The sequence below is a fragment of the Pseudomonas ovata genome, assembly GCF_003131185.1.
In the GTDB taxonomy this organism is placed as follows: Bacteria; Pseudomonadota; Gammaproteobacteria; order Pseudomonadales; family Pseudomonadaceae; genus Aquipseudomonas; species Aquipseudomonas ovata.
Map to the genome: position 1 here is coordinate 228,346 of NZ_QFFU01000003.1, position 57,221 is coordinate 285,566.

Genomic DNA, 57,221 nt, shown 5'->3' on the forward strand with positions numbered 1-57,221 from the left:
CACCACCTCGGTGCCGATCCTGCTGGTCACCGCTTATGGCAATTTCATACCGGCCGAGCAGGTCAGCGCGCTCGCCCCCTTGCAGCAACTGGCCAGACCATTGACGCGTAATGCGCTCTATCAGATGCTGCGCCGCGCGTTGCGCCAGGAAACTGCAGAAGGTAAAGACGTGCTGCGCGAAAGCACTCTCCCCTGCAAGGCGCGTGTACTGTTGGTGGAAGACAATCCGGTCAACCAGATGGTGGCCAAGGGCATGCTCGACAAGCTCGGTTGCGAGGTGATCATCAGTGCCCATGGCGGCGAGGCGCTTGAAGCGCTGGAGCACAGCCGCTTCGACCTGGTGCTGATGGACTGCAACATGCCCGTGATGAATGGCTACGAGGCCAGTCGGTTGATTCGACGCAGCGGGCGCTGGCCGAACCTGCCGATCATTGCCTTGACCGCCAACGCCATGCCCGAGGAACGCGAGCGCTGTCGGGACGCCGGAATGGACGACTACCTGGCCAAACCGTTTCGCCGGGCCGAGTTGCAGGACTTGTTGCACCAGTGGGTGCCGGCCAGCCAGGAACGTACGGCGCTGCCCCACATAGCCCAGTGATGCCAGGCAGCGCTGCCTGTCAGCCCAACAGTGCTTCGATTCGCGCCTCGAGCGCCTGTGGCTTGACCAGTGGCGAGAAGCGCTGGACCTGCCCATCGGTACCGATCAGGAACTTGGTGAAATTCCATTTGATGCGCTGGCTGCCCAGCAGGCCGGGAGCGCGCTGCTTGAGTTCGACGAACAGCGGATGCGCCCCGCCGCCGTTGACTTCGACCTTGCCCAACAACGGAAAGCTGACGCCGAAGTTCAGCTCACAGAACTGGCTGATGTCCCGCGCGCTGCCTGGCTCCTGATGGCCGAACTGGTTGCACGGAAAGCCCAGCACCACCAGCCCGCGCTCGCGGTAACGCTGCCAGAGCTGTTCCAGCCCCTTGTATTGCGGGGTAAAGCCGCACTGGCTGGCGGTGTTGACCACCAGCGTAGCCTTGCCGGCCAGCTCGCCGAAGGTCTTTCGCTCGCCGCTCAGGGTCGTACAGGGAATGCTCAGCAGGTCTTGGCTCATGGTCGATCCGGATCAGTCAGGCGCTTGGGACGAGGATTCAGCACGCGGCACCAGGGTCAGGCACACCGAGTTGATGCAATAGCGCAAGCCGGTGGGCGGCGGGCCATCCGGGAAAACATGACCCAGGTGCGCATCGCAGCGCGCGCAGACGGTTTCGGTGCGGATCATGCCGTGGCTGATATCGCGCACTTCAACCACCGCGCTCTGACCGATAGGCGCATAGAAACTGGGCCAGCCACAGCCGGAGTCGAATTTGGTCGCCGAGTCGAACAGCGCTTCGTTGCAACAGACGCAATGATAGACGCCGTCTGTTTTCGTGTCGGTGTATTTGCCGGTATAGGGCCGCTCGGTGCCCTTGAGCCGGCACACCTGGTACTGGAGAGGATCGAGCATCGCTTCCCATTCTTCACGGGTCTTTTGCAACTTGTCCACTGGTACACCTCCGCGTCCGAAAAACCCCGATCTGTGTCTTTTCCACGGATCGGGTGGCACGTATGATTGCGCCTCATCAGTCGTCAGTCTGTCATCCGCGTCTGACACAGACAAACCCAATTTTCACGGCCGCCATGGGGCGCCCTGCGGCCGCCACCTCGTTGTCCAGGCATTCGCACGTCCATTTTCGGGATTTTCCACATGCAGTTCAGCAAATCGAACAAGCTCGCCAACGTCTGCTATGACATTCGCGGGCCCGTGCTCAAGCACGCCAAACGCCTGGAAGAGGAAGGCCATCGCATCCTCAAGCTGAACATCGGCAACCCGGCGCCATTCGGTTTCGAAGCCCCTGATGAAATCCTCCAGGACGTGATCCGCAACCTGCCCACCGCCCAGGGCTACAGCGACTCCAAGGGCCTGTTCAGCGCCCGCAAGGCGGTCATGCAGTACTACCAGCAAAAGCAGGTTGAAGGTGTCGGCATCGAGGACATCTACCTGGGCAATGGCGTCTCCGAACTGATCGTGATGTCGATGCAGGCCCTGCTCAACAATGGCGACGAAGTGCTGATCCCGGCCCCGGACTACCCGCTGTGGACCGCGGCGGTCAGCCTGTCGGGCGGCAACCCGGTGCACTACCTGTGCGACGAGCAGGCGCACTGGTGGCCGGATCTGGCCGACATCAAGGCCAAGATCACCCCCAATACCAAGGCCCTGGTGATCATCAACCCGAACAACCCGACCGGCGCCGTGTACCCGCGCGAAGTGCTGCTGGGCATGCTGGAGCTGGCCCGCCAGCACAATCTGGTGGTCTTCTCCGACGAAATCTACGACAAGATCCTCTACGACGAAGCCGTGCACATCAGCACCGCCTCGCTGGCCCCCGACGTGCTGTGCCTGACCTTCAACGGCCTGTCCAAATCGTATCGGGTCGCGGGCTTCCGCTCCGGCTGGCTGGCCATCTCCGGCCCCAAACATGCCGCGCAGAGCTACATCGAAGGCATCGACATGCTCGCCAACATGCGCCTGTGCGCCAACGTGCCGAGCCAGCACGCCATCCAGACCGCGCTGGGCGGCTACCAGAGCATCAATGACCTGGTGCTGCCGCCGGGTCGCCTGCTGGAGCAGCGCAACCGCACCTGGGAATTGCTCAATGACATCCCCGGCGTCAGCTGCGTCAAGCCCATGGGTGCGCTGTATGCCTTCCCGCGCATCGACCCCAAGGTCTGCCCGATCCATAACGATGAGAAGTTCGCCCTCGACCTGCTGCTCTCGGAAAAACTGTTGATCGTCCAGGGCACCGCCTTCAACTGGCCCTGGCCAGACCACTTCCGCGTGGTCACGCTGCCACGGGTCGATGACCTGGAGCAGGCCATTGGCCGTATCGGTAATTTCCTCAAGGGCTATCGCCAGTAAGCTCTGCCCTCGGTCCTGCCGTTCCAGGCAGGACCGTCCATTCCCTGCCCTCCCACACCCCCTCAGCCGGCGTTCAGGTTGAACGATTTATCCTGTCTGCAAGAAAACGACACAGTTTGAAATAGTCCCTCTGTTGAATAGCGACTGGCATCGCCTTATATACCCGGCATCGCGTTACATATTTGTTCCGAGGAGAACGTTTCGACCATGATGCGCATCTTGCTGTTTCTGGCCACCAACCTGGCGGTGGTGCTGATTGCCAGCATCACCCTGAGCCTGTTTGGCTTCAACGGGTTCATGGCGGCCAATGGGGTGGATCTGAACCTCAATCAGCTGCTGGTCTTCTGCGCCGTGTTCGGTTTTGCCGGCTCGTTGTTCTCGCTGCTGATCTCCAAATGGTCGGCGAAAATGAGCACCGGCACCCAGATCATCACCCAGCCGCGCACCCGCCATGAACAATGGCTGCTGCAAACCGTCGAGGAGCTGGCCCGCGAGGCGGGCATCAAGATGCCCGAGGTTGGCATCTTCCCGGCCTACGAGGCCAACGCCTTTGCCACCGGCTGGAACCGTAACGATGCACTGGTCGCGGTCAGCCAGGGCCTGCTGGAGCGCTTCTCGCCCGACGAGGTCAAGGCAGTGCTGGCCCACGAGATCGGTCATGTGGCCAATGGCGACATGGTGACCCTGGCCCTGGTGCAGGGCGTGGTGAACACCTTCGTGATGTTCTTTGCGCGCATCATCGGCAACTTTGTCGACAAGGTGATCTTCAAGACCGAGAACGGCCAGGGCGTGGCGTACTACATCACCACGATCTTCGCCGAACTGGTCCTGGGCTTTCTGGCCAGTGCCATTGTCATGTGGTTCTCGCGCAAGCGTGAATACCGCGCCGACGAAGCCGGTGCCCGCCTGGCCGGCACCCAGTCGATGATCGGTGCGCTGCAGCGCCTGCAGGCCGAACAGGGCGTGCCGGTGCAGATGCCGGCCACCCTGAGTGCCTTTGGCATCAACGGCGGCCTCAAGCACGGCCTGGCCGGCCTGTTCATGAGCCACCCGCCGCTCGAACAGCGCATCGAGGCCTTGCGCCAGCGCGGCTGATCGGCTGATCGGCTGATCGGCTGATCGGCTCGAGAGGCATGCAAAGGGCGACGCAAGTCGCCTTTTTGTAACTGCCTTCAGACACTTCAAGAAATTCGATGAATAACCCGCAGAACTTATATTAGATCCGGATCGTTCCCGTGCCTGAAGATAGACCATCGCTCATCTTCAGGACGTCGCTCATGTTTCCCAGCCTGTTCATTTCCCACGGCTCGCCCATGCTGGCGCTGGAGCCTGGCGCCAGTGGCCCGGCGCTGGCCCGCCTGGCAGCCGAATGGCCCCGCCCACGCGCTATTGTCATCGTCTCGGCACACTGGGAAAGCGCTCACCTGAGCATCAACAGCAATCCGCAACCGGACACCTGGCACGACTTCGGTGGCTTTCCACCGGCACTGTTTGCCGTGCAGTACCCGGCCCAGGGCGCGCCTGAGGTGTCTCTCGAGGTTGCAAGGCTGCTTGAAGCCGCTGACCTGCCGGTGCAGTTCGACCGCCAGCGACCGTTCGACCATGGCGTCTGGGTGCCTCTGTCGCTGATGTACCCGCAGGCCGATATCCCGATCGTACAAGTGTCATTGCCAAGCCGCCAGGGTCCTGCGCTGCAGACGCAGGTGGGCAAGGCGCTGGCCGGGCTGCGTGAGCAAGGGATCCTGATCATCGGCTCCGGCAGCATCACCCACAATCTGCGCGAACTGGACTGGCAGGCCGGCCCCGAACACGCCACCGACTGGGCCTTGGCGTTTCGCGACTGGATGATCGAGCACCTGGTGCGCGATGATGAAGCGGCCCTGCACGATTATCGGCGCCTGGCACCGCACGCTGTGCGCAACCACCCCAGCGACGAACACCTGCTGCCACTGTACTTCGCCCGCGGCGCCGGGGGTGCGTTCAGCATTGCGCACCAGGGCTTTACCCTGGGCGCACTGGGGATGGATATCTATCGTTTTGGCTGAGCCGAAAAGGCGGCGCTTTACCTGCAGGACCGGCCGGGCGGCAACCCGCTTCAGCCGGGACGCAGGCGACGCCAGGTCTGTGCTGTTTGCGGCTGAAGCCGCTCCTACGGGCAGGACCGGCCGGGCGTGTCATGCGGCCCGCATGCAATACACAGGCAAAAAAAATCCCCGAACCAGTCGGGGATTTTTTCATTCAGACTGGATCAGTCTTCACGATACCGGCGCAGCTTCAATTGCTTACCGGCGACGCGGGTGTCCTTGAGCTTGGTCAGCAGACGCTCCAGGCCTTCTTCCGGCAGTTCAACCAGGCTGAAGCTGTCACGAATCTGGATACGACCGATCGCGTCACGGGCCAGGCCACCTTCGTTGAGGATGGCGCCGAGCAGGTTCTTGGCGGCGATACCGTCACGCGCACCCAGCGCGGTACGGCAACGGGCACGGCCTTCGGCCAGTGGCAGCGGCGCACGACGCTCGCGCTCTGGACGGTCACCGCGATCGGCACGGTCAGCACCGGAACGCTCAGGGCGATCGCCACGCGGGGCGTTGTTCGGCACCAGCGGACGCTCACGCTCGATGTCAGCCATGGTCAGCGCCTGGCCGAGGGTGGCCTTGCGCAGCAGGGCCGCAGCCAGGGCACGCGGCGAGCAACCGATGTCGACGGTCAGGCGGTCGAGCAGTTCACCATGGCTGGCTTCGGCATCGGCCACCAGCGGCGTCAGGCTGTTGGTCAGCTTCTTGATACGGGCGCTCAGAATGGTCTCGGCGTCCGGCAGGCGAACTTCGGCAACCTTCTGGCCAGTCACACGCTCGATGACCTGCAGCATGCGGCGTTCACGCGGGGTGACCAGCAGCAGCGCACGGCCTTCGCGACCGGCACGGCCGGTACGGCCGATACGGTGAACGTAGGATTCAGGATCGTACGGCATGTCGACGTTGAACACGTGGGTGATGCGCGGAACGTCCAGGCCGCGAGCGGCGACGTCGGTGGCAACCACGATGTCCAGGCGACCGTCCTTGAGCGAGTCGATGACGCGCTCACGCTGGTTCTGGGCAATGTCACCGTTCAGGGCAGCAGCCTTGTAGCCTTTGGCTTCCAGGGCGCTGGCCAGGTCCAGGGTGGCCTGCTTGGTACGCACGAACATGATCAGGGCGTCGAAGTCTTCGACTTCCAGCAGGCTCAGGACGGCGTTGGTCTTCTGGTCAGCGTGAACCAGCAGGTGAGCCTGCTCGATCTTGGTGACGGTCTGGGTCTTGGTCTGGATCTTGACGTGCTTCGGATCGCGCAGGTGGCGTTCGGCGATGGCACGGATCGACTGCGGCAGGGTGGCCGAGAACAGGACGGTCTGACGGGTTTCAGGCATGGCCTTGAAGATGACTTCAAGGTCATCCATGAAGCCCAGCTTGAGCATTTCGTCAGCCTCGTCGAGAACCAGGTGGTTCACGGTGGCGAGGACTTTTTCGTCACGACGCAGGTGGTCGCAAAGGCGGCCCGGGGTGGCGACGACGATTTGCGCGCCGTTGCGGATGGCCTTGAGCTGCGGGCCCATCGGTGCACCGCCGTAGACGGCCACGACGTTCACGCCTGGCATCTGCTTGGCGTAGGTTTCAAAAGCGGTGGCCACTTGCAGGGCCAGCTCGCGGGTGGGCGCCAGGATCAGGGCCTGGGGCTCACGCTTGCTCGGGTCGATACGGCTCAGGATAGGCAGAGCGAAGGCAGCGGTCTTACCGGTACCTGTCTGCGCCTGGCCGATCATGTCGTGGCCGGCAAGGATAATAGGGATCGATTGCTGCTGAATCGCCGAAGGCTCTTCGTAGCCTGTCGCGATGACGGCGGCAACAATACTTGGATGAAGGTCGAGAGCGGCGAAGCCGCCAATTTCCTGGGTCATGGGTCTGCCTCTGGTGCATCCGCAAAGACCCATGCTGCAAAGCTGCGCGTGCCGTGTACGACTCAAGAGTCACCCTGGCTGCTTTGTGGCGGGGATTTGCGAAAACAATTGATGAATGGATTAACCAGGGTAGTTCGCGTTACGAACATGCCACCGAAGCAGGCTCCGGTGAGTGCATCGCCTGGATAACGGCCCTGTAAAGGCCGGCGCGCACTATACCGGAATTAGCGGAAAAAGTGAGGGTTTTTTTATGAATACTTGCGTCCACCACGCCTGTTTAATGCGTGTTCATACCGACTTTCTGTGCCATGACCAGTGACACAAGGGCGATTATCCGGCTGCGCCTGCTAAAACGATTCATGTTCGGCGAAAAAGCCGGCCCCTCACCGTTGGTCGGGCGCGACAAAATGCCTCGCCCGTTGAACGGTTTTACAGCCTTTGTTCAGGTCGCCGGGCGCAGGTCGCGGATCAGGGCCTGCAGCGAGTAGCCAAGACGCGGCGCCAGGGCCTCGGCGCGCTCGATCAGCGATTCCTTGCACAGTTCCTGATCCAGATCGGCCGGCACAATCAGAATGACGTTGCCCTCCTTGACCGGCAGCTCCCAGTAGTGCCGATGGTAGAGACCGCGAAACAACGCAGCGCCCAAGGGTCGGCCGTCATCGGCTGCCCACTGGTTGATGATCAGCCAGCCACCAGGATTCAGGCGTTTCTGGCAATTCTCCAGAAACACCCAGGCCAGGTGCCCGACACCAGGGCCGACATCGGTATACAGGTCGACGAAGATCAGGTCGGCGGGCTCTGCCGTCTCAAGCAGTTCCAGAGCATCACCGATACGCACGTACAGGCGCGGGTCATCGTCCAGCCCCATGTATTCCATGGCCAGGCGTGGCACCTCAGGGCGCAGTTCGATCGCCTCGACATCTTCCAGCGGCAGGAACTTCAGGCAGGCCTGGGTCAGGGTGCCGGCACCCAGGCCGAGAAACAAGGCACTGTCCGGCGCCTCGTGGCACAACGCACCGACCAGCATGGCACGGGTGTAGTCGTATTCCAGCCAGCTGGGATCGGCGGTGAAGGTACAGCTTTGCTCGATGGCATCGCCGAATTCGAGGAAACGGTAGTCGTCCACTTCCAGTACGCGAATCTTGCCGAAGTCATCATGGACTTCAGCCAGAACCCGCTCTTCACGCTCGTGGGTCATGACCTCTCCTGGCGGCGCGCGCGTGCAAAGGCCACGCGCAAAACGGGAATTGTCGACCAAGCGGGCGGTTTTGTCGACGCAGCAAGCGGCAAACAGGCCTCGGCGCGGTTGTGATGCAATGGCAACAGCCCCTACCATGCCGCTTTCGATCAGCCCTGATAAAGAGTGCTTACAATGAAGCCAACATGGAGCCCGGACAGCTGGCGAGCCTTGCCGATCCAGCAGCAACCCCTCTACCCCGATGCCGCGCATGTGCAGCGGGTCGAGCAGAGCCTGGCCAGTTTTCCGCCGCTGGTGTTTGCCGGCGAAGCCCGCGAGCTGCGTCGCCAGTTTGCCGAGGTCACCCAGGGCCGTGCGTTTCTGTTGCAAGGCGGCGATTGCGCCGAGAGCTTCGCCGAATTTTCAGCCGCCAAGATTCGCGACACCTTCAAGGTATTGCTGCAGATGGCGATTGTCATGACCTTTGCCGCCGGTTGCCCGGTGGTCAAGGTCGGGCGCATGGCCGGGCAGTTTGCCAAGCCTCGCTCGTCCAACGATGAAACCCTCGAGGGCGTCACCCTGCCCGCCTACCGCGGCGATATCGTCAATAGCATCGGCTTTGATAGCAAAAGCCGCGTACCGGACCCCGATCGCCTGCTGCAGGCGTATCACCAGTCCACCGCCACCCTCAACCTGCTGCGCGCCTTTGCCCAGGGCGGCTTTGCCGACCTGCACCAGGTGCACCAGTGGAACCTGGACTTCATCGCCAACTCGGCGCTGGCGCAAAAGTACGGACAACTGGCCGACCGCATCGACGAAACCCTGGCATTCATGCGCGCCTGCGGCCTGGACACCGCGCCGCAACTGCGCGAAACCAGCTTTTTCACCGCCCATGAAGCCCTGCTGCTCAATTACGAAGAAGCCTTCGTGCGCCGCGACAGCCTGACCCAGGATTTCTACGACTGCTCGGCGCACATGCTGTGGATCGGCGACCGTACCCGGCAACTGGACGGCGCGCATGTCGAATTCTTGCGTGGGGTGCACAACCCTATCGGCGTCAAGGTCGGACCGAGCATGAACACCGAAGACCTGATCCGCCTGATCGATGTGCTCAACCCGGACAATGACCCCGGACGCCTGAACCTGATCGCGCGCATGGGTGCCGACAAGGTCGGCGACCATCTGCCGGCCCTGATTCGCGCCGTCGAACGCGAAGGCCGCCAGGTGCTGTGGAGTTCGGACCCGATGCATGGCAACACGATCAAGGCCAGCAGCGGTTACAAGACCCGGGACTTTGCGCAGATCCTCAGCGAAGTGAAGCAATTCTTCCAGGTGCACCAGGCCGAAGGCACGCATGCCGGCGGCATTCATATCGAGATGACCGGGCAGAACGTCACCGAATGCATTGGGGGCGCGCGCCCGATCACCGAAGACGGCCTGTCGGATCGCTACCACACCCACTGCGACCCGCGCATGAACGCCGACCAGTCGCTGGAACTGGCCTTCCTGATTGCCGACACCCTCAAGGGCGTGCGTGCCTGAGCACGCACAGCTGCAAGCTTCACGCTGCGCTCTAGCCCTTCAAGGCCAGGGCCGCAGCACAGAACATCAGAAACACGCAGAACAGGGTGCGCAACCGCCGCTCGGGCAGCGAATGGGCCAGCTTGACGCCCCAGCTGATACTGGCCAGGCCGCCGATGGCCAACGGTATGCCCATGTGCCAGTCGACATGCTGGTGCCAGGCATAGGTCAGCAAGGTAATGCCGGTGCTGGGGGCTGCCAGCGCCAGTGCCAGGCCCTGGGCCACCACCTGGCTGGTGCCGAACACACTGGTAAGAACCGGTGTGGCCACCACACCGCCGCCGACCCCGAACAGACCGCCAGTCACGCCCGACACGATGCCCAGCATCCACAACCGGCGCTCATGCCTGAGACCGGCACCCACGCGTGCGCTGCTGCGCACCATCTGCATCAGATTGAAAACAATCAGCACCAGCAAGAACAGCACAAAGGCCAGACGCATGCCTTGCGGGTCCAGGCGCACCGCCCACAGCGATGTGATCCAGGCAAAGACAAAGCTGGGCACGATCAACTGCAAGGCATGCCTGAGGCGGATCCGGTTGCGCTGATTGTAACGCCAGAGTGCCAGCAACACATTAGGCAACACCATCAACAAGGCCGTGCCCTGGGCCAGTTGCTGGTCCAGGCCGAACAGCACACCCAGCGCCGGAATCGCCACCAGCCCGCCACCAATCCCGAACAAGCCGCCCAGGGTGCCCATGGCGGCCCCGAGCACGATGAACATCACCACCTCAATCACTGGGTTTCCTCGATAAAACAGTCAAGACATCACAGCCTGCCTATCCCTGCGCCGATGAATTATCTGGCGCATTAAAGATCGCAGCACTAAATTAAACCTATTATTCGCTACTGCCCTGGATAACCCATGACTGGCCCAAAAACCGACGACACCCCTGCCTGCGATGCACTGCGCCTGGATAACCAGTTGTGTTTCGCGCTGTATTCCACTTCATTGTCGATGACCAAGGTCTACAAGCCCCTGCTCCAGGCACTGGGCCTGACCTATCCACAATACCTGGCCATGCTGGTGCTTTGGGAACAGGATGGCCTGACCGTAGGCGACGTCAGCACGCGTCTGCTGACCGATCCCGGCTCACTGACACCCTTGCTCAAGCGCCTCGAAAGCGAAGGCCTGATCAACCGTACACGCAGTAAACAGGATGAGCGTGTGGTGTTATTGCACCTGACCGAGCAAGGCCGTGCCTTGCAGCACAAAGCCCTCAGCGTCCCCAATTGCATTCTTTCGGCCAGCGGGCTGGAACTGGACACGCTGCGCGAGCTGCAAGAACAACTGCTGGGTCTGCGTGACAGTTTGCAAAAGCACTTGTAGACCGCGTCCAGACAGCAAGACCCGCCAAAGGCAGAATGTGTCTAGGATAACCTTTACCGGCGACCAAGACACACCCTGTAACAACTGTGTAACACAGTGGAAAAAGAAGGCTTAGCAGCAGCAAATAGCAAGCATTACCATTCGCATCCTAAAATCATAATGCCCCACACTCAGGATGCATCACCCCATGTCTGCCCCTTCCCGCCTTACGCCGCTGGCCCTTGGTATTTCGGCCTTGCTCGGTGCCGGCCTTGCCTGTGCTGCCCCGACCTCCCTGCCTGCCACATCGATCAACGCCGACGTTGAACAGGACGAATCCAGTCCCAGGGTCAAGGAGGTCAGCACCGCGACCCGTACTTCGACGCCTGTGCGCTATGTGCCGCAGGCCATCGATACGGTCAAGACCGCCAATGTGCTCGATTACGGTACCCAGGACCTGGGCACGGCCTTGAGCGGCCTGCCCAACGTCAGCAACAGCGCCGACACCCGCTTCGATGGCCTGCGCATTCGCGGCTTCGATGCCAGTAACGACTTTTATCTGGACGGCATTCGCGACGACAGCCAGTACGTGCGCGACCTGCATAATATCGAGCGGCTCGAGGTGCTCAAGGGGCCGGCAGCCGTGCTTTACGGACGCGGCAGCCAGGGCGGCATCGTCAACCGGGTCAGCAAGACCCCGCAGGCCGGGCGTCGCTCGACGATCGAAGCCCAGGGCGGCAGCGAAGACCTGCGCAGCCTGTATGCCGACCTGAGCGCCGACCCCAGCGAGACCATCAGCCTGCGCCTGAACATGGGCAACATGGACAGCAACAGTTTTCGCGATGACATTTCCAGCCATCGGCAATTGTTCGCCCCCTCGATGAGCTGGCAACTCACCCCACGCCTGAACTGGCTGGTGCAGTACGAATACAGCCGCTTCGACCGCACCCCGGATCGCGGCATCCCGGGCGTCGACGGGCGTCCGGCTGATGTCGGGCGTGACACCACCTATGGCAGCAGCGGCGACTTCATCGATGACAAGGCGCAATCGCTGCGCTCACGCTTGAGTTATGAACTCAACGACAATTGGCAGGTACGCCAGACCCTGGGCGTGTTCAAGCTCGACAGCGATTTCGACAACACCTACCAGACCGCCTATGACGCCACCACCGGCCGGGTCACCCGCCAGCACTGGCAGCAGGACCTGCGCACCCGCAATGTCTTCAATAACATCGAGTTCGAAGGCAGCGTCGACACCTTTGGCCTGGAGCATCGCCTGCTCACCGGCATCGAAACCGGCAGCCAGCGGCGTGATCCCAAGCTGTACACCGCAGCGACCAGTGGCGCGGGCAGCCAGCCGGTGCCCTCGCTGAATCTCTTCAACCCTGACCGCAACCAGCGCCATACCGGCCTGATGACGCCTTCAAGCAGCAACTACACCGAAGTGGAAAGCCGTGCCCTGTATGTGCAGGATCAATTGCGCCTCAACGATCAGTGGCAACTGCTGGGTGGCCTGCGCTACGACCGCTTCGAGGTCGAGACCACCAACCGTCTGCGCAATATCCATGAAGAACGCGACAGCCACAGCACCAGCCCGCGGGTGGGCGTGGTCTGGACGCCGCTGGTCGATCACTCGTTCTACGCTTCCTGGACCAAGACCTTCTCGCCGGTCGGCGGTGGCCTGATCGGCATTACGCCGGGGGCCACGGGCAACACCAATGACCTGAGCCCGGAGTTGACCAAGCAGAAGGAAATCGGCGTCAAGAGCGACTGGCTGGATGATCGCCTCAGCACCACCCTGGCCGTCTACGAGCTGGAACTCTATAACCGTCGCACCAGCGACCCGGACAATCCGGGCCTGACCCTGCTGTCGGGCCTGCAGCGCTCGCGCGGCATCGAACTGACGGCCACCGGTCAACTGGGTGGCCACTGGTCGATGCGCGGTGGCATCGGCCTGCAGGACGCGACGATCGTCGAGGACAACAACGGCCTTGAGGGCAATCGGGTCAGTAACGTTGCCAAGCGCAACGCCAGCCTGTTCGTGACCTGGAAACCGGAAATGGGCTGGTACGCCGAAAGCGGCCTGACCCTGGTCGGCCAGCGTTATGCCGACAACCAGAACACAACGGTCCTGCCCGGCTATGGCCGCTGGGACGCGCTGGCCGGCTACCGCCAGAAGGACTGGGACCTGCGGGCGGCGCTGAACAACATCAATGACCGAACCTATTACAGCTCGGCCACCAGCGCCGCCCAGATCCGTTTGGGTGACCCGCGCAGCGTGGTAGTGACAGGGACCTACAGCTTCTGACCTGCCCGTCCTCATCAAACCCGAATAACGTGCCGCCTCTCTGCGGCTGACATGGCCTTGTAGGAGCGCGCTTGCCCGCGACCGAGTGCGAAGCGCTCGCAAAATCTGCCAAACGCCACAAATTTACGACTGCTAACGCAGCCGGTCGCGGGCAAGCGCGCTCCTACAACCACAGTCCACATTTTCAAAAATTAACTTGCGCGCAAACTAATCACGGAGTACAGTCGCCTCACATTCAGTTAGCGCGCTAAACTTTAGCGCGCAACACCACTCCTGCGAGGACATGCCATGCAAGCGCTCTACACTGCTGTTGCCACATCCACCGGTGGCCGTGACGGTCGTGCGATTTCCAGCGACCAGATTCTCGACGTCAAGCTGGCCACGCCCAAGGAACTCGGCGGTGCAGGCGGTGCAGCCACCAACCCTGAGCAGCTGTTTGCCGCCGGTTACTCGGCCTGTTTCATTGGTGCCCTGAAATTCGTTGCAGGACAAGCCAAGCGCAGCATCCCGGCCGATGCGTCGATCACCGCCCATGTCGGCATCGGCCAGATCCCTGGCGGTTTTGGCCTGGACATCGACCTGCACATCAACCTGCCCGGCCTGGAGCAGGCTGACGCCCAGCAACTGGTCGATGCCGCCCACCTGGTGTGCCCGTACTCCAACGCCACCCGTGGCAATGTCGATGTGCGCCTGCACGTCACGGTCTGATCAAACACCAGGCACAAAAAAGCCCGCAATCATTGCGGGCTTTTTTGTGGGCGCTTACAAAGCAGTGCTTATTTGGCACGGCCTTTGTAGGAACCGCCTTCGCGGGTGTCGATCTCGATCATGTCGCCGATCTCGATGAAGTCAGCCACGCTCAGCTCGGTGCCGTTTTTCAGTTTGGCAGGCTTCATGACCTTGCCCGACGTGTCGCCACGAGCGGAACCTTCGGTGTAGTCGATCTGGCGCACGATGGTGGTCGGCAGTTCTACCGAAACCAGGCGCTCTTCGAAGAACACGGCTTCGCAGACGTCGGTCATGCCTTCTTCGACGAAAGGCAGAACGGACTCGATGTCTTCGGCGTTCAGTTCGTACATGGTGTAGTCAGTGGTGTCCATGAACGTATAGGTGTCACCGCTGATGAAAGACAGGGTGGCTTCCTTGCGGTCCAGAATCACGTCGTCCAGCTTGTCGTCTGCACCGTACACGGTCTCGGTCTTGTAACCGGTCAGCAGGTTCTTCAGCTTGGTCTTCATGATGGCGCTGTTACGACCGGACTTGGTGAACTCGGCCTTTTGCACCAGCCAAGGATCGTTGTCGATACGGATCACGGTACCGGGTTTCAGCTCTTTACCAGTTTTCATTGCATATATCCGAAATTGGATGGAATTAACCAAAGGCTCTGTACGAGAAATAGCCTGCGCAGGCAGTTTCCGTACAGAGCCTTATATCAAGGCCGCGTATCATAGCGAATTTCGGTAAAACTGTACCAGCGCCTGCGCAAGATCAGGCCTTGATGCCTGCTGTTGGCACCAGACGCCGGCCTGTTGGCGTATCTGTGGCCAGTGCCCGGACAAGCGCCGCCAGTACTCGCCAAGCGGCTGGCCTGCGCTCCAGGAGCGCCACAGCCCGGCCATGGCTTGTGCGGCTTCGGCTGAAAGCCCGGCGCAGTAAAGATCAAGAAACGCATCAAGCTTGGGCTCATGCGCGTCGCCGTCCTGCTGATAAATGTGCCACAGCATCGGCCTTCCTGCCCACTGTGCCCGCACGAACGAGTCTTCGCCGCGCACGACATTGAAGTCACAACACCACAGTAGACGGTCGTAATCCTGCTGCGGGACGAACGGTACGATCTGCACCGTCAGGGCACCGCGCCGACGAAGGGTGCCGACCGGCAAGTCCGCCTCCCCCAGCCAGCGCTGCAAATCCCCGAGAATGCGCCCTGGCGGCACCAGCAAATGAGAAACCCGGGCCTCGCCGGCCAGTTCATCCAGCCAACTGCCCAGCTGCGGGTTCTCATAGGCGAACAGCGAGATCAACCGCGCACCCGGTTCAGGTTTAACGCCCAGCGCCTGCAGGAAATCGCGCTGCGCCTGAGGATCGGTCACAAAAGCCTGACGTTGCGCGATCAGGTTCTGCTCGCGCAACAGGCCACCGGTGCGGTCGTTGAAGCCGGGAAAGAAAAAGAACTTCTTCAGCCCGTTGGCCTGCGGCGACGGCAGGCCATGACACCCGCTGACCCAGTCTTCGGCACTCAGATAATCCAGGTTCAGCCACAATGGCCGGGGGTTGCGCTGCAGCATGGACTCGGTATAGGCCGACGGCAGGCGACAGGCAAAGGCTTCGAGTACCCCATCGGGGACGGAGGTCGGCAGCCAGGGCTCGGACCAGTGACAGATCTGTACCCCCCATTGCCACTGTACAGCGGCGGTACCGTCGGCCTGCGGACACAGGCGCACAAAGGCGGCCAGGTCGTTGATCCACAGGCGCACGGCACAGTTGTGCTCGGCGACCAGTTGGCGCGCCAGACGCCAGGTAACGCCTGCATCACCGTAGTTATCCACGACATCGCAAAAGATGTCCCAAGAGGCTTGCATCACGGCTCCGTATGGCCAGGCAGATTAAAAGTCGATTGTCCGTCAGATCCGGCCGCTTGCACCAGCGCCGCTCATGGCACAATTACCCCCTGTCGTCCCGCGCCCGGAAGTGACCGCCATGTCGTCCCATAGCAATCGTCGCGAAGTCTATGTCTCTCTCAAGCTGATCCTGTGCATTGCCCTGGGCATCTGGCTGGGGGCGGTGGCCGTCGTGCTGACCGGCCTGCTGCTGTACAAGGCCCTGCCCGCCGAGCAGACCCGCCCTCTGGAAGCGGCCGCCCAGCGCCTGACCGAGCCACCGGCCGCCCCGGTCGAGACCCAGCCCGGCGCGCTGTTCGACAAGTACCAGCAAAGCCTGCGTGAAAGCGAAGCCCGCCAGGCCCGCGAATACGCTGACAGCCAGCGCAAGAACACCTTTAACCGTGCCAAGTGCGATTTCTGGCTGCAGCAGGACCGTACCGCGCCCAGCGACAAGAGCCGTGCCGGCGTCACCGAATTCTGTGGATAAGCCATGAACAAGACCCACCTGCTGCAGTTGATCATCGAGCGCCTGGCGTTCGACCTGGACATCGCCCAGCGTGCGGCCCAGACCGCTTATGAAGCGGCGACCCACGAAGAGAACATTGCCGAGAACAAGTACGACACGCTGGGCCTGGAGGCGTCATATCTGGCCGCCGGGCAGGCGCGCCGCGTCGAGGAAATCCGTCAGGCCGTGACCCTGTACCGCCAGGCACCGGCCAGGCCGTTCGATCAGTCACGCGGTATTCAGGTGGGTGACCTGGTGACCCTGGAAAGTGCCAGCGGCGACGTGCGCCATCTGTTCCTCGGCCCGGAGGCCGCCGGGCTTAAAATCCAGGCGGACGATTGCCTGGTGACGGTCATCACCGCTCGGGCACCCTTGGGCCAGAGCCTGGTGGGCAAACTGGAAGGCGATGAGGTCGCGATCGTGGTCAACGGTGAACGCCAGGTGTTCGACGTCACACAGGTGCTGTGACAGGCCCCGCATTTACGGGCTTGCCCGTGCACGGAGTTTCTGGGTAAGGTGCGTCGTCGCTACGTTTAAAGTGCGATATGAGCGCACTACGTGAAAGCGACGGGGCAGTACGACAAGGACCATTCCCAAGGAGATTTTTCATGACGAACGTCATTGCATTCCCTGACGCCCATGAACGTGATCGCCTGAAGTCCAGCGAAAGTCCGGCGTTGAGATACCTGAGCAAGAAAGAGCAGTTACTGATCGACCAACTGCGCCTGACCAGTCATGCAGGCCGCCAGTACGTCCATGAGTACGCCAGCATCATGTACATGACCCGCCCCCTGCACCCCAACTGAAGCGCCGTCACAAAGCCCCGCCTGATGGCAGGGCTTTGCGATGCCCTGTCAGTGCGCCAGCGACCAGACCAGTGCCGAGATGGCCACGACCCCGGCTGCCACCACGAACGCGTTGGACAGCTTGCCGGCGTATTGGCGCATGGCCGGCACTTTGCGGATGGCGTACATCGGCATCAGGAACAACAGGACCGAGATCACCGGGCCGCCCAGTTTTTCGATCATGCCCAGAATGCTCGGGTTCAGGATGGCCACGATCCAGCACACCAGCAGCATGGCCAGTGCAGTCAAGCGATCCAGGGCCTTGGCACCGGGACGCAGGCCGGACTTGAGCACCAGCCCCTTGAAGCCTTCGCTGGCGCCGATGTAGTGACCCAGGAACGACTTGGAGATAGCCACGAGCGCGATCAGCGGCGCCACCAGCTCGATGGTCGGGTTGCGGAAATGGTTGGCCAGGTAAGACAGGATCGACAGGTTCTGTTCCTTGGCTTCGGCCAGTTGCGCAGGCGACAGGGTCAGTACGCAGCTGAATACGAAGAACAGCACCATGAACACCATCAACAGGTGCGCACGTGCCAGGATCTGCGAACTGCGCACTTCGGCCTGGTCACCGTAGCGGCGCTTCTGGTCAACGGCAAACGCCGAGATGATCGGCGTGTGATTGAACGAGAACACCATCACTGGAATGGCCAGCCACAGCGCCGGCAGAAAACTCGAAGGCTCGGGCAGGGTACTGGCGGTGCTGAGAATGCCGCCGTTCCAGTGCGGAATCAGAAACACCGACAGAAACAGCAACGAGACAATGAACGGATAGACCATCAGGCTCATGACCTTGACGATCACCCGCTCGCCGCAGCGCACCACCACCAGCAGGCCGAGAATCAGCACGAAGGACAGCAGCGCACGCGGCGGCGGCTCAAGGTGCATCTGGTTCTGCAGGAAACTGCTGACCGTGTTGGTCAGGCCCACGCTGTAGATCAGCAGGATGGGGAAGATGGCGAAGAAATACAGCAGGGTGATCAGCGCACCCGCGCCTTTGCCGAAATGCTCCTCGACCACGTCAGTAATGTCGCCACCCTTGCGACCCGAGAGCACGAAGCGGGTCAGCCCGCGGTGCGCATAGAAGGTCATCGGAAAAGCCAGTACTGCCAGGGCCAGCAGCGGCCAGAAGCCGCCCATGCCGGCGCTGATGGGCAGAAACAAAGTGCCGGCGCCGATGGCGGTGCCGAACAGCCCGAGCATCCAGGTGGTATCGTGACGGTTCCACGCGGTACTGGCTGCGGGGGCTGTATCCAGGCGTTCTACGACGCCATTGGCCTGATCGTTCATCCGGTCGTGTCTCCGTTGCCGGTTAGCGCAAGTGCAGGACGCCGCAACAGGGTGTCGGAAAGGTCCGGCACCCCAGGAGTGGCAGTGCGGCGCCCACCCTGAAAAACAGGGTCGCGATTTTCCGCCATCAGCGAGGGAAAGCAAGAGTTATCGGATCAAAAGCGCATTAATCGGGCACTTCAGTGAAGATTACGAGCACCTTTACTGCGTCTCATGCACGGCCAGCGCATCATCAGGGCTGATCCATGCAAGAATGTCGCACCCTTATCAAGCGCCCTGATCAGGAGCCGTTGCATGCGTTACACCCAGGAGCACAAGACCCAGACCCACCAGAAAATCGTCGAGGAAGCGGCGGCACGTTTTCGCCGCGACGGTATCACTGCCACGGGCCTGCAACCCTTGATGAAGGCGCTGGGCCTGACGCACGGCGGTTTTTATGCGCATTTCAAGTCAAAGGACGATCTGGTTGAACAGGCTCTGCACTGCGCAGCCGAGCAATTGCGCATGCGTGTCGATGAGCTGCAGACGGATGAAAACCCGCTGCATGCATTTATCGACCTGTACTTGTCTGCCACCCACCGCGATCGCCCTGAACAAGGCTGCCCACTGCCGACCTTGTGTGCCGAGCTGGGTCAGCAGGGCCAACCCAGCGCCTTGACCGATCAAGCCCTGGGTCTGCGCCTGGCGTTTATCGAAAGCCAATTGCAAGGCCCCGAGGCCGGCACCAGAAGCCTGATGATGTTTTCGACCATGGCGGGCGCCTTGATGCTGGCGCGCAGCGTGCAAGACCCGCAACTGTCAGAGCACATTCTGCAAACGACTGCGGCGCGCCTCAAGCGCGAGTGCTGATCAGGCCGTCCAGCGCTTGAGCAGCAGGCTGGCGTTGACCCCGCCAAAACCGAAGCCATTGGACAGCGCGTATTCGATCGGCATCGAACGCGCCGTACCCTGCACAATATCGACACCCTGTGCCGCTTCATCCGGGTGATCGAGGTTCAGCGTGGCGGGCACCTTCTGGTCACGAATCGCCAGGGCGGTGAACACCGCCTCGATGCCGCCGGCCGCGCCCAACAGATGACCGGTGGCCGATTTGGTTGAAGTCACCGCCACCGCGCTCTGCTCGCCGAACACCGCCTTGATCGCCGCCAGCTCGCCCTTGTCGCCGACCGGGGTCGAGGTGGCATGGGCATTGAGATGCTGCACCTGCGAGGCCTGGATGCCGGCCTGGCGAAGGGCCGCGCGCATGGCGCGTTGCGCCCCGCTGCCGTCCTCGGGGCCGGCCGTCAGGTGGTAGGCATCGGCACTGGTGCCATAGCCGACGATTTCGACGATCGGCGTGGCGCCCCGCGCCAGCGCATGCTCCAGTGACTCAATGACCAGCATGCCGGCGCCCTCGCCCATGACAAAACCGTCCCGGTCGCGATCAAACGGCCTCGAGGCCCGCTCGGGTGTTTCGTTGAAACCACTGGACAACGCCCTGGCGGCAGCAAAACCGGCCAGGCTGACCCGATCAATGGCCGCCTCCGCACCACCACACACCGCGATGTCGGCCTCGCCGTCACGAATCATGCGTGCCGCATCACCAATTGCCTGCACGCCGGCGGCACAGGCCGTCACCGGCGCACCGAGCGGCCCCTTGAAACCGTGCTGGATCGACACATGCCCTGCTGCCAGATTGACCAGGAAAGACGGAATCGTGAACGGCGATAGCCGACGCGGACCACGGCTGTCAGTGATGCGCACCGCTTCGGCAATCGAACCGAAACCGCCTACCCCCGAACCGATCACCGTCGCCGTGCGTTCCTGCTCGGCCTCGGTGCCGGCGACCCAACCGGCCTGGTTCAGTGCCTGCCTGGCAGCGGCCAGGGCAAACAGAATGAAACGGTCCATCTTCTTTTGCTCTTTGGCAGGCGCGGCCATCTCGGGATCGAAGCCGGCCACACTGTCCTGGTCAAGCCCAGGTACACGCCCCCCTACCTTTGTCGGCAGGTCCAGTACAACGTCTTCCGGCAAACGGACGATGCCCGAACGCCCTGCCAGCAGGCGTTGCCAGACTGTTTCAAGCCCGGTTCCCAGTGGTGTTACCAGCCCCATGCCGGTTATCACAATGCGACGCGCACTCATATAGACCCCTTGAGCAGCCCTTTGACAGGCCTTCATATGTTGACCATCATTTAATCAGTCAATATGTCGACCGACATTCAATGTGTCAAGGCAGCTCACGGGGCACACAGACGCAAAAAGGCCGATCAATGATCGGCCTCTGGTACGCAGGAATGGATTTACTCGATGCTGATTCTGTCGCGATTGCGATCCAGCAGGGTATTGCCGACGCCCTTGACTTCAAGCAGCTCATCGACCGAAGTGAAGTTGCCGTTGGTCTCACGGTACGCCACGATGGCACTGGCCTTGTTGGCGCCGATTCCCGACAGGTTCTTTTGCAGGGTATCGGCGTCGGCCGTGTTGATATTGGTCTTGTCGACAGATTGCTGCATCGCGGCCGCGGCCGCCTGGGGGGTTGCGGCAGCCGGAGGCGTTGGCGAATTGGCCATGGCGCCCATCGAAAAAGTGGCAAGCAGTGCAGTTAGCAAGGAAGAAAACAAGACATTGCGCATACAGGTACTCCATAGGTTCACAGGTTCGAGGCAGCATCCGGTGCTGCCCTTGCAAACTAGTTGAATCTACAGGCCCGCAACAGGGCCGGAGCGTGTCGGGGTATGTCCTTAAAAGCGCTTACAAATGCAGGTTGCAATGCGTCTATTCAGGGTTCCTGGCGGCGTTCCTGATGGATCCAGTCGACGATTTCGCCATCGGGTGCATAGCCGCTGACCGTCTCGCGCAGCAACTGGCGGACGGTGTTGTAATCGTCGCTATTGACAGCTGTCAGCAGGCGGGTGAGCAGTATTTTCATGGTCTCCCAAGGCAGGTAGTCCTCGCTCGCGCTCATGATCATCGGGTGCTCGGTGGCCACGACGTTGTCACCGATCAGCAACTCTTCGTAAAGCTTCTCGCCCGGTCGCAGGCCGGTGAACTCGATGGAGATGTCACCGTGGGGGTTCTTTTCCGAACGAATGCTCAAGCCTGAAAGATGGATCATCTTCTCGGCCAGTTCGATGATCCTCACCGGCTCACCCATGTCGAGCACGAATACATCGCCGCCCTGCCCCATGGAACCGGCCTGGATAACCAGTTGCGCGGCTTCCGGGATGGTCATGAAATACCGGGTGATCTTCGGGTGCGTCACCGTCAGCGGGCCGCCCGACTGGATCTGCTTGTGGAACAGCGGAATCACCGAGCCCGACGAACCCAGCACGTTACCGAAGCGAACCATGCTGAAACGCGTCTTGTTAACCTGATGCACGTTGGACTGGTCACCGAACATCACAGGTGCAGCTTCACGGCTCAGGGCCTGGAGAATCATCTCGGACAAGCGCTTGGTGCTGCCCATCACGTTGGTGGGTCTGACGGCCTTGTCGGTGGAGATGAGCACGAAGTTCGAAACACCCGCCTGCAAGGCCGCCTGCGCGGTATTGAGCGTGCCGACCACATTATTGACAACGCCCTCGGCAATGTTGTGCTCGACCATGGGCACATGCTTGTAGGCCGCTGCGTGGTAGACCGTATCGACCTTCCAGGTCTTCATGATGTCGAGCAGACGGGGATGGTTGCGCACCGACCCCAGGATGGGCAACAGCTTGACGGTCAGCGACTCGCGACTGATGCGCTGCTCCAGCTCGCTGAGAATGGTGTAGAGGTTGAACTCGCTGTGATCGAACAACAACAGCACGGTGGGCTTGAGCAGCAGGATCTGCCGGCACAGTTCCGAGCCGATCGAGCCACCGGCCCCGGTCACCAGGACGGTCTGGCCCTTGATGCAGTGCTCCAGCAGGTTCTCGCGGGCCGGCACCGAATCACGCCCCAGCAGGTCGGCAATGTCGATCTCCTGCAAATCGTCGACCTTGACGCGTCCGGCCGCCAGGTCCATGAAACCGGGCACGCTGCGTACGTGCAACGGGAATCCTTCAAGGTAGCCCAGCACTTCGCGGCGGCGACCACGGGTCGAGGATGGAATCGCCAGGAGGATCTCCTGGGCACCGGTGACCTCGATCATGCGCTGGATGTGCTTGGGCTTGTAGACCTGCAGGCCGGAGATGACCCGATTGGAGATCGACTCGTCATCGTCGATAAAGGCCACCGGGCGCATCAGGCGCCCCATGCGCAGTGCTGCAACCAGCTGGTTGCCGGCGGCACCGGCGCCATAGATCGCCACTTTGCGCAGGCCATCGTCGCGGTTGGCGAACGGCACATGCTGAACAGCGGCGAACCAGTCACCCAGAAAGTATTGCCGCATCGCCAGGCGCAGCCCGCCGATCATGACCATGCTCAACCACCAGTAGTTGAACATGATCGAACGCGGCACGATCTGCTGGTGATTGCTGTAGGCGTAGACCATGCAGCCCAGGATCAGCGCAGACAACGTGACGGCCTTGATGATCGCGATCAGCGCATCGTTGCCGAAGTAGCGCATCACCGCCCGGTACATGCCGAAACGGATGAACAGCGGGATCGCCACGACAGGCGCACTGATGAACAGCCAGGTGTGTTTCTCCAGCGGATTGATCAGGTCATCGACGCCCAGTCGAACAAGGAATGACGCCCACAGGGCAATCCAGACCAACAATACATCGGTCGAGACCTGGATTATTCGCTTTTGCCGACGCGGCAGCGCCAGCAGAAAAGCTCGCAATTTGCCCATGACTCCTTCAACCAATCCCTTTCACCTCGTTTGAATCCTGTCTGCAGCCGTTCATGTCTGAAATGCGCAGATACGATTGTGACAATCTATATGAAAAACCCGGGCCCCGTGGGCTCAATTGCCCTCCGCCTGGCCTGCCTTGAACTTCCACGCCAGCGCCACCAGAGGCGCATACGCCAACAGCAGGCCTGCGAGACCATCGACCCGGCCCAGTGCCACGACCAAGGCCCAGGGCAGCAGCCAGCCGATATTGATAGCGGCCACGGCCAGGGTGACCGGCAGATGGCTGCCATAGTCACGCGAAGCGAACTGGTACGCATGACTGCGATGGGCCTGATAGACCTTCTCGCCGCGCGACAGACGGCGCAGCAAGGTCAGCGTGGCATCCACCACAAAGCTGCCCAGCAGGATCAGCCAGGCCCAGAACAGCAACGGCGACGCCCAGGCGGCTTGCAACGACAGCACACCCAGTGCAATGCCCAGAAAGCCGCTGCCGGCATCGCCCATGAAGATCCGGGCCGGCGGAAAATTCCAGTACAGAAAGCCTGCCACAGCGGCGGCCAGCAACGCAGGGGCAGCGACCAGTGCGCCAAAGCCTGCCGCCCAATAGATCAGACAAGCACCAACGCACACTGTTACCGCTTCGACACTGGCAATACCGTCAATGCCATCCATGAAGTTATAGAGATTGAGCATCCAGACCAGATAGAACGCCGCCAGGATCGCACCGATCCAGCCTGACTCCATGCGCCAGCCGAGTATGTCCAGCGGTGCCATGCCGCCGAGCCAGAACAGTGCCCACCCCGCCGCCACGAAGTGTCCCAACAGACGCCAGCGCGCCGCAATGTGGCCGTGGTCGTCCATGAAACCGATCACCGCCACCAGACCTGCGCCTCCGATCATCGCCAACAGGAAATCGCGCCCTACCCCCCCGCTGATACCCAGCAGCGAGACCGCCAGCACAAAGGCAATCACGATCGACACACCTCCGCCCCGCGGCGTGGGCACCGAATGCGAGCTACGGGCATTGGGAATGTCCATGAGACATCTGGACAAGGCGTAGCGCCGGACCCCTGCGGTCAATGACAGAGACAGCAGGGCAATCGCAACAATCGACAACCACTCAACCATGGTGTTTGTGTTCCAGAAAATAAGCGGCAGTTTCATTCATGGCTTCATCGATGCCCACCGGAGGCGTCCAATCGAGCAGCGTACGGGTTTTCTCAATGTCGACCTGCAGCGAACTGCACAGGCGCTGCGAGAAGGCGCGCTTGCCCAGTAGCGAAGCCAGGCCCGTCAGCCAGCGCATCGGCACCGGCAGCAAGCGGGCAGGCTTGCCAAGCGCATGGGCCAGGCGTTGCAACAGCTGGGTGGTCGACAGGTCATGGCCGTCACTGACCAGAAACGTCTGATTGGCCGCATTCGGATGATCGATGCACCTGACCACCAGATCCACCAGATTGCCCAGTGCCACCAGGCTGCGACGGTTGTCGATGGCCCCCAGTGGCAGCGGTATGCCCTTGTCCAGCCAGCGCATCATGTTCCTGAAGTTGGCCTTGACCCCAGGTCCGTAGACCAGCACGGGACGCACGATGACCACTGACATCGAGGTACGCCTGGCCAGTTCACGCAAGCCCTCTTCGGCGGCGTGCTTCGACGCTCCGTAGGGGTCCAGCGGCCGGGCCTGATCATCGGCATGAAAAGGCATGCCGGGTTGCGAATGCTCGCCATTGACCTTGATCGAACTGATGAAGATAAAGCGTTTGACCCCGGCTTGCGCCGCCTGCTCGGCCAGGTTCAGCGTTGCGACCACGTTGGCCCGGAAGTACTCGGTCTCGGGATCGGCGGCCATGTCGCTCAACACATGCACACGGGCAGCGCAATGAATCACCACATCGCAGCCGGACACCAGCGCCTGCCAGTGATTGTCGGGCGCAAGATCGCCGACCTTCACCGCTTCTGCGCGCGTATCGATCAGCGCACCCTCGCGACGTATCGCCACGCAGACGCGATAGGGTGTTCGCTCCAAAAGGTGTCGAACGATGGCGCTTCCGACAAATCCCGTTGCCCCGGTAACGGCAATGGAGACACGTGAATCTGTCATGCGCCGCCTCTCATCAAACAAAAAATAACTTACTGATTTTATTGGATATTGAATTCAACACTTGGAGGCGCGCGACAGCGCAGTGATGGGCTCTTATTACCCAGCCCCTTTGCCACACGATTGAAAGCTCATTCCGAACAGGCCGGCAGTCTAACATCAACCTCGACTTCAAACCTTGCTTCACAGCCACTACCTTGGCAGCCTCTGCCATGAAACGACCCCGGAGCCAGCCGTTTGCAACCCAGCCGCCAAAGCGAGACCCTGTCAGACACTGATCGGCAACAGGGTGCACAGGTGCGATCGCCTGCTTGCACACGTCGGCACTCGCTGAGGCGTCAGACCAATCTCAAGTACCTGTAGGCCATTGCCTACAGACGCTGTGATTGCTCTCGCCTGCCTGGAATCAACAAGTGCAATGCCTTGTCATGTTGCCGGTAAACACTGACAAGTGCCTGCCCCAGAGCGGTCTTGGCAGCGTGCTCGCCATGCACCAGGCGAATCTGACCCGGCCAGTGCGCCATGCCGGTGACGAATGACACCAGCCCCTGCTGATCGGCATGCGCGGAGTACCCCGCCACGGTCGTGACACCGGCACGGATAGCGTAGAACGCACCGTCCAGCTCGACCTGGGCAGGCTGTGATGCGCGGCCCTGAACCTGAATCATGCGCCCGGGCGTGCCCTTGGCCTGATAACCGACAAATACAACGTGATGCCGGGGATCCCCCAGCATGGCCTTGAGGTAATTGACGATTCGCCCGCCTGAACACATGCCGTGCCCTGCAATCACGATGGCAGGACGTGCTGTTTTGGCCAGGTAATTGACGATCTGCATGTGCTTGACATGGCCATCGACAGTGATGAGCTGATCAAACCCCAATGGGGTTCGACCCTCGTCCAGCCGTTGCTGCGCCTGCGCGTCCCAGTCAGCATGAAAGGCGCGATAAACCCTGGTAAAGCGACTGGCCAGCGGAGAATCCAGGATGACCGGCAATTGCGCCCAATCGACAGGGGCCTGATCAGGGCGCGACTGGGCCGCTGTCGGGCTTAACAATGCCTTTCGACGCAAGATATCCTCAAGTTCGTATAACAATTCTTGTGTGCGTCCAATGCTGAAGGCTGGCAACAGCACACTGCCGCCGTTCTTCAGTGCCTGGTCGATAACCTGCTCAAGGCGTGCCTGTCGCTGTGTACGATCGGCATGCAGCCGATCACCGTAAGTGCTTTCCAGGACCAGGATATCGGCACGCTCAGGCGAGCGGGGACGACGCAGGATCGGGGTGTGACAGGCGCCCAGATCACCTGAAAAGACAATGCGCGCATCATGCCCCGACTCTGGGTACTGCAGATCAAACTCGACATAGGCCGAGCCGAGAATGTGACCGGCCCGCTGCAGGCGCAAGCGGCACTGCAGCAAGGGCGTGTCGACCATTGTGAACCAGCGCTCGAACGGCAAGGCGACGATTTTGCGCCGAATGGTTTCCAGAACACGCTTGGTCTGCTGGCTGTCGTGGGCACGACCCTGCTTGAGCACATCCTCCATGACCAGTGGCAATAATCGGGCCGATGCCTCGCTGCACAGAATCGGCCCCTTGAAACCTGAAGCCAGGAGTTCATGCAGGCGACCGACATGGTCATTGTGTACATGAGTAATGATCAACGCCTTGAGCGTGGCAGGGCTGACATTCAGGACGTCCGGGCTGGAAACATCGTGATCAGCGCCACAGTCGATCAGAACGCTGGTGTGCGGGTCCATGAACAACTGATGGCAGGAACCGGTCACACGCTCGGTCGCACCGTGATGGAGAATATGCGGATACTGCATTGAATGGCCTCGGCATCAGGACACAGCCCTGCAGGCTGCAGACCGGCCCACGGAAAGCCTGACTGACAGGTTTCTTGAATAGAAGAGGCGCATTTTGCATGGGAATCGCCGGTTTTCAACCGACGCCGGACATTTGCCTTAGCGTCAGGAACCGAGCGTTTTTAGCGAAGAAGACCGCCGATAGCGACCTGAAGAGAACAAGTAGAAATTCACCACAAAGGTAGTAGAAACCTCCGCATTAAATTGCAGAAAATTCCTACAAACGAAAATGAATGTTCTTTAAGCGGGCCGGGAAAAGCCCTACTTCCGCCACGAAGGCAGCCAGCCATGCCGGCACGACGCACACATGACTCAAGAGCAGCACAATCTGTGCATGCAGCCAATGGCCTTCACTGTCCGCACATCGCCCACTGCCATGTTCAGGCTGAGCGTACAGTGCCCGAGCGCTTTTTTCTGAGCCCGGCAAACCAGGCCAGGACCGGGCCGATCAGCATGCCCAGCAGCAGCGCCAGAATCACGGGAACAGCCAGGGACAACTGCGGAGCTGACCAGCCGAAGAACGTAAGACCTACAGGCTGGCGGTTTTCCAGGACAAACACTGCGGTCACCCCGACCATCAGCAATAACACCACAACCGACATCACTTTCTTGAATGCCCGCATCGATCAATCCCTCTGCGCTTCGTGGATAAAGTCTTCTTCATCCTCATTGACCCGATCCCGCAACTCCTTGCCCGGCTTGAAGTGTGGGACGAACTTGCCGTCCAGACTCACCGACTGACCGGTCTTGGGGTTACGCCCCAGGCGAGGTGCCCGGTAATGCAACGAAAAGCTGCCGAAGCCTCGTATCTCGATACGATCGCCCGTGGCCAGGCATTGGGACATTTGTTCAAGCATGGTCTTGATGGCCAGCTCCACATCCTTGGATGAGAGCAGCCCCTGATGGGTGACAATTCGTTCGATCAACTCCGACTTCGTCATAATTTTCCCTTCTTTTTCAAGCAGCTAGATCAGCGCTTCAAAGGTTTTAGCATGACCGGATGAATTTGAACAGCCTGCATCTTGACTTATGTGAAGTACTCCAAACCCTGCCTGCCCAGGCAATCGCTCCCTCCTGCATGGCAGCTCACAGCCTGCCAGCCTTTGAGGCTCGAATGGCATGATCGACACAGGCCTGGCATGTCGGAAGAAAAAGTGACTAAACATTTCCTGCGCGCACAAAAAAGGGCGACCGAAGTCGCCCTTTTTCAATGGTCAGCAGAACTTAGTTCTGTTTTTCCATCTGGGCACGCAGCAGATCACCAATGGTGGTCGGGCCGGTGCTTTCTACCGTTTCAGGCTTGTTACGCAGGCTCTGAATGGCTTCTTTCTCTTCTTCGACGTCTTTCGACTTGATCGACAGGCTGATTACGCGGCTCTTGCGGTCAACACTGATGATCTTCGCTTCGATCTCTTCGCCTTCTTTCAGAACGTTACGCGCGTCTTCAACGCGGTCACGGCTGATTTCGGAAGCTTTCAGAGTCGCTTCGATGTCGTCGGCCAGGGTGATGATAGCGCCCTTGGCGTCAACTTCCTTCACGATACCGCGAACGATAGCGCCTTTGTCATTGACAGTGACGTACTCGGAGAACGGATCGCTTTCCAGTTGCTTGATACCCAGGGAGATGCGCTCGCGCTCCGGGTCAACCGACAGGATGACGGTGTCCAGCTCATCGCCTTTCTTGAAGCGACGAACGGCTTCTTCACCGGCTTCGTTCCAGGAGATGTCGGACAGGTGAACCAGGCCGTCGATGCCGCCGTCCAGACCAATGAAGATACCGAAATCGGTGATCGACTTGATGGTGCCGGAGATGCGGTCGCCCTTGTTGAACTGGCCAGAGAAGTCTTCCCATGGGTTGGACTTGCACTGCTTGATGCCCAGGGAGATACGACGACGCTCTTCGTCGATGTCCAGAACCATGACTTCCACTTCGTCGCCAACCTGAACGACTTTCGAAGGGTGGATGTTCTTGTTGGTCCAGTCCATTTCCGAAACGTGCACCAGGCCTTCCACGCCTTCTTCCAGCTCTGCGAAGCAGCCGTAGTCGGTCAGGTTGGTCACGCGTGCAGTCACACGGGTGCTTTCCGGGTAACGAGCCTTGATAGCAACCCATGGGTCTTCGCCCAGTTGCTTCAGGCCCAGGGAAACACGATTGCGCTCGCGATCGTACTTCAGAACCTTGACGTCGATCTCATCGCCAACATTGACGATTTCCGATGGATGCTTGATACGCTTCCAGGCCATGTCGGTGATGTGCAGCAGGCCATCGACGCCGCCCAGATCCACGAATGCGCCGTAGTCGGTGAGGTTCTTGACGATACCCTTGACTTGCTGGCCTTCCTGCAGCGATTCCAGCAGAGCTTCGCGCTCGGCGCTGTTCTCGGCTTCCAGGACACTGCGACGCGAAACGACAACGTTGTTGCGCTTCTGGTCCAGCTTGATGACCTTGAACTCGAGTTCCTTGCCTTCCAGGTGCGTGGTGTCGCGCACTGGACGCACGTCGACCAGCGAACCCGGCAGGAACGCACGGATGCCGTTGACGTCGACGGTGAAACCGCCTTTGACCTTGCCGTTGATAACGCCCTTGACCACTTCTTCAGCGGCGAAAGCTGCTTCCAGAACAATCCAGCACTCGGCGCGCTTGGCTTTCTCGCGGGACAGCTTGGTTTCGCCAAAGCCGTCTTCGACCGCGTCCAGCGCTACGTGAACTTCGTCACCAACCTTGATGGTCAGCTCGCCAGCGTCGTTGTAGAACTGCTCGAGCGGGATGACGCCTTCGGACTTCAGACCGGCGTGTACAGTTACCCAGTCGCCGTCAATGTCGACAACGATACCGGTAATGATGGCGCCCGGCTGAAGATTCAGGGTTTTCAGGCTTTCTTCAAAAAGTTCTGCAAAGCTTTCGCTCATTTTAATTCCTGTTGATCAAGGGCGAAGAATACGCCCATCTGCCACGTTCCAGACCACGTGGGTTTCGTTCATATAGAAGATACCTGCGGGCCGTTGTCTGGTCTCCCGAGGCTTCTTGGTCACCCGGCGAGGTCGCGGAGTGCGACTTCACTCATGATGCGTTGCAGCACCTGCTCAATGGACAATTCCGTGGAATCCAGCTGTATGGCGTCGTGCGCCGGCTTGAGCGGTGCGACCGCTCGCTGGGTGTCACGCTCGTCGCGGACACGTATCTCATCTAGCAGACTCGTAAGACTAACATCATCACCCTTTGCCTTCAACTGCAGGTAGCGACGACGCGCACGTTCCTCGGCACTGGCGGTCAGGAAAATCTTCAGGGGCGCATCCGGAAACACGACGGTGCCCATGTCCCGACCGTCAGCCACCAGACCCGGCGCTTCCTGAAAGGCGCGCTGGCGCTGCAGCAAGGCATCGCGCACCGCCGGCAGCGAAGCCACCTGCGAGGCACCGCTGCCGATCTGCTCGTTGCGAATCGCCTGGGTCACCTCATCACCCTCGAGGATGATGCGCTGGCTCTGCCCATTGGCGCCGGCCACGAACTGTACATCCAGGTGTGCGGCCAGCAGCTTGAGGGCTTCTTCGTTGGTCAGGTCGACCCCATGGTTGCTGGCGGCAAACGCCAGCAGGCGATACAGCGCGCCGGAATCGAGCAGGCACCAGCCAAGCTTGCCGGCCAGCAGACCGGCAATGGTGCCCTTCCCCGAACCGCTGGGTCCATCGATGGTGATAACGGGAGCTTTGATCTTCACGGTTGTTCCTCTTGCGCGACAGACATGCCGACTTGAGCGCACAGCGCCAGGAAATTAGGAAAGGATGTCGCGACATTTGCACAGTCACGGATCCGGATCGGTGCCGCCGCCCGCAAGGCGGCGACACTGAAGGCCATGGCCACGCGATGGTCGCCACAGGCATCGATGTCGCCCCCGACCGGCGCGCCACCGTCAATGATGATGCCATCCGCCGTCGGCCGGGCACTGATTCCCAGCACCTGCAAGCCGTCAGCCATGAGCTCGATACGGTCAGAGTCCCGGCCACGAAGCACCTGGGCACCGCGCAGCACCGTACGCCCCCGGGCGCAGGCGGCCGCGATGAACAGCACCGGGAACTCGTCGACGGCCAGCGGCACCAGCGCCTCGGGAATCTCTATACCGACCAGCGGCGCCGAACGCACCCGCACATCGGCCACCGGCTCGCCGCCCACCTGCCTCATGTTTTCCAGGCTGATATCAGCCCCCATCAGGCGCAGGATATCAATGACCCCGGTCCGGGTCGGATTGACCCCGATATGTTCGAGCAGCAGCTCGCAACCGTCGGCAATCGTGGCAGCCACCATGAAGAACGCCGCCGAGGAGATGTCGCCGGGCACCTCGATACGGGCAGCCTGCAGGCGATGACCTGGCTCCAGGGTGACATGGCCCTCACTGCGTTCCAGCGGATAGCCGAACCCCTGCAGCAGGCGCTCGGTGTGATCACGCGTGGCCGCCGGCTCGACCACCGTGGTGCTGCCCTCGGCATACAAGCCGGCCAGCAAGAGGCAGGATTTGACCTGAGCGCTGGCCAGCGGCGACTCGCACACCTGCCCTGTCAGCGCGTGCCCGCCACGGATCACCAGCGGCGCACACCCTTCCGGGGCGGTTTCGATGACCGCGCCCATGGCCCGCAACGGCTCGATCACCCGGCTCATCGAGCGCCGGGACAGGGTGGCATTGCCGGTCAGGGTGCTGTCGAAGCTCTGCGCCGCCAACAGGCCCGACAGCAAGCGCATCGAGGTGCCGGAGTTGCCCAGGTAGATCGGCCCGGGCGCCGATTTCAGGCCCTGCAGGCCCACGCCATGAATGATCACGCGGCCATGGTGCGGCCCCTCGATGACCACGCCCATGTCGCGGAACGCCTGCAGCGTCGCCAGGCCATCTTCGCCTTCGACAAAACCTTCGACTTCGGTCGTGCCTTCGGCCAGCGAGCCGAAAATGATCGCCCGGTGGGAAATCGACTTATCGCCCGGCACCCGCAGGCAGCCATTGACCTGCCCGCCCGGGCTGGCGACAAAGACCTGATCGACCTGCGCCTGGGGCTCGACGTAGGCCCGCCGGGCAAGGATCTTGCCAAAGTGCTCACGCGCCATGCGTGCCCGGGTGAAGACGCCGAGCAGTTGATGTCCGTCGCCAGCCTCGACCGCCTCGCGCAGCTCGTCCAGGTCGCTGCGATACAGGTCCAGCGTGCGCAACACCGCCTCGCGGTTGGCCAGGAAGATGTCATGCCACATCACCGGATCGCTGCCGGCAATGCGGGTAAAGTCACGGAAACCACCGGCCGCATAGCGGAAGATTTCCAGGTTCTCGTTGCGTTTGGCCAGCGAGTCCACCAGGTTGAACGCCAGCAGGTGCGGCAGATGACTGGTTGCGGCCAACACTTCGTCATGGCGCTCGACGCGCATGTGTTCGACATCGGCGCCCAGCGCGGCCCACAGCCTGTGCACCACACTGACCGCATCAGGATCGGTGTCGGGCAACGGCGTGAGAATCACCTTGTGGCGACGGAACAGGTCGGCATTGGACGCCTCCACCCCACTCTGCTCCGAGCCGGCAATCGGATGGCCTGGGACGAAGCGCGCCGGCATGGCACCGAATGCCCGTTGCGCGGTACGCACCACATTGCCCTTGGCGCTGCCGACATCGGTGAGGATGGCATTGCCCAGGTCAAGCGGCGCCAGCCGGGCCAGGACTTTTTCCATGGCCAGGATCGGCACCGCCAGCTGGATCACGTCCGCCCCCCGGCAGGCGTCGGCCAGGTCCGCTTCACAGCGGTCGACCACGCCCAGCTCGACGGCCAGACCGCGCGACTGCGGGTCCAGGTCGACGCCAACCACTTCGCGGCACAGGCCGCTCTGGCGAATGCCCTTGGCAAAGGAGCCACCGATCAGGCCGAGTCCGACTACCACCAGGCGACCGATCACAGGCCCGCTTGCTTGCACGGCCATCGCCCTACAACACCGCTTTGGGGTACGAACCCAGTATTTTCAGGGCCACGGCTTCCTGGCGAATGCTCTCGAGCACCGCCTTGACCAGCGGGTCCTGGTGATGCCCGACGAAGTCGATGAAGAACACGTAGGTCCATTTGCCGCTGCGTGAAGGACGGGTCTCGATGCGGGTCAGGTCCAGGCCATTTTCATGGAACGGCACCAACAGCTCATGCAAGGCGCCGGGCTTGTTGCTCATCGACACGATGATCGAGGTCTTGTCGTCACCGGTCGGCGGCACTTCCTGGCTGCCGATGATCAGAAAGCGCGTGGAGTTGTCCGGGCGATCCTCGATCTTCTCGGCCAGGCGCGTCAGGCCATAGAGACCGGCCGCCATGTCGCCGGCGATGGCCGCCGAGTTCCATTCGCTCTTGACCCGCTTGGCCGCCTCGGCATTGCTGGCCACGGCCACGCGCTCGACGTTCGGGTAATGGGCGTCAAGCCACTTGCGGCATTGCGCCAGCGACTGGGCATGGGAGTAGATACGGGTGATGCTTTCGGTCTTGGTGCTCTCGCCCACCAGCAGGTGGTGGTGAATGCGCAGCTCGACTTCGCCGCAGATCACCATGTCGTGCTCGAGGAAACTGTCGAGGGTATGGTTGACCGCACCTTCGGTGGAGTTCTCCACTGGCACGACACCAAAATTGACCGCACCGGCCACCACCTCACGGAACACTTCATCGATGGCCGCCATCGGCCGGCTGATTACCGCATGGCCGAAATGCTTCATGGCCGCCGCCTGGGTAAAGGTCCCCTCAGGCCCCAGGTAAGCCACCTTGAGCGGCTGCTCAAGGGCCAGGCAAGAAGACATGATCTCGCGGAACAGCCGGGCCATTTCTTCATTGCTGAGCGGGCCGCGGTTACGCTCCATGACCCGCTTGAGCACCTGGGCTTCACGCTCCGGGCGATAGAACACAGGCACTTCGTTCTCGGCCAGGGACGACATCTTGACCCGCGCCACTTCCTGGGCACAGCGCGCACGCTCGCCGATCAGGTCCTGGATCTTTTCGTCGAGTGCATCGATGCGCACCCGCAGTGCCTTGAGTTCCTGCTCTGACATCAACCGTGCTCCCGCTCGAAGTCTTTCATGTAGGTGACCAGCGCATTGACCGCATCCAGGCCCACGGCGTTGTAGATCGAGGCGCGCATGCCACCGACCGAACGGTGCCCCTTGAGGTTGAGCAGGCCGTTGGCATCGGCGCCGGCCAGGAACGGCTTGTCCAGGCGATCATCGGCCAGGCGGAACGGCACGTTCATCCACGAGCGATCGGCCTTGTTGATCGGGTTGTTGTACAGCGCACTGGCATCGATGTAGTCGTAAAGCAGGCGCTGCTTGGCCTCGTTGACACGGGCCATGGCTTCAACGCCACCCTGCTCCTTGAGCCACTCGAACACCAGGCCCGACAAGTACCAGGCCAGGGTCGGCGGGGTGTTGTACATCGAGCCGTTATCGGCCGCGACCTTGTAGTTGAGCATGGTCGGGCACAGGGCGCGGGCGCGGCCCAGCAGGTCTTCACGGATGATGACCACCACCACGCCGCTGGGGCCGATGTTCTTCTGGGCGCCGGCGTAGATCATGCCGAAACGGGAAATATCGACAGGGCGCGACAGGATGTCCGAGGACATGTCGGCGATCAACGGTACGTCGCCGGTCTCGGGAATCCAGTTGAATTCCAGGCCGCCGATGGTCTCGTTGGGCGCGTAATGGACGTAGGCCGCGTTTTTCGACAGGGTCCATTCGTCCTGGCCCGGAATGGCGAAGTAGTCATAGGGCCTGGCGGTGGCGGCCACGTTGACCTTGCCATAGCGCGACGCTTCTTCGATGGCCTTCTGCGACCAGATCCCGGTGTCGACGTAGTCGGCCTCGCCGTTCTCCGGCAGCAGGTTCAGGGCAATCTGGGCGAACTGCTGACTGGCACCGCCCTGCAGGAACAGGACCTTGTAGTTGGCAGGGATATGCAGCAGGTCGCGAAAATCCTGCTCGGCCTTGTTGGCAATCGACACGAACTCATCGCTGCGATGGCTCATCTCCATGACCGACAGGCCCTTGCCATGCCAGTCCAGCAGCTCGGCCTGGGCACGCAACAGCACAGCTTCAGGGAGCGCAGCAGGACCTGCGCAGAAGTTAAAGACTCGCTTGCTCATATCCACTCTCGTCAAATGCGTTGGGTCTGTTCGCGCAACGTTACACAGCCGGCAGGACGCTCGAAGGCCCTGGCCTGCCTGCGCAGGAAATCCGCATCGGCCGTCCGCGATCTGCAGAACGGCCGAAACGCAGCGAGGGCAGGTACGAAGGTGCGCATGCACAAACGAACCGGCCCCCGACTGATTTACTTCATGACTCAGCCCTGAGGCTCTTCATCGCCTGCGGTGTCGGCCGACAGCTCATCGCCCGCCTCGTCACCGGCTTCATCGGCGTCAAGATCCGCCTCCAGCGCCTCGTCGTCCAGTACGGATACTTCGTCGTCTTCGCTTTCCGAAGGCTCCTGCACCCGCTCCAGGCCCACCAGTTTCTCGTCGCTGGCCAGCTTGATCAGGGTCACGCCCTGGGTGTTACGACCCAGGCTGGACACTTCACCGACACGGGTACGCACCAGGGTGCCCTGGTCGGAGATCAGCATGATCTCTTCGCCGTCGAGCACCTGGATCGCGCCGACCAGACGGCCGTTGCGATCGTTGCTGACCATGGCGATCACGCCCTGGCCGCCACGCTTGTACTCGGGGAACTCGTCAATCGCCGTACGCTTGCCATAGCCGCGCTCGGAGGCGGTGAGAATCTGGCTGCCCTCCTCCGGGATCAGCATGGAAATCAGCTTCTGGCCTTCGGCCAGGCGCATGCCGCGCACACCACGGGCGGTACGGCCCATCGCTCGCACATCGGACTCCTTGAAGCGAGTGACCTTGCCACCGTCGGAGAACAGCATGACCTCACGCTCGCCATCGGTGATCGCTGCACGGATCAGCACATCGCCTTCGTCCAGCTCCAGGGCGATCAGGCCCACGCTGCGCTGACGACTGAACTGCTCCAGCGGGGTTTTCTTCACGGTGCCATTGGCGGTGGCCATGAAGATGTAGTGGCCTTCGGTGTACTCCTCGACCGGCAGCATCGTGGTGATGTACTCACCCTCATCCAGCGGCAGCAGGTTGACCAGCGGACGACCGCGCGCAGCACGCGAGGCTTCCGGAATCTCGTAGGTCTTGAGCCAGTACACCTTGCCCTTGCTGGAGAACATCAGCAGCGTGGTGTGGCTGTTGGCGACCAGCAGGTGCGAAATGTAGTCTTCGTCCTTGATACCGGTGGCCGACTTGCCCTTGCCGCCACGGCGCTGGGCCTGGTAGGCGGTCAGCGGCTGGGTCTTGGCGTAGCCGCCGTGGGAAATGGTCACCACGCGGTCTTCCTCGGTGATCAGGTCACCCAGGGTCAGGTCCAGGCGCGCATCGAGGATCTCGGTGCGGCGTACATCGCCGTATTCGCTGCGGATCAGCTCCAGCTCTTCGCGAATGACTTCCATCAGTCGCTCGGCGCTGTTGAGGATGCGGATCAGCTCGCCGATCTGCTTGAGAATCTCCTGGTACTCGCCCAGCAGCTTCTCGTGCTCCAGCCCGGTCAGGCGGTGCAGGCGCAGTTCGAGAATGGCCTGGGCCTGTTCGGGCGAAAGGAAATACTTGCCGTCGCGCAGGCCATATTGTGGATCAAGGTTTTCCGGGCGGCACGAGTCGGCCCCGGCGCGCTCGACCATCTCGACCACGGCGCTCGATTCCCACGCGGTGCTGATCAGCGCTTCCTTGGCCTCGGCCGGCGACGGCGAGGCCTTGATCAGGGCGATGACCGGGTCGATGTTCGACAGCGCCACGGCCTGGCCTTCAAGGATGTGCCCGCGCTCGCGCGCCTTGCGCAGTTCGAACACGGTGCGGCGGGTCACGACTTCGCGGCGGTGACGCACGAAGGCTTCCAGCAGGTCCTTGAGATTGAGAATGCGCGGACGGCCGTCGATCAGGGCAACAATGTTGATGCCGAACACGCTTTGCAGCTGGGTCTGGGCATAAAGATTGTTGAGGATGACCTCGGGCACTTCGCCACGGCGCAGCTCGATGACCACGCGCATGCCGTCCTTGTCGGACTCGTCACGCAGCTCGGTGATGCCTTCGAGCTTCTTCTCCTTGACCAGCTCGGCGATCTTCTCGATCAGGCGCGCCTTGTTGAGCTGGTACGGCAGTTCGGTAATGACGATCTGCTGGCGACCACCGACCTTGTCGATGTCTTCGATCGTGGAGCGGGCCCGCATGTAGATGCGCCCGCGACCGGTGCGGTAGGCCTCGATGATGCCGGCGCGACCGTTGATCACACCTGCCGTCGGGAAGTCGGGGCCGGGGATGTACTGCATCAGGTCGTCGACCGACAGTTCGGGATTGTCGATCAGCGCCAGGCAGCCGTCGATGACTTCGCCCAGGTTGTGCGGCGGAATGTTGGTCGCCATGCCCACGGCAATACCACTGGAACCGTTGACCAGCAGATTGGGAATCCGGGTCGGCATGACCGCCGGGATCAGCTCGGTGCCGTCGTAGTTGGGCACCCAGTCCACGGTTTCCTTGTGCAGGTCGGCCAGCAGCTCGTGCGCCAGCTTGGTCATGCGCACTTCGGTGTAACGCATGGCTGCTGCGTTGTCACCGTCGACCGAACCGAAGTTGCCCTGGCCGTCGACCAGCAGGTAGCGCAGCGAGAACGGCTGCGCCATGCGCACGATGGTGTCGTAGACAGCGGTGTCGCCGTGCGGGTGGTACTTACCGATCACATCGCCGACCACACGGGCGGACTTCTTGTACGGCTTGTTCCAGTCGTTGCCCAGCTCGCTCATGGCATACAGCACACGCCGATGCACGGGCTTCAGGCCATCGCGCGCGTCCGGCAGCGCTCGACCGACGATCACGCTCATGGCGTAGTCGAGGTAGGACTGTTTCAGCTCGTCTTCGATATTGACCGGGAGAATTTCTTTGGCCAGTTCACCCATGAGAAGCCTGATTCCTTTTTCTGGTGAAAGCCCGCCATTCCCTGCGAAACGGCAAAGGCTCGTCGCCGCAGGCCAATGGCCATGCAGCGACTTACGACAAATCAACGAGTTACGCCATGGATCTGCGCAGTAGGAGGGACGGCGATTAGCGTCCCCGGAAACCGCCGGATGTTACCACAATCGCCGCTACGCTCCTATCCTTTGCTCAGGCCGCAAATGAGCCATCCAGGCCTGAATCGCCCGAGAAGCGCTCACAGCCCCGCACAGACGCCCCCGCAGGACAAACACGATCCCCTGTCGCAACCGCCGGCACTCAATGCAGGTGCTTGCGGCTCATCAACTGGGCCAGCTTGGCGGTGTCAGGACGCTCGACAATGCCTTTTTCTGTGACGATGGCGTCGATCAGGTCCGCCGGCGTCACGTCGAACACCGGATTGACCACCTCGACCGTCGTCGTCAGCCGTTGCCCGCCCAGCTCCAGCAACTCGCGCCCCTGGCGCTCCTCGAGCAGGATGTCATCACCGCTGGGCATGCTCATGTCGATGCTCGAACTGGGCGCCACCACCATGAAGCGCACGCCGTGGTGCATGGCCGCCACGGCCAGTTGGTAGGTGCCGATCTTGCTGGCCACATCGCCGTTGGCGGTAATGCGGTCGGCGCCGACGATCACCCAGGTGATGCCCTTGGTACGCATCAGGTGCGCCGCAGCCCCATCGACATTGAGGCTGACCGGCACACCGTCGCTGGCCAGTTCCCAGGCGGTCAGTCGTGAACCTTGCAGCCAGGGGCGGGTTTCATCGACATACACCCGTTCGATCATGCCCTCCAGATAAGCGGCGCGGATCACGCCCAGCGCGGTGCCGACGCCGCCCGTGGCCAGGGCGCCGGCGTTGCCATGGGTCAACACGGTCTGCAGATTGCCCTGATGCTTGCGAATCAGCTCGGTGCCCAGTTGCGCCATGGTCAGGTTGGCCTCACGGTCGCTCAGGTGAATGGCCGCCGCCTCCGCCTCGAGTACCGCCAGCGGATCCTCGGTTTCCTTGAGGCGCTGCAGCCGCTCACGCAGGCGATTGAGTGCCCAGCTCGCATTCACCGCTGTAGGCCGTGCCCTGGCCAGCAGGGCAAAATCCGCCTCCAGCGCCGCTCGCCAGTCATCTCCGGCCGCCAGGCGGGTACGAGCCGCCAGCACCAGGCCATAGGCGGCGCTGATGCCGATGGCCTGGGCGCCGCGCACCACCATCGTGCGAATCGCCTCGGCCACGCCGGCCGCGCTGTCATAGGGCAACCAGGTTTCTGTAAACGGTAATGCCCGCTGGTCCAGCAAATAAAGAGCGTCATCCCGCCAATCGATGGCCTGTACTTTCTCCGCAGCCAATAACCGATCGCGCATTGCCAACTCCGTTATCACAGTCAAAACCCGAATAAAAAAGCGGTCGATTATAGCGAGCCCACCCTGAGGGTGCTCGGGTATACTTCGCCATCACCCTTGGTACAGACCTTTATAGACGCAGCACGTGCGATACCTGAGCCTCGCTTGCAAGCCTTTGGCCAGCCTCGCGGCCATGCAGGCCCTTCACACGCGCTGAACAAACCCCCGGAAGCCCTGTCATGTCAACACCTCCTGCGCCCTTCGATCTGCTGCTCCTGCCCGCCTGGCTGGTGCCGGTCGAACCTGCGGGTGTGGTGCTGCAGGGTCATGGCATTGGCATCCGCGACGGGCTGATCGCCTGGATCGGGCCACGTGACGAGGGCTTGCGTCACCCCTGTGCACAGGTCATCGAGTTGCCCGGCATGCTGCTGGCCCCCGGCCTGATCAACGCCCACGGGCATGCAGCCATGACCCTGTTCCGCGGCTTGGCCGACGACCTGCCGCTGATGACCTGGCTGCAGGAGCACATCTGGCCCGCCGAAGGCCGATGGGTCGACGAGGCTTTCGTGCGCGACGGCACCGACCTGGCCATCGCCGAGCAGCTCAAGGGTGGCATCACCTGTTTTTCAGACATGTACTTCTACCCCAAGGTGGCTGCCGAGCGCGTCCATGACAGCGGCATGCGTGCACAAATCTGCGTACCGGTGCTCGATTTTCCGGTTCCGGGAGCGCGAAACATCGACGAAGCCCTGCACGTCGGCATCGAGCTGTTCAGCGACCTGGCGCACCATTCGCGCATCAAGGTCGCGTTCGGCCCGCATGCGCCCTACACCGTGAGTGACGAAAACCTGGAGCGCGTGCGGGTGATCGCCGACGAGCTCGATGCCATGATCCAGATGCATGTGCACGAAACCGCCTTCGAAGTCGAGCAATCCCTCGAGCAGCATCAGGAACGCCCGCTGGCGCGCCTGCAGCGGCTCGGCCTGCTGGGTCCGCGCCTGCAAACGGTGCACATGACCCAGATCAGCGAGGACGACCTGGCGCTGCTGGTCGAAAGCAACACCAGCGTGGTCCATTGCCCCGAATCGAACCTGAAACTGGCCAGCGGCTTCTGCCCGGTGGAACGTCTCTGGCAGGCCGGCGTCAATGTGGCTATCGGCACCGATGGCGCGGCCAGCAACAATGACCTGGACCTGCTCGGCGAAACCCGTACCGCCGCCTTGCTGGCCAAGGCCGTGGCCGGCTCCGCCACTGCGCTCGACGCCCACCGGGCCTTGCGCATGGCCACGCTCAACGGCGCCCGGGCCCTGGGCATCCAGGCAGAAACCGGCTCGCTGGAGCCTGGCAAGGCAGCCGACATGGTCGCTTTCGACCTCAGCGGGCTGAACCAGCAACCGGTCTATGACCCGGTCTCGCAATTGATCTACACCTGCAGCCGCGACTGTGTGCGCCATGTGTGGGTCGCCGGCAAGCCCTTGCTCGAAGACGGCCGCCTGACCCGCATGGACGAACAGGTCCTGCGCGACACCGCCATGGCCTGGGGACGGCGCATTGCCGGCCAGGACCAATAACATGCAGCACCGGCCCATCATCAGTGCCAGGCCTTGCGCCGGCCGCCGGACCACACCGAATCCAGAGTTGAAGAGGGACATCCCATGAGCAACGTCGACCGCGCAGAAATCGCCAAATTCGAGGCCCTTGCCCATCGCTGGTGGGACCGCGAAAGCGAGTTCAAGCCCCTGCACGACATCAACCCGCTGCGCGTCAACTGGATTGACGAGCGTGTCAGCCTGGCCGGCAAGAAAGTGCTCGACGTCGGCTGCGGCGGTGGCATTCTCAGCGAGGCCATGGCCTTGCGCGGCGCCACCGTGACCGGTATCGACATGGGCGAGGCACCGCTGGCCGTAGCCCGCCTGCACCAGCTCGAGTCTGGCGTGGAAGTCGAGTACCGGCAGATCACCGCCGAAGACATGGCCCTGGAAATGCCCGAGCAGTTTGACGTAGTGACCTGCCTGGAGATGCTTGAGCACGTGCCCGACCCGTCTTCGGTGATCGCCGCGTGCTACCGCATGGTCAAGCCGGGCGGCCAGGTGTTCTTCTCGACCATCAACCGCAACCCCAAGGCCTACCTGTTCGCCATCGTCGGCGCCGAGTACGTGCTCAACCTGCTGCCACGCGGCACCCATGACTTCAAGAAATTCATCCGCCCTTCCGAACTGGGCGCCTGGAGCCGGGCCACGGGCCTGCAGGTCAAGGACATCATCGGCCTGACCTACAACCCGCTGACCAAGCACTACAAGCTGGCCAACGATGTCGACGTCAATTACATGATCCAGACCGTACGGGAGGCTTGAGCATGCGCCTGCGAGCAATCCTGTTCGACATGGACGGCACCTTGCTGGACACCGCGCCCGACTTCATTGCCATCTGCCAGGCCATGCTGGCCGAACGCGGTTTTCCGGCGGTCGATGACAAACTGATTCGCGACGAGATTTCCGGCGGTGCCAAGGCCATGGTCGCCGCGACCTTCGCCCTGTCGCCCAATGCACCGGAGTTCGAGGCCTTGCGCCTGGAGTTCCTGGAGCGCTACCAGGCCGATTGTGCCGTGCACACCCGGCTGTTCGACGGCATGGACACCTTGCTCGCCGACATCGAAAAAGCCGGCCTGATCTGGGGCGTGGTGACCAACAAGCCGGTGCGTTTCGCCGAACCGATCATGGCCCGCCTGGGGCTGGCCGAGCGCTCGGCGCTGCTGATCTGCCCGGACCATGTCACCTACAGCAAGCCGCACCCGGAGCCTTTGATCCTGGCCTGCACGCAACTGGACCTGGACCCTGCCAGCGTGCTGTTCGTCGGTGACGACCTGCGTGACATCGAGTCGGGCCGTGATGCCGGCACCCGCACCGCTGCGGTACGCTACGGCTACATTCATCCCAACGACAACCCCGACCATTGGGGTGCCGACGTGGTGGTCGACCACCCGCTGGAGCTGCGCAAGGTACTCGACAACGCCCTGTGCAGTTGCTGATACCGCACCTGATGCGTCATTGACAAGGAGGTTGACGATGTTCGACTACACCGCATCCCCCGACCTGCTCAAGGGCCGGGTCATTCTGGTCACCGGTGCCGGGCGCGGCATCGGGGCCGCTGCCGCCAGCACCTTTGCCGCGCATGGCGCCACTGTCCTGTTGCTGGGCAGGACCGAAGCCCACCTGAACCAGGTCCACGACCGGATCGTCGCGGCCGGCCACGTGCCCCCCGTGGTGATCCCTCTTGACCTGGAAACGGCAGGACCGCAGCAGTACGATGCACTGGCGCGAATGATCGAAAATGCATTCGGGGTCCTCGACGGTCTGCTGCACAACGCCTCGATCATCGGTCCGCGCATGCCGCTGGAGCACTTGCCGGGCGAGCACTTCATGCGTGTGATGCACATCAACGTCAATGCCGTGCACATGCTGACCCACGCCCTGTTGCCGCTGCTCAAGCAATCGGTCGATGCCTCGGTGGTCTTTACCTCCAGCAGTGTCGGGCGCAAGGGCCGTGCCCACTGGGGTGCCTACGGGGTCTCGAAATTCGCCACCGAAGGGCTGATGCAGACCCTGGCCGACGAGCTTGACGGTGTGACCCTGGTACGCGCCAACAGCGTCAACCCGGGCGCCACCCGCACCGACATGCGCGCCCAGGCGTACCCGGCGGAAGACCCGATGCGCAATCCGACGCCCGAGCAGATCACGCCGGTCTACCTGTACCTGATGGGCCCCGACAGCGCAGCCATCAATGGCCAGGCCCTCAACGCCCAGTGATATAAAGAAAGCTCAGCGGTGACGGCCAGTCGTCACCTGCTGACGCCTCAACCGATCAAACTTCTTGAAACGCCAAACAACTGCCGCCGTATTGCTCTGAACCCTGCCCGCAAGCCGTTGATTTTCAAGAATTCAGGGATGAATGAACCGAATGGCACGCGTTTCGCTCTAACCCAACCAGCCAGCAAGGAATGTGCGCAGGAGTGAAGACATGAGTTCTCCCACCCGGATCGGGCCAGTGGATATCGACACCCGTGTCGTGCAGCCCCTGCATGCGCAGAATCGCGCACAGGACCGTTCGCCCGTCACTCGCCCGGCCATGGATTTGCCGCACCTGAGCCTGCTCCTGGCCCAGCAACTGCAGACCAGCCTGGAAGCCGACCGCATCCTGAGCCTGTTTTTCCAGAACCTGCAGCCTTACCTGAACCTTGATGGCCTGCTCTACAGCCATGCGGCCAGCGACCTGCAGTTGCATTTGGGCGAACAGACTCTGGAGGTGGCCAGCTACAGCCTCAGCCATGAGCACGAATCGCTCGGCGAACTGATCCTGCACCGCCGCCAGCCGCTGGACGAGGTGCGGCACACCGAGCTCGAAAGCCTGCTGAGCCACCTGCTGTACCCGCTGCGCAATGCCCTGCTCTATCGCATGGCCATCCAGAACGCCATGCGCGACCCGTTGACCGAAACCGGCAACCGCATCGCCATGGAACAGACCCTGTCGCGCGAAGCCGAAGCGTCGTGCCGTCATCGCCAGCCGTTGTCGCTGTTGATGCTGGACATCGATCACTTCAAGCACATCAACGACACCTATGGCCATTACCACGGCGACCAGGTACTCAAGCGTGTCGCCCAGACCCTGAAAAGCCAGGTGCGCAATGTCGACCGGGTGTTCCGCTATGGCGGCGAGGAATTCGTGATCATCCTTGCCAACACGGACCGCGACACCGCAGCCCTGGTGGGCGAACGCTTGCGCCAGGCCGTAAATGACCTGGACTTCAGCAGCCTGGGCAGCCTCAGGCCGAGCATCAGCCTGGGGTGCTCTACCCTGCTGCCGGCCGAGTCCACCGACAGCCTGCTGCGCCGCGCCGACAGCGCCCTGTACGTGGCCAAGCGCGAGGGGCGCAACCGGATGATGATGGCTGGCTGAACGGCCTGGTCATGCCGACTGCGCGGCCCGCTCACGTACCGGACGACTGCGCTCCTGCCGTTCGGGTTGCAGGCAGCGCTCCAGAAACAGGTACATGTAGTCATAGCTGCGCGTGATCGCCTGGCGCAGTTCATGCTGCCGGACTTCACTGGCCTGGGGGCCGACCAGTGTGCAGATGATCTCCAGCGCCTCCCACGGGTGGGCATCGTCATACTGGGCGTGCATCTTCAGCCACTTCATGGCCCGCTTGCGTGAGGCCTCGGGGAAACCCTCGGCATAGATGCCCGTGGAACACACCAGCGCCGACCACTCCCCGGTGGCGCCTTCGATGGCATAGTTGGTCGCCGCCATGGCCACCGCCAGGCTGTCGTTGGCGCAACTCTGCGCGCACCAGTGGCCCAGGGCATGCAGTTCGGGTGGCACACGCTGGGCCTTGAGATCGTCCAGGCTCACATCGTGGGCCTGGCACCAGTTGACCCAGTAATCGGCATGATTGAGCTCGACACGAATGTTGCGCATCAGCCAGCGCCGCGCCATATCCTCGCCGGGGTGGCGGGCAAAGCGGGTCTTGGTCAGGTTCTGCGCCATGTACACCGCAAACTGCTCGACCACCGGCCACCCGCCGATCAGGTACTGACGCATGATCGCAGGGCTCAGCCGACCGTCGCGCATTCGCTGATAGAGTTCGTGCTCCACCACACGTGCCTTGGCCTCGCTGCAGTCGCTGATCAGTTGCTGCGCCCAGAGGGGATAACTGCTGGCTTCCATGAGCGGACCGGTTCTGACGAAAGTATCGATCACTGTGTAACTCCTGTTGAAAAATCCTTGCGTGGGTATTGGCGCCCGCCAAGCCGTACCGGCTCCCTGTAAAGGCTGTCACGGGTCAACAATTCTGGGCGACCGATCAGGTAGCCCTGGGCAAAATCCACACCCATCTCGCGCAGAGCCTTTTCGATCAATGGCGTTTCGACGTATTCGGCAATGGTGCGCTTGCCCATGACATGGCCGATGTGATTGATCACCTCGACCATCGAGCGGTTGACCGTGTTGTCGAGCATGTCCTTGACGAAACTGCCGTCGATCTTGAGAAAGTCCACCGGCAGGTGCTTGAGGTAGGCAAACGAGGACATACCCGCACAAAAATCGTCCAGTGAAAACAGGCACCCGAGCGCCTTGAGTTCATTGATAAAAGCGATGGCCCGCCCCAGGTCGGCAATGGCGGTGGTTTCGGTGATCTCGAAGCAGATCATGCCTGGCGCCACGCCATGGCTGTGGAACTGCTGCTTGAGGTACTCCAGAAAAGCGCTGTCACCGATGCTGGACCCCGACAGGTTGATCGAGCACAGCGCCGGCGATGCCCCACCCGCCTCATGCTCACGGCTCTGGGCGAGCAGCCGGAACACCGTGCGCACCACCCAGCGGTCCAGGGTCGTCATCAACCCGAAGCGTTCGGCCGCCGGAATGAACCGGTCCGGCACGACAATGGCGCCGGACTCATCGCGCAGGCGCAGGAGAATTTCAATATGGCGCGGGCCATGATCCTTGCCTTCAGGGTCCAGCGCGGCAATTTCCTGGGCGTACAAGCAGAAACGATCCTCCTCCAGCGCCATGTGCAGGCGCTGGATCCAGGCCATTTCGCCGGAGCGCAATGACAGCTCCAGATCGTCCGGGTGATAGACCTGAACCCGGTTGCGGCCTTTTTCCTTGGCCATGTAACAGGCCAGGTCAGCGCTGCGCAGGGCATCTTCCAGGCTCTGGCAAGCACTGTCGATCAGCACCATGCCAATGCTGGCCGTGGTCATGAACGTACGTCCTTTCAAGACGAAGTGCAGGTTTTCGACGATACGCCGCAAGCCTTCGGCGATTTCCAGCGCACTCTGTGGCGAGCATTGGTACAGCAAGATACCGAACTCATCGCCCCCCAGCCGCGCCAGGGTGTCGCCTTCACGCAGGCTCTGCGGCAGTACGGTGCACAAGTGGCGCAACAGTTGATCACCGGCCGCATGGCCGTGGCCATCGTTGATCAGCTTGAACTGGTCCAGGTCGAGCAACAACAGCGCATGGCACGATCCCTCATGGCCTAGCAGTTGCTCAAGGCGGTATTCGAACTCGCTGCGATTGACCAGTCCGGTCAGCGCGTCGTGGGCGGCCTGCCAGGACAGATTGGCCACGTACTGGCGCTCCTGGGTCAGGTCGTGCAACACCAGCACCATGCCACTGACCTGACCGTCGGTGTGGATCGGCGACCCCACCAGCGCCACGGGTACGGTGCTGCCGTCCAGGCGCTGGATCAGCCGGCAATGCACACTGCCGCGCTTGAACTGGCCGCGCCGGATATGCTCGATCAGCGTCGAGCTGTCGTGACGTTCGCTCTCGTCCAGCAGATGAAACAGGGCCGCCAGAGGCATGCCGGCGGCCTGCGCGCCTTGCCAGTGCGTGAGCTGCTCGGCGGCCGGATTCATATAGACAATGGCGCCATGCACATCAGTACTGATCACGCCATCGCCGATGGAAGCAAGCGTCACCTGCGCCCGGTCCTTTTCCACGCGCAAGGCATCGGCAACGGCACGACGCAAGGCCAGCAGCTTGTGGGTTCGCCACAGCGCCAGCACGATCAGGCCCGCCGCCGTGATCAGGTTGATGCCCACCAGCAGCGCCAGCATTTGCCGGGAGCTTGCGCCCAGCGCATTGCTGAATGCCACGGCTGCCGGCGTGATCCTGGCGTTGAGCGTATCGATATGCGCGCGCCACGCTGCCACCTCGGCAGGCGTCGGCTCGCCCTGGGCGATACGCACACGCACGCTTTGCGCCAGGGTGTCGAGCTCGCTCAGGTAGGCATCGCCCAGCGCCCACCAGCCAAGGGCCTCCTTCATGGGCGGGGCATCGCGAAAATAGCGGTACAGCCAGATGATCCCGGCGACATCCTGTGCATGGTTGCCGCCTTGCAGAATGCCGCTGCGCGCTGCGGCCGTGTCAGGCTCGGGCCGGTCCAGCGCCTCGCGCATCAACCGGTCACCTTCGGGAATGAGCATGGCCTGACGATACCGCAACCAGTCGCGCTCATGGCGGCTGAGCACATACAGGTCCAGCGCATGAATGGCGTCTTTCTGGCCCTTGGACCACAGGCTTTCGCCACCGACGTAGCTGCGCACGGCCGACATCAGGTACAGGCTGAAGCAGCCCAGCAGCGCCTGGAACAGCGCCACGGCAATGAAAGGCCAGACAATGCCCAGAAAACGGGGCCTGGCAAAGGGTGGCGAGGACTTCATGGGGTGCGTTCACCGACTGCCGACTGATGATCCAGCCCTCAGACTAGGTCAGATCCATCGAGCCGGCAGGCCGATTCGGTCATTGACCCTGCATAAAGATGAAACAGGTCTCAGACTTGCTGCAGATGACCATAGAGCCGGGCATACAGACCACCCTCGGCCATCAATTGCTGGTGATCGCCATCCTCGGCAATGCGCCCGTCATCGAACACCAGCACCCGGTCAGCCTGCTTCACCGCCGACAGACGGTGCGCAATGATCAAGGTGGTGCGCCCTTGCAGGAATCGTCCAAGGGCCTGGTGCAGGTTGTATTCGGTGGCCGCGTCCAGCGCCGAGGTGGCCTCGTCGAGAATCACCACCTTCGGTTCGGCCAGCACCATGCGTGCAATCGCCAGGCGTTGACGCTGACCACCGGACAACCGTACGCCGGAACGCCCCAGAATGGTATCCAGTCCCAGCGGCATGCTGCGCACGGTGTCCTGCAATTGCGCAATGCCCAGGGCCTGCCAGCACGCCTCATCGCTGCAAGGACGGCCCATGGTCAGGTTGGCGCGCACGCTGTCGTTGAACAGCGCCGGATGCTGCAGCACCACTGCCACCTGCTCGCGTACCCGCGCAAGACCGATGTCCTGCACGGTCGCGCCGCCGAAGCGGATGCTGCCACTGTCGGGCGTGTACAGGCCCAGCAGCAATTGCACCAGCGTGCTCTTGCCGCCCCCGCTGGCACCGACAATGGCCACTTTCTCGCCCGGCGCAATGGACAGGCTCAACTGGTCAAGCACCCGCTCGGCGCCATACCCGAAGCTCAGGCCGCGCACCTCGATGCCCACGGTCCGAGCGTCTTTGAAAGGGTCGGCGCCGCCCGGGTAATGCGGCTCGTCAGCCCGCGCCAACAGCTCGTTGATCCGGCTCAATGCACCCCCGGCAGCATAAAAGGCGTATTGCAGGTTCAACAATTGTTCGACCGGACTGATCATGAACCACAGGTAGCTGAACACTGCCAGCATCTGGCCGATGGACAGGTCCGAGAACAGCACCGTAAGCATCGCGGCCGCACGAAAGATGTCGATGCCAAACTGAAACAGCAGCGCACTGGCACGACTTGACGCATCGCTTTTCCACTGCGAATTGACGGCATAATCGCGCACTTCACGGGCACGCAACCCCAGGCGCCCCAGAAAGAAGTCCTGCCGGTTGCTGGCGCGCACCTCCTGGATCGCGTCCAGGGTCTCGCTCAGGCTCTCGGTGAACCGCGCGGTGCTGTCGTTTTCCTGCTTCTTGAGGTGCTTGACCCGCTTGCCCAGGCGCACCGTGGCCATGATCACCAGTGGATTGAACAACAAAATCAGCAGCGCCAGCTTCCAGTGCATCCACACCAGAATGGCCGAAGTTCCCGCCAGGCTCAGCATGGCCACCAGAAAACGGCTCAGGGTTTCGCCGACGAACTTGTCCAGCGTGTCCAGGTCGGTGACCAGATGCGTGGTCACCGTGCCACTGCCCAGGCTTTCATATTCACGCAAGGCAATGCGCTTGAGGCGCTCGATCAGCCGCAGGCGGATGCGGTAGACGATGTCCTTGGACAAGCGGGCAAACAGACGGGCCTGCAAAACGTTGAAGAGCAAGGCGCCCAGGCGCAGCAACAAGGTCAGCAGCAGCATCAGGCCGATGTAGCCGACCGCCTTCTGCAAGCCTTCGGGCAGCAGCCGGTCCATGTAGCGCAGGGCCGTATTACCGTGACCGAGCAACACCTCATCGACCAGCAGCGGCAACAGCAACGGAATCGGCACACTGCACAATGTGGCCATGACGGCCACCCCGTTGGCCGTCCACAAGGCTTTTTTATGCTGCAGGGCCAAGCGGCGGATTTCAGCCCAGCTCAGTCGATCACCGGGACCCGTCAGCGGCCTGGGCCTGGCCGTGTCACCGGGGCTGTCAGGCACTGGCGGCACGCTCCAGCCAGCGCGCCAGCAAGGGGGCCAGGGTATCCAGAGGTTGATAACCATTGGTCAGCAGGGCCAGTTGCCCGTTGCGCTCGGCCAGCAGGGTCGGAAAGCCGGCAATGCCCAGGCCCTGGGCCCAGCTGAAATCGGCCTGGGTCGCGACCAGGCTGGCGGTGCTGTCAAACGCCTCGGCGAACCCCTGGCGTGGCAGACCGGCCTGCCCGGCCAGTTCGACCAGTATTGCCGGCTGGGTCACGTCACGCCCCTGGGCGTAGAACGCCTGCTGGATCAGGCCGACCAGTTGCCAGGCCGCCACCGGATCAAGCTGCCTGGCTGCAACCACCGCGCGACAGGCAGGCGTGGTGTCGTAGACAAACCCTTCGGGCAAGGCACCTTCGAACGCAAACGGCTGGCCGGTGGTTTGCGCCACCGATTGCCAGTGGTCGAGGATATAGCGGCGCGTCGAAGCCTCCAGCGGCGCATCGTTGGCACGCAACCCCCCCATGACCAGATGCAGGGCTACACCGCCCTCCCGGGCCTGGTGCACCAACGCTTCGGCGACCGGAGCAAAGCCCCAGCACCAGGAACACATCGGGTCCATGACATACACCAGGCGAGCGGACATGGCTCAGGCCTCCGGTTGCTGACGGTAGTTGAAGCCAATGGGGTGCGGCTGATTGCGCGCCTTGGCCAGTTCGATCTGTTTCTGCCGGTCGATGGCGCTGCGCCGGGTCTTTTCGCTCAGCGTGTTCCAGCAATGGGGGCAACTGATGCCCGGGGTGTAGTGCTCGCTGGCGCGGTCTTCGACGCTGACCGGGGTGCGACAGGCATGGCACTGATCGTAGTCGCCTTCGGTCAGGTCGTGGCGCACGGTCACGCGATTATCGAACACGAAACAGTCGCCATTCCATTTGGTCTGCTCCTGTGGGACTTCCTCAAGGTATTTGAGAATGCCGCCCTTGAGGTGGTAGACCTCCTCGAAACCCTCGCCCAGCATGTAGCTTGAGGCCTTCTCGCAGCGAATGCCGCCGGTGCAGAACATGGCGACTTTCTTGTGCACGGCAGGGTCGAAGTGGGCCTTGATGTAGTCGGGAAATTCGCGAAACGACGTGGTCTTGGGGTCGATGGCGCCCTCGAAGGTGCCGATCGAGACTTCATAGTCGTTGCGGGTGTCGATCAGCAGCACTTCGGGGTCGCTGATCAGCGCATTCCAGTCCTTGGGCTCGACATAGGTGCCGACTGCCTTGTTCGGGTCGACGCCCGGCACGCCCAGGGTCACGATCTCTTTCTTGAGCTTGACCTTGGTGCGGTAGAACGGCTGTTCGTCGCACATCGACTCCTTGTGGTCGATATCGACCAGCCGTGCATCGCTGCGCAGCCAGGCCAGCAGGCCATCGATGCCTTCACGGGTACCGGACACCGTACCGTTGATGCCTTCCTCGGCCAGCAGCAGCGTGCCTTTGACATCATTGTCGACCATCGCCTTGAGCAGCGGCTCGCGCAGCTCGACGTAATCTTCAAGGGTGACGAACTTGTACAGGGCAGCCACGACGATTGGCTGGGGCATCGACGGTTGAGTCATGAATATCTCCAGGTGGCGACCCTCGCAAAGGGCCTACCGGATGAAAAAGAGCTTAACGGGGAAAACCGAAAGGAAAACAGGCAGCCTGGACGGCGCGGCGCGGATTCTAGCAAAAACAGACACGCGGCCGACAGCGGCATTCGATTGATCCGGATCAATGACCCGGATCAATCGAATGCCTGTGGCCTGTGCCAGGGCAGCCAGCAAAGGCCGCCCTGTGGGTCAGGCGTGACCGCCACCGCAGGTCGGCGACGACGGCGCGGCGCCGGTTTTCGCCCATTCCTCGGGCGTGTAGGTGTGCAGCGCCAGGGCATGGAATTGCCCCATCAGCTCGCCCAGCGCACCGTAGACCTTCTGGTGGCGCTTGACCGCATTGAGCCCCTGGAACTGCTCGCTGACCAGCACCGCCTTGTAGTGCGTTTCCAGGCCGCGGCTGTGCATGTGGCTCTCATCCAGCACCTGCAGGTGCCGGGGTTGCAGGACGGCCAGAGTGGCCTCGATACGCTGTTGCATGTTCATGGAAATGTCTCAGGGTGTCTTGGTGGCCGGCGTCTGGGCCTTGCCAGGTTCAAGCTCGGCGCTCATGTCGGTCAGCAGCTTGTTGACCACCGGCACAGCGCTTTGCGACTTGGTCTGTACCAGCATCACTGACTGCTGGGCCAGTTCGGGCATCTTGCTCAGCACTTTCTTGCCCAGTGGCGACTGGTAGAAGCTGACCAGTTCCTTGAGTTCGGCCTCGGTGAAGTTGTTGGTGTAGATGCGCACCATGTCCGGCTTGAGCTTGTTCCAGCCGATCGCCTGGTCGAGGGCGGTATTGGCCTTGGCCTGGTAGGTTTCCAGCAGCGCCTTCTTCGAGGCCGGAGCCTTGGCTTCGGCAAAACGCTGGGCAAACAGTTGCTGGGCCTGGGCGTACATCGGCGTAGCCAGTTTGTCGGCATTGGTCAGGTTGAGAAGCGTTTCGGCGCTGGCATTATGGCTGGCGGTATCGGCAAACACCTGACCGCTGGCACAGGCCAGGACCAGCACGGCGAATGTGGCACGAAAACGGGTCATCGATTTTCCTTTTTCAGCAGACGAGGCATGACCTCAAGGCCGGTCATTCTGCGCCCATGTCTGCACGCGGCTCAAGCCCTGTGCTTTTGCGCAAAAGTTCAATCACCGGGAACTGAAAGCCGTCAATAGCGCCTAAACTGGTGGCTCTCCTGGCACCCGGCCAAGAGAGGAAGATGGCCGTAATGCACATTGAAGGAGCCGCCCTGTGAGCCGTACTGAAACCGACAGCCTTGGTCCGATCGAAGTCCCTGAAGACGCCTATTGGGGTGCGCAGACCCAGCGCTCGCTGATCAACTTTGCCATTGGTCGCCAGCGCATGCCGCTGCAGGTCGTGCATGCCCTGACCCTGATCAAGAAGGCCGCCGCCCGGGTCAACGACCGCAACGGCGACCTGCCGGCCGACATAGCCCGTCTGATCGAGCAGGCGGCTGACGAGATCCTGGCCGGCGAACATGACGAGCAGTTCCCGCTGGTGGTGTGGCAGACCGGCAGCGGCACCCAGAGCAACATGAACGTCAACGAAGTCATCGCCGGGCGCGCCAACGAACTGGCCGGCAACGGCCGCGGCGGCAAGACACCGGTGCACCCCAACGATCACGTCAACCGCTCGCAAAGCTCCAATGACTGCTTCCCCACCGCCATGCACATCGCGGCGGCCCAAGCCGTCAAAGAACAGCTGCTGCCCGCCATCGCCGAACTCTCCAACGGCTTGGCCGAACAGGCCACGCGGCACAGCCACCTGGTCAAGACCGGCCGCACCCACATGATGGACGCCACGCCGATCACCTTTGGCCAGGAATTGTCCGGTTTTGTCGCCCAGCTCGATTATTCGCAAAAAGCCATCCGCGCCACCTTGCCGGCGGTCTTCGAACTGGCACAGGGCGGCACCGCCGTGGGCACCGGACTCAATGCACCCAAGGGCTTTGCCGAGGCCGTGGCTGCAGAACTGGCGGCCTTGTCAGGCCTGCCATTCGTCACCGCGCCCAACAAGTTTGCCGCCCTGGCAGGTCACGAGCCGCTGGCCGCCCTGTCGGGTGCGCTCAAGACCCTGGCCACCAGCCTGATGAAAATCGCCAACGACCTGCGCCTGCTGGGCTCCGGGCCACGCGGCGGGCTGGCCGAGGTGCGCCTGCCGGCCAACGAGCCAGGCAGCTCGATCATGCCCGGCAAGGTCAACCCGACCCAGTGCGAAGCCTTGTCGATGCTCGCCTGCCAGGTCATGGGCAACGATGTCACCATTGGCTTTGCCGCCAGCCAGGGGCATCTGCAGCTCAATGTCTACAAGCCGGTGATCATCCATAACCTGCTGGAGTCCATCGAGTTGCTGGCCGACGGCTGCCGCAACTTCAACGAACACTGCATTGTCGGCCTTGAGCCTGATGCGCAGAAGATGGCCGAGCACCTGGAGCGCGGCCTGATGCTGGTCACCGCCCTCAACCCGCACATCGGTTATGACAAATCGGCGCAGATTGCCAAGAAGGCTTATACCGAAGGCCTGACCTTGCGCCAGGCAGCGCTGGACCTGGGTTATCTGACCGAAGAGGAGTTCGACGCCTGGGTACGCCCGGAAAAGATGCTTGAGGCTGGCAGTCATGGCTGATGCACGCAGTGGCGCTACGCCACTGGAAGGTAATGGCAAACGCATCCTGGTGATTCATGGCACGCCAAAGGCCAGCAGCCTCTGTCATGCCCTGGGTGATGCCTATGCCCAGGGCGCACGCAGCCAGGGGCATGTGGTGCGTGCCATCAGGCTCGGCTCCCTGGCGTTCGATCCGGTACTGCATAACGGCTATGAGCAAAGCCAGATACTGGAAGCCGACCTGCTGGATGCCCAGCGCCAGATTCATTGGGCCGAGCACATCGTGTTTGTCTATCCCGTCTGGTGGGGCGGCATCCCGACGCTGCTCAGCGGCTTCTTCGACCGGGCCTTCACGCCCGGTTTCGCGTTCAAGACGCATGGTCGCAAGGATCCATCCAACGAACTGCTACGCGGTCGCAGTGCCGAACTGCTGGTGACGCTGGACACCCCGCCGCGCTATTTCCGCTGGGTCTACGGGGCGCCGGCACATCGGCAGATGGTGCGTACGATCCTGGGTTTCTGCGGGATCAAGACCACCCGACTGACCGAGTTCGCGCCCATTCATACAGCCAATGAAGCCCAGCGGCAGGCATGGGTTCGTCAGGCTGAGCAATTGGGACGCCGCTAGGGCCGCCAGCCCTCCTCTAGACCCTCACCTGCCGGGCTTTCCAGACGGCCACCAGCGACGGCCCCAGGGCCGTCAATGCCGAACCTGCCACCACCAGCACCGCCCCGCCATATCCCAACAGGTTGAGCTGCTCGGCCTGGACGTCGGCGGGCCACAGCCAGGCGGCGACCGCGACGGTAACCAGCGTCACCAGTGGCGTCAGGGCCAGGGTGGCGCTGACCTTCGAGGCCTCCCAATGCGCCAGGGCCTCGGCAAAGGCACCGTAGGCCACCAGCGTATTGAGGCAGCAAGCCAGCAGCAAAAAGCCCTGCACCGGACTCAATTGCAGAGCCTCCAGCGGGTGCGCCCACGGGGTGATCAGCAGCGCACAGAACAGGTAGATCACCATCATGACCTGGCGCGAATCCCACACCGTCAGCAACTGCTTCTGGCTCAGGCCGTAGAAGGTCCAGACCAGCGAGGCCAGCAGCACGATCAGCACGCCTGCGGTGTATTCGCCAAACGAGGTGAACAGCTCTACCAACCGCTCATTGAAAAACAGCACGAAGCCTACGACCATCACGGTCAGACCAATGCCCTGCCCCAGCGTGAAGCGCTCCTTGAAGACCAGAATGCTGCCGAGCAGAAACATGATCGGCCCGGTCTGGATCAACAGTTGCGTGGTTCCCGGGCTCAGCACCCGCAGGCCGATCAGGTACAGCACATAGTTGCCGACCAGTCCCAGCACCGCCATGACCACCAGGCCCTTGCCCTTGCGCCCCAAGGGCTTGAAACTGGGCAATCGCTTGACGGCCTTGAGCCAGATGAACAGCAGCGCGCCGGACACCAGCAGCCGATACCAGGTCACCGTCACCGGGTCCATGACCAGCAGCACCTGCTTGAGCTTGACCGGCAGAATGCCCCATAACAGCGCAGTCAACAGTGCCAGGCTCAAGCCAAACAGCCAGCGGCCGGAAGAAATATGCATCGGGGCACCCAGAACAATGAACAGGCTGGTCATTTTAGGTGCACGCGGTGCAATGGCACAGTTACAGCTGTGCACAGATACGACGACCAAGTGTTTTTTCCGCACCAGATGACGGCGGGCAGGCTTCAGGTGTGATTACGACGAAAGGTTTCTTCGCCCATGGCCGCAATCTGCCCCTCGATCAACGCTTCGAAAGGCCGCAGCAGGGGATTGAAATCACACGGGGCGTCCAGCACGTTCAGCGCCTGTACGATCGACTCCAGCGTCGACAACGCCTCAGGCCCCGGGGCCTTGCGCAGTCGGTAGCGTGACGCCGCACCCTGTCCCAGCGTGATCCTGGGCAAGGCGGCCAGCATCGGGTTGAGATGCAGCAGCTTGCGCGCCTTGCGCCAGGTGCCGTCGGGCACCACCAGCAAGGTAGGCAGTGCCGTCCCGGTGCCGAGGGTTACCACTTCGGCCTCCTCGCCCGGAAACAACAAGCGCGCCTGATAACCGGGCTGATTGAGCAGGCCCGGCAGGTTGTCGAAGACCTCGCCCACCTCCAGCTGAGCGTTGCGCAAGCCCAGAGCAGCCAGGCGCGCCGTATTCAGGGCATGGTCGACCTCGCTGGGGTGTTGTAGCACCAGCACTCGGGTGCGACTGTCCAGTTGCGGAATCAAGGGGCACAAACAATGACTGGCCGGACGCCGGCAGCGCTCGCAACACACGCGGGACATCGATGGACCTCCAGGACAGATGCACAGACAAGGCCGCGCAGTCTATCGCAAGGGATGACAGCGCCGAATACCGATGCGCCAGCGCGCCCGTCGGCGTACGATTCAAGCACAGCCCGGCTGGGCTAACCTGCAAGCATGGAAGCCAACGTCAAAAGCTTCGACAAGGCACACCACACCTGGGGGTCCAATGGATCGCGAGGGGATCAAGCAGCGGGTACTCGATGCGCTGGGCATCATTCTCGTGGACAAGTCGCCTATCCACGAGGAGGCGACATTCGCAGAACTGGTTCTGGACAAAGAGGATGTCGACGATCTGTTCGGCAGGCTCGAAAGCCTGTTCGACTGTCGATTTCCGGGTTTTATCAGAGAAAGGGCAAGCCTGCGTCCAGAGCATGTATCACTGCCCATGCTGGTGGACCTGATCCTGTTGATGCAACAGGAAACAGGCACGCCTTCGCGGTCAGACGAGAAAGGTTCGCCAACCGCAAAGCGCAGGTCGTGACAGGCATTAGCCTTCGCGACCTGCACAGGCGACCGACCCACCGGTGATCATCGACGTGGGCGGCGACGCTCGTCGTTGTTACGCACCGGTATGGGTTGCAATTTCGGCCTTTCGATCAGACCAAGGGCAACACCCAGATCATGAAGCCATTCCTGCACTTTACTGTTCATACATGCCCCCTTCAGGGAAAAACCGGCCACCTGTGACTGATTAGACTATCGGCTGCCTGAAATGATTCTAGAGCCATTTTGGTATTTAGCCGAATACAAACCGGAAACATCATATTTCATAGGGGCAATGTGACACTAAACCGGCCCGACTTCATCACCGGGCGATGAACGGACTCATGGCGCTTGCTGAGCGTCGGGCAAATGCCTCAACCCGTCCTCATCGGTCATGGCCCGCTCCAGCAGGTCCGCCGGCAGGCTCTTGCTGGCCCGTGCACCCAGCAAGCG

At 61.9% G+C, this 57,221-nt stretch carries 54 protein-coding genes (2 of these 54 only partly in view); 20 read left to right on the forward strand and 34 right to left on the reverse strand.

What is annotated here, in order from left to right; genetic code table 11:
• A protein-coding gene (locus DGA31_RS06425; protein ID WP_109511976.1) for a hybrid sensor histidine kinase/response regulator crosses the window boundary here: on the forward strand, positions 1-598 show its end. It extends 1,775 nt beyond the left edge of the window; only the last 598 of its 2,373 coding nucleotides appear in the window; its start codon lies off the left edge, out of view; it ends in the stop codon at positions 596-598.
• 19 nt (positions 599-617) lie between these two features.
• On the opposite strand, the gene DGA31_RS06430 is transcribed toward DGA31_RS06425, so the two are convergent.
• The gene (locus DGA31_RS06430) at positions 618-1,100 is read right to left on the reverse strand and encodes a glutathione peroxidase (protein ID WP_109511977.1); all 483 of its coding nucleotides are present in this window, start codon (positions 1,098-1,100) and stop codon (positions 618-620) included.
• Positions 1,101-1,112: 12 nt separating this feature from the next.
• The gene (gene msrB, locus DGA31_RS06435) at positions 1,113-1,532 is read right to left on the reverse strand and encodes a peptide-methionine (R)-S-oxide reductase MsrB (protein ID WP_056838331.1); all 420 of its coding nucleotides are present in this window, start codon (positions 1,530-1,532) and stop codon (positions 1,113-1,115) included.
• A 201-nt stretch (positions 1,533-1,733) separates the two neighbouring features.
• Between msrB and DGA31_RS06440 the strand changes: the two genes are divergently transcribed.
• From DGA31_RS06440 to DGA31_RS06450, 3 genes are all read left to right on the forward strand, one after another.
• Positions 1,734-2,945 (forward strand): pyridoxal phosphate-dependent aminotransferase, encoded by a 1,212-nt coding sequence (locus DGA31_RS06440; RefSeq protein ID WP_109511978.1) that lies wholly within the window; start codon positions 1,734-1,736, stop codon positions 2,943-2,945.
• Positions 2,946-3,152: 207 nt separating this feature from the next.
• Positions 3,153-4,040, forward strand: coding sequence for a protease HtpX (gene htpX / locus DGA31_RS06445; protein ID WP_056838328.1), 888 nt, complete (start codon positions 3,153-3,155; stop codon positions 4,038-4,040).
• A 182-nt stretch (positions 4,041-4,222) separates the two neighbouring features.
• Positions 4,223-4,990 carry a DODA-type extradiol aromatic ring-opening family dioxygenase gene (locus DGA31_RS06450; protein ID WP_109511979.1) on the forward strand — a complete coding sequence of 256 codons (768 nt, stop codon included), beginning with the start codon at positions 4,223-4,225 and terminating at the stop codon, positions 4,988-4,990.
• A gap of 203 nt (positions 4,991-5,193) precedes the next feature.
• Here the strand turns inward: DGA31_RS06450 and DGA31_RS06455 are convergent, their stop codons facing one another.
• Both DGA31_RS06455 and DGA31_RS06465 read right to left on the reverse strand, forming a co-directional pair.
• A complete protein-coding gene (locus DGA31_RS06455; protein ID WP_056838323.1) occupies positions 5,194-6,879 on the reverse strand; it encodes a DEAD/DEAH box helicase in 1,686 nt (561 codons plus the stop codon).
• Between the two features lie 442 nt (positions 6,880-7,321).
• Complete coding sequence (locus DGA31_RS06465) at positions 7,322-8,077, reverse strand: spermidine synthase (RefSeq protein WP_109511980.1); 756 nt, start codon at positions 8,075-8,077, stop codon at positions 7,322-7,324.
• Between the two features lie 174 nt (positions 8,078-8,251).
• Between DGA31_RS06465 and DGA31_RS06470 the strand changes: the two genes are divergently transcribed.
• On the forward strand, positions 8,252-9,598 hold the full coding sequence (locus DGA31_RS06470) for a class II 3-deoxy-7-phosphoheptulonate synthase (protein WP_109511981.1): 1,347 nt from the start codon (positions 8,252-8,254) through the stop codon (positions 9,596-9,598).
• A 31-nt stretch (positions 9,599-9,629) separates the two neighbouring features.
• Here the strand turns inward: DGA31_RS06470 and DGA31_RS06475 are convergent, their stop codons facing one another.
• On the reverse strand, positions 9,630-10,376 hold the full coding sequence (locus tag DGA31_RS06475; protein ID WP_056838317.1) for a sulfite exporter TauE/SafE family protein: 747 nt from the start codon (positions 10,374-10,376) through the stop codon (positions 9,630-9,632).
• Between the two features lie 126 nt (positions 10,377-10,502).
• Here DGA31_RS06475 and DGA31_RS06480 point away from each other — a divergent pair, with 126 nt between their 5' ends.
• The 3 genes from DGA31_RS06480 (at position 10,503) to DGA31_RS06490 (ending at position 13,962) form a co-directional block, all read left to right on the forward strand.
• Positions 10,503-10,967 (forward strand): MarR family winged helix-turn-helix transcriptional regulator, encoded by a 465-nt coding sequence (locus tag DGA31_RS06480; RefSeq protein ID WP_109511982.1) that lies wholly within the window; start codon positions 10,503-10,505, stop codon positions 10,965-10,967.
• 187 nt (positions 10,968-11,154) lie between these two features.
• Positions 11,155-13,254, forward strand: coding sequence for a TonB-dependent receptor (locus DGA31_RS06485; RefSeq protein WP_056838314.1), 2,100 nt, complete (start codon positions 11,155-11,157; stop codon positions 13,252-13,254).
• 288 nt (positions 13,255-13,542) lie between these two features.
• The gene (locus tag DGA31_RS06490) at positions 13,543-13,962 is read left to right on the forward strand and encodes an organic hydroperoxide resistance protein (protein ID WP_056838312.1); all 420 of its coding nucleotides are present in this window, start codon (positions 13,543-13,545) and stop codon (positions 13,960-13,962) included.
• A gap of 68 nt (positions 13,963-14,030) precedes the next feature.
• Here the strand turns inward: DGA31_RS06490 and DGA31_RS06495 are convergent, their stop codons facing one another.
• Together DGA31_RS06495 and earP are read right to left on the reverse strand one after the other, a co-directional pair.
• Positions 14,031-14,600 (reverse strand): elongation factor P, encoded by a 570-nt coding sequence (locus DGA31_RS06495; protein WP_056838310.1) that lies wholly within the window; start codon positions 14,598-14,600, stop codon positions 14,031-14,033.
• A 99-nt stretch (positions 14,601-14,699) separates the two neighbouring features.
• Positions 14,700-15,833 carry an elongation factor P maturation arginine rhamnosyltransferase EarP gene (gene earP / locus DGA31_RS06500; RefSeq protein ID WP_109511983.1) on the reverse strand — a complete coding sequence of 378 codons (1,134 nt, stop codon included), beginning with the start codon at positions 15,831-15,833 and terminating at the stop codon, positions 14,700-14,702.
• A gap of 118 nt (positions 15,834-15,951) precedes the next feature.
• Here earP and DGA31_RS06505 point away from each other — a divergent pair, with 118 nt between their 5' ends.
• The 3 genes from DGA31_RS06505 to DGA31_RS06515 all read left to right on the forward strand — a co-directional run bounded on the left by DGA31_RS06505 (position 15,952) and on the right by DGA31_RS06515 (position 17,165).
• A complete protein-coding gene (locus DGA31_RS06505) occupies positions 15,952-16,341 on the forward strand; it encodes a hypothetical protein (RefSeq protein WP_109511984.1) in 390 nt (129 codons plus the stop codon).
• Between the two features lie 3 nt (positions 16,342-16,344).
• Positions 16,345-16,827, forward strand: coding sequence for a GreA/GreB family elongation factor (locus tag DGA31_RS06510; RefSeq protein WP_056838303.1), 483 nt, complete (start codon positions 16,345-16,347; stop codon positions 16,825-16,827).
• A 140-nt stretch (positions 16,828-16,967) separates the two neighbouring features.
• Positions 16,968-17,165, forward strand: coding sequence for a hypothetical protein (locus tag DGA31_RS06515; RefSeq protein WP_056838301.1), 198 nt, complete (start codon positions 16,968-16,970; stop codon positions 17,163-17,165).
• A gap of 48 nt (positions 17,166-17,213) precedes the next feature.
• Here the strand turns inward: DGA31_RS06515 and DGA31_RS06520 are convergent, their stop codons facing one another.
• The gene (locus tag DGA31_RS06520) at positions 17,214-18,491 is read right to left on the reverse strand and encodes a serine/threonine transporter (RefSeq protein ID WP_109511985.1); all 1,278 of its coding nucleotides are present in this window, start codon (positions 18,489-18,491) and stop codon (positions 17,214-17,216) included.
• A gap of 294 nt (positions 18,492-18,785) precedes the next feature.
• Between DGA31_RS06520 and DGA31_RS06525 the strand changes: the two genes are divergently transcribed.
• Positions 18,786-19,340, forward strand: coding sequence for a TetR/AcrR family transcriptional regulator (locus DGA31_RS06525; RefSeq protein ID WP_109511986.1), 555 nt, complete (start codon positions 18,786-18,788; stop codon positions 19,338-19,340).
• On the opposite strand, the gene fabF is transcribed toward DGA31_RS06525, so the two are convergent.
• The 15 genes from fabF to mtnA all read right to left on the reverse strand — a co-directional run bounded on the left by fabF (position 19,341) and on the right by mtnA (position 39,598).
• The gene (gene fabF / locus DGA31_RS06530) at positions 19,341-20,615 is read right to left on the reverse strand and encodes a beta-ketoacyl-ACP synthase II (protein WP_056838294.1); all 1,275 of its coding nucleotides are present in this window, start codon (positions 20,613-20,615) and stop codon (positions 19,341-19,343) included. It lies immediately after the preceding gene.
• 158 nt (positions 20,616-20,773) lie between these two features.
• Entirely contained in the window at positions 20,774-21,106 is a 333-nt protein-coding gene (locus tag DGA31_RS06535) for a ComEA family DNA-binding protein (RefSeq protein WP_109511987.1), read from the reverse strand.
• Between the two features lie 146 nt (positions 21,107-21,252).
• Positions 21,253-23,247: a polysaccharide biosynthesis protein gene (locus tag DGA31_RS06540; protein ID WP_109511988.1), complete on the reverse strand. Its 1,995-nt coding sequence runs from the start codon at positions 23,245-23,247 to the stop codon at positions 21,253-21,255.
• 114 nt (positions 23,248-23,361) lie between these two features.
• The gene (locus DGA31_RS06545; protein WP_109511989.1) at positions 23,362-24,378 is read right to left on the reverse strand and encodes an MraY family glycosyltransferase; all 1,017 of its coding nucleotides are present in this window, start codon (positions 24,376-24,378) and stop codon (positions 23,362-23,364) included.
• Entirely contained in the window at positions 24,371-25,351 is a 981-nt protein-coding gene (locus DGA31_RS06550) for a UDP-glucose 4-epimerase family protein (RefSeq protein ID WP_109511990.1), read from the reverse strand. Before DGA31_RS06550 ends, DGA31_RS06545 begins: the two co-directional genes overlap by 8 nt.
• 368 nt (positions 25,352-25,719) lie before the next feature.
• On the reverse strand, positions 25,720-27,174 hold the full coding sequence (locus DGA31_RS06555; RefSeq protein WP_109511991.1) for an MBL fold metallo-hydrolase: 1,455 nt from the start codon (positions 27,172-27,174) through the stop codon (positions 25,720-25,722).
• A 419-nt stretch (positions 27,175-27,593) separates the two neighbouring features.
• Complete coding sequence (locus tag DGA31_RS06560; protein WP_109511992.1) at positions 27,594-27,836, reverse strand: LapA family protein; 243 nt, start codon at positions 27,834-27,836, stop codon at positions 27,594-27,596.
• A 3-nt stretch (positions 27,837-27,839) separates the two neighbouring features.
• Entirely contained in the window at positions 27,840-28,154 is a 315-nt protein-coding gene (gene ihfB / locus DGA31_RS06565) for an integration host factor subunit beta (protein WP_109511993.1), read from the reverse strand.
• Between the two features lie 283 nt (positions 28,155-28,437).
• Entirely contained in the window at positions 28,438-30,123 is a 1,686-nt protein-coding gene (rpsA, locus tag DGA31_RS06570) for a 30S ribosomal protein S1 (protein ID WP_056838277.1), read from the reverse strand.
• A gap of 119 nt (positions 30,124-30,242) precedes the next feature.
• A complete protein-coding gene (gene cmk, locus DGA31_RS06575) occupies positions 30,243-30,932 on the reverse strand; it encodes a (d)CMP kinase (RefSeq protein WP_056838275.1) in 690 nt (229 codons plus the stop codon).
• Positions 30,929-33,136: a bifunctional prephenate dehydrogenase/3-phosphoshikimate 1-carboxyvinyltransferase gene (locus DGA31_RS06580; protein ID WP_241509536.1), complete on the reverse strand. Its 2,208-nt coding sequence runs from the start codon at positions 33,134-33,136 to the stop codon at positions 30,929-30,931. The genes cmk and DGA31_RS06580 overlap by 4 nt, the downstream gene beginning before the upstream one ends.
• 28 nt (positions 33,137-33,164) lie before the next feature.
• Entirely contained in the window at positions 33,165-34,259 is a 1,095-nt protein-coding gene (gene pheA / locus DGA31_RS06585) for a prephenate dehydratase (protein WP_056838273.1), read from the reverse strand.
• Entirely contained in the window at positions 34,259-35,344 is a 1,086-nt protein-coding gene (serC, locus tag DGA31_RS06590) for a 3-phosphoserine/phosphohydroxythreonine transaminase (protein WP_056838271.1), read from the reverse strand. Before serC ends, pheA begins: the two co-directional genes overlap by 1 nt.
• Before the next feature lie 197 nt (positions 35,345-35,541).
• Positions 35,542-38,208, reverse strand: a complete 2,667-nt coding sequence (gyrA, locus tag DGA31_RS06595; protein WP_056838270.1) for a DNA gyrase subunit A — start codon at positions 38,206-38,208, stop codon at positions 35,542-35,544.
• Between the two features lie 313 nt (positions 38,209-38,521).
• Positions 38,522-39,598 (reverse strand): S-methyl-5-thioribose-1-phosphate isomerase, encoded by a 1,077-nt coding sequence (gene mtnA / locus DGA31_RS06600; protein WP_109511995.1) that lies wholly within the window; start codon positions 39,596-39,598, stop codon positions 38,522-38,524.
• A gap of 218 nt (positions 39,599-39,816) precedes the next feature.
• Between mtnA and DGA31_RS06605 the strand changes: the two genes are divergently transcribed.
• From DGA31_RS06605 to DGA31_RS06625, 5 genes are all read left to right on the forward strand, one after another.
• Entirely contained in the window at positions 39,817-41,148 is a 1,332-nt protein-coding gene (locus DGA31_RS06605) for a TRZ/ATZ family hydrolase (RefSeq protein ID WP_109511996.1), read from the forward strand.
• 84 nt (positions 41,149-41,232) lie between these two features.
• Positions 41,233-41,931, forward strand: coding sequence for a bifunctional 2-polyprenyl-6-hydroxyphenol methylase/3-demethylubiquinol 3-O-methyltransferase UbiG (gene ubiG, locus DGA31_RS06610; RefSeq protein WP_056838263.1), 699 nt, complete (start codon positions 41,233-41,235; stop codon positions 41,929-41,931).
• A gap of 2 nt (positions 41,932-41,933) precedes the next feature.
• On the forward strand, positions 41,934-42,605 hold the full coding sequence (mupP, locus tag DGA31_RS06615) for an N-acetylmuramic acid 6-phosphate phosphatase MupP (protein WP_056838261.1): 672 nt from the start codon (positions 41,934-41,936) through the stop codon (positions 42,603-42,605).
• A gap of 37 nt (positions 42,606-42,642) precedes the next feature.
• Entirely contained in the window at positions 42,643-43,383 is a 741-nt protein-coding gene (locus DGA31_RS06620) for a YciK family oxidoreductase (RefSeq protein ID WP_109511997.1), read from the forward strand.
• A gap of 211 nt (positions 43,384-43,594) precedes the next feature.
• On the forward strand, positions 43,595-44,530 hold the full coding sequence (locus DGA31_RS06625; protein WP_109511998.1) for a GGDEF domain-containing protein: 936 nt from the start codon (positions 43,595-43,597) through the stop codon (positions 44,528-44,530).
• A gap of 9 nt (positions 44,531-44,539) precedes the next feature.
• On the opposite strand, the gene DGA31_RS06630 is transcribed toward DGA31_RS06625, so the two are convergent.
• The 7 genes from DGA31_RS06630 to DGA31_RS06660 form a co-directional block, all read right to left on the reverse strand.
• On the reverse strand, positions 44,540-45,331 hold the full coding sequence (locus DGA31_RS06630) for an iron-containing redox enzyme family protein (RefSeq protein ID WP_109511999.1): 792 nt from the start codon (positions 45,329-45,331) through the stop codon (positions 44,540-44,542).
• Positions 45,328-47,799: an EAL domain-containing protein gene (locus tag DGA31_RS06635; RefSeq protein WP_109512000.1), complete on the reverse strand. Its 2,472-nt coding sequence runs from the start codon at positions 47,797-47,799 to the stop codon at positions 45,328-45,330. The genes DGA31_RS06630 and DGA31_RS06635 overlap by 4 nt, the downstream gene beginning before the upstream one ends.
• 110 nt (positions 47,800-47,909) lie before the next feature.
• Positions 47,910-49,700 (reverse strand): ABC transporter ATP-binding protein, encoded by a 1,791-nt coding sequence (locus DGA31_RS06640; protein WP_161959163.1) that lies wholly within the window; start codon positions 49,698-49,700, stop codon positions 47,910-47,912.
• Positions 49,701-49,731: 31 nt separating this feature from the next.
• Positions 49,732-50,364 (reverse strand): DsbA family protein, encoded by a 633-nt coding sequence (locus DGA31_RS06645; RefSeq protein WP_056838249.1) that lies wholly within the window; start codon positions 50,362-50,364, stop codon positions 49,732-49,734.
• Positions 50,365-50,367: 3 nt separating this feature from the next.
• The gene (gene trhO / locus DGA31_RS06650) at positions 50,368-51,306 is read right to left on the reverse strand and encodes an oxygen-dependent tRNA uridine(34) hydroxylase TrhO (protein WP_161959164.1); all 939 of its coding nucleotides are present in this window, start codon (positions 51,304-51,306) and stop codon (positions 50,368-50,370) included.
• A 237-nt stretch (positions 51,307-51,543) separates the two neighbouring features.
• Positions 51,544-51,840 (reverse strand): BolA family protein, encoded by a 297-nt coding sequence (locus DGA31_RS06655; protein ID WP_109512003.1) that lies wholly within the window; start codon positions 51,838-51,840, stop codon positions 51,544-51,546.
• 9 nt (positions 51,841-51,849) lie between these two features.
• Positions 51,850-52,374, reverse strand: coding sequence for a DUF2059 domain-containing protein (locus DGA31_RS06660; protein WP_109512004.1), 525 nt, complete (start codon positions 52,372-52,374; stop codon positions 51,850-51,852).
• A gap of 205 nt (positions 52,375-52,579) precedes the next feature.
• On the opposite strand from DGA31_RS06660, the gene DGA31_RS06665 reads away from it, so the two are divergent.
• Both DGA31_RS06665 and DGA31_RS06670 read left to right on the forward strand, forming a co-directional pair.
• Positions 52,580-53,974, forward strand: coding sequence for a class II fumarate hydratase (locus tag DGA31_RS06665; protein WP_109512005.1), 1,395 nt, complete (start codon positions 52,580-52,582; stop codon positions 53,972-53,974).
• Entirely contained in the window at positions 53,967-54,581 is a 615-nt protein-coding gene (locus tag DGA31_RS06670) for an NAD(P)H-dependent oxidoreductase (protein WP_056838241.1), read from the forward strand. The genes DGA31_RS06665 and DGA31_RS06670 overlap by 8 nt, the downstream gene beginning before the upstream one ends.
• 16 nt (positions 54,582-54,597) lie before the next feature.
• On the opposite strand, the gene DGA31_RS06675 is transcribed toward DGA31_RS06670, so the two are convergent.
• Together DGA31_RS06675 and DGA31_RS06680 are read right to left on the reverse strand one after the other, a co-directional pair.
• Positions 54,598-55,548 (reverse strand): DMT family transporter, encoded by a 951-nt coding sequence (locus tag DGA31_RS06675; RefSeq protein ID WP_056839056.1) that lies wholly within the window; start codon positions 55,546-55,548, stop codon positions 54,598-54,600.
• 125 nt (positions 55,549-55,673) lie between these two features.
• On the reverse strand, positions 55,674-56,264 hold the full coding sequence (locus tag DGA31_RS06680; RefSeq protein ID WP_109512006.1) for a tRNA-uridine aminocarboxypropyltransferase: 591 nt from the start codon (positions 56,262-56,264) through the stop codon (positions 55,674-55,676).
• A 187-nt stretch (positions 56,265-56,451) separates the two neighbouring features.
• Here DGA31_RS06680 and DGA31_RS06685 point away from each other — a divergent pair, with 187 nt between their 5' ends.
• Positions 56,452-56,766: a hypothetical protein gene (locus tag DGA31_RS06685; protein WP_109512007.1), complete on the forward strand. Its 315-nt coding sequence runs from the start codon at positions 56,452-56,454 to the stop codon at positions 56,764-56,766.
• A gap of 47 nt (positions 56,767-56,813) precedes the next feature.
• Here the strand turns inward: DGA31_RS06685 and DGA31_RS30545 are convergent, their stop codons facing one another.
• Both DGA31_RS30545 and DGA31_RS06695 read right to left on the reverse strand, forming a co-directional pair.
• On the reverse strand, positions 56,814-56,936 hold the full coding sequence (locus tag DGA31_RS30545) for a PA1414 family protein (protein ID WP_109512008.1): 123 nt from the start codon (positions 56,934-56,936) through the stop codon (positions 56,814-56,816).
• A 174-nt stretch (positions 56,937-57,110) separates the two neighbouring features.
• On the reverse strand, positions 57,111-57,221 hold the end of the coding sequence (locus tag DGA31_RS06695; RefSeq protein WP_161959165.1) for a DNA recombination protein RmuC. Its footprint extends 1,269 nt past the window's final position; the window shows 111 of its 1,380 coding nt (coding positions 1,270-1,380); the start codon falls outside the window, past its right edge; its stop codon occupies positions 57,111-57,113.

Coding starts and splice junctions, on each gene's coding strand:
- DGA31_RS06430 (WP_109511977.1), bottom strand. CDS start 1,100: ATGAGCCAAGACCTGCTGAGCATTCCCTGTACGACCCTGAGCGGCGAG.
- DGA31_RS06440 (WP_109511978.1), top strand. CDS start 1,734: ATGCAGTTCAGCAAATCGAACAAGCTCGCCAACGTCTGCTATGACATT.
- htpX (WP_056838328.1), top strand. CDS start 3,153: ATGATGCGCATCTTGCTGTTTCTGGCCACCAACCTGGCGGTGGTGCTG.
- DGA31_RS06450 (WP_109511979.1), top strand. CDS start 4,223: ATGTTTCCCAGCCTGTTCATTTCCCACGGCTCGCCCATGCTGGCGCTG.
- DGA31_RS06455 (WP_056838323.1), bottom strand. CDS start 6,879: ATGACCCAGGAAATTGGCGGCTTCGCCGCTCTCGACCTTCATCCAAGT.
- DGA31_RS06465 (WP_109511980.1), bottom strand. CDS start 8,077: ATGACCCACGAGCGTGAAGAGCGGGTTCTGGCTGAAGTCCATGATGAC.
- DGA31_RS06470 (WP_109511981.1), top strand. CDS start 8,252: ATGAAGCCAACATGGAGCCCGGACAGCTGGCGAGCCTTGCCGATCCAG.
- DGA31_RS06480 (WP_109511982.1), top strand. CDS start 10,503: ATGACTGGCCCAAAAACCGACGACACCCCTGCCTGCGATGCACTGCGC.
- DGA31_RS06485 (WP_056838314.1), top strand. CDS start 11,155: ATGTCTGCCCCTTCCCGCCTTACGCCGCTGGCCCTTGGTATTTCGGCC.
- DGA31_RS06490 (WP_056838312.1), top strand. CDS start 13,543: ATGCAAGCGCTCTACACTGCTGTTGCCACATCCACCGGTGGCCGTGAC.
- DGA31_RS06495 (WP_056838310.1), bottom strand. CDS start 14,600: ATGAAAACTGGTAAAGAGCTGAAACCCGGTACCGTGATCCGTATCGAC.
- earP (WP_109511983.1), bottom strand. CDS start 15,833: ATGCAAGCCTCTTGGGACATCTTTTGCGATGTCGTGGATAACTACGGT.
- DGA31_RS06505 (WP_109511984.1), top strand. CDS start 15,952: ATGTCGTCCCATAGCAATCGTCGCGAAGTCTATGTCTCTCTCAAGCTG.
- DGA31_RS06510 (WP_056838303.1), top strand. CDS start 16,345: ATGAACAAGACCCACCTGCTGCAGTTGATCATCGAGCGCCTGGCGTTC.
- DGA31_RS06515 (WP_056838301.1), top strand. CDS start 16,968: ATGACGAACGTCATTGCATTCCCTGACGCCCATGAACGTGATCGCCTG.
- DGA31_RS06520 (WP_109511985.1), bottom strand. CDS start 18,491: ATGAACGATCAGGCCAATGGCGTCGTAGAACGCCTGGATACAGCCCCC.
- DGA31_RS06525 (WP_109511986.1), top strand. CDS start 18,786: ATGCGTTACACCCAGGAGCACAAGACCCAGACCCACCAGAAAATCGTC.
- fabF (WP_056838294.1), bottom strand. CDS start 20,615: ATGAGTGCGCGTCGCATTGTGATAACCGGCATGGGGCTGGTAACACCA.
- DGA31_RS06535 (WP_109511987.1), bottom strand. CDS start 21,106: ATGCGCAATGTCTTGTTTTCTTCCTTGCTAACTGCACTGCTTGCCACT.
- DGA31_RS06540 (WP_109511988.1), bottom strand. CDS start 23,247: ATGGGCAAATTGCGAGCTTTTCTGCTGGCGCTGCCGCGTCGGCAAAAG.
- DGA31_RS06545 (WP_109511989.1), bottom strand. CDS start 24,378: ATGGTTGAGTGGTTGTCGATTGTTGCGATTGCCCTGCTGTCTCTGTCA.
- DGA31_RS06550 (WP_109511990.1), bottom strand. CDS start 25,351: ATGACAGATTCACGTGTCTCCATTGCCGTTACCGGGGCAACGGGATTT.
- DGA31_RS06555 (WP_109511991.1), bottom strand. CDS start 27,174: ATGCAGTATCCGCATATTCTCCATCACGGTGCGACCGAGCGTGTGACC.
- DGA31_RS06560 (WP_109511992.1), bottom strand. CDS start 27,836: ATGCGGGCATTCAAGAAAGTGATGTCGGTTGTGGTGTTATTGCTGATG.
- ihfB (WP_109511993.1), bottom strand. CDS start 28,154: ATGACGAAGTCGGAGTTGATCGAACGAATTGTCACCCATCAGGGGCTG.
- rpsA (WP_056838277.1), bottom strand. CDS start 30,123: ATGAGCGAAAGCTTTGCAGAACTTTTTGAAGAAAGCCTGAAAACCCTG.
- pheA (WP_056838273.1), bottom strand. CDS start 34,259: ATGTCAGAGCAGGAACTCAAGGCACTGCGGGTGCGCATCGATGCACTC.
- serC (WP_056838271.1), bottom strand. CDS start 35,344: ATGAGCAAGCGAGTCTTTAACTTCTGCGCAGGTCCTGCTGCGCTCCCT.
- gyrA (WP_056838270.1), bottom strand. CDS start 38,208: ATGGGTGAACTGGCCAAAGAAATTCTCCCGGTCAATATCGAAGACGAG.
- mtnA (WP_109511995.1), bottom strand. CDS start 39,598: ATGCGCGATCGGTTATTGGCTGCGGAGAAAGTACAGGCCATCGATTGG.
- DGA31_RS06605 (WP_109511996.1), top strand. CDS start 39,817: ATGTCAACACCTCCTGCGCCCTTCGATCTGCTGCTCCTGCCCGCCTGG.
- ubiG (WP_056838263.1), top strand. CDS start 41,233: ATGAGCAACGTCGACCGCGCAGAAATCGCCAAATTCGAGGCCCTTGCC.
- mupP (WP_056838261.1), top strand. CDS start 41,934: ATGCGCCTGCGAGCAATCCTGTTCGACATGGACGGCACCTTGCTGGAC.
- DGA31_RS06620 (WP_109511997.1), top strand. CDS start 42,643: ATGTTCGACTACACCGCATCCCCCGACCTGCTCAAGGGCCGGGTCATT.
- DGA31_RS06625 (WP_109511998.1), top strand. CDS start 43,595: ATGAGTTCTCCCACCCGGATCGGGCCAGTGGATATCGACACCCGTGTC.
- DGA31_RS06635 (WP_109512000.1), bottom strand. CDS start 47,799: ATGAAGTCCTCGCCACCCTTTGCCAGGCCCCGTTTTCTGGGCATTGTC.
- DGA31_RS06645 (WP_056838249.1), bottom strand. CDS start 50,364: ATGTCCGCTCGCCTGGTGTATGTCATGGACCCGATGTGTTCCTGGTGC.
- trhO (WP_161959164.1), bottom strand. CDS start 51,306: ATGCCCCAGCCAATCGTCGTGGCTGCCCTGTACAAGTTCGTCACCCTT.
- DGA31_RS06655 (WP_109512003.1), bottom strand. CDS start 51,840: ATGAACATGCAACAGCGTATCGAGGCCACTCTGGCCGTCCTGCAACCC.
- DGA31_RS06660 (WP_109512004.1), bottom strand. CDS start 52,374: ATGACCCGTTTTCGTGCCACATTCGCCGTGCTGGTCCTGGCCTGTGCC.
- DGA31_RS06670 (WP_056838241.1), top strand. CDS start 53,967: ATGGCTGATGCACGCAGTGGCGCTACGCCACTGGAAGGTAATGGCAAA.
- DGA31_RS06675 (WP_056839056.1), bottom strand. CDS start 55,548: ATGCATATTTCTTCCGGCCGCTGGCTGTTTGGCTTGAGCCTGGCACTG.
- DGA31_RS06680 (WP_109512006.1), bottom strand. CDS start 56,264: ATGTCCCGCGTGTGTTGCGAGCGCTGCCGGCGTCCGGCCAGTCATTGT.
- DGA31_RS06685 (WP_109512007.1), top strand. CDS start 56,452: ATGGATCGCGAGGGGATCAAGCAGCGGGTACTCGATGCGCTGGGCATC.
- DGA31_RS30545 (WP_109512008.1), bottom strand. CDS start 56,936: ATGAACAGTAAAGTGCAGGAATGGCTTCATGATCTGGGTGTTGCCCTT.